The following is a 55,055-nucleotide window of genomic DNA, read 5'->3' as shown; positions in this document are numbered from 1 at the left end:
TGCCGTAGCCGTCTTCGACGGCAAGGAAGGCGTGGAGCCGCAGTCCGAGCAGGTCTGGCGGCAGGCCGACAAGTACGACGTGCCGCGCATCTGCTTCGTCAACAAGATGGACAAGCTGGGCGCCGACTTCTACTTCTCGGTGCGCACGATGGAGGAGCGCCTCGGCGCCAACGTCATCCCGATCCAGCTGCCCATCGGCTCGGAGGGTGACTTCTCCGGCGTCGTCGACCTGGTCGAGATGAAGGCCAAGGTGTGGAGCGCCGAGGCCAAGCTCGGCGAGAAGTACGACGTCGTCGACATCCCGGCCGATCTGCAGGAGAAGGCCGACGAGTACCGCACCAAGCTGCTCGAGGCGGTCGCCGAGACCGACGAGGCCCTGCTGGAGAAGTACTTCGGCGGCGAAGAGCTCACGATCGAGGAGATCAAGGGCGCGCTGCGCAAGCTGACGATCAGCTCGCAGGCCTACCTCGTGCTGTGCGGCTCGGCGTTCAAGAACAAGGGCGTGCAGCCCATGCTCGACGCGGTGATCGACTACCTGCCGTCGCCGCTGGACGTGCCGCCCGCCGAGGGTCACGCTCCCAACAAGGAAGACGAGCTGATCACCCGCAAGCCGTCGACCGACGAGCCGTTCTCGGCGCTGGCGTTCAAGGTCGCCACGCACCCGTTCTTCGGCAAGCTGACCTACGTGCGCGTGTACTCCGGCACCGTCGAGTCGGGCAGCCAGGTCATCAACGCGACCAAGGGCAAGAAGGAGCGGCTGGGCAAGCTGTTCCAGATGCACTCCAACAAGGAGAACCCTGTCGAGCGTGCGTCGGCCGGCCACATCTACGCCGTGATCGGTCTGAAGGACACCACGACCGGTGACACGCTGAGCGACCCGAACCAGCAGATCGTGCTGGAGTCGATGACGTTCCCGGATCCGGTCATCGAGGTGGCCATCGAGCCGAAGACCAAGAGCGACCAGGAGAAGCTGGGCACCGCGATCCAGAAGCTCGCCGAAGAGGACCCGACCTTCAAGGTGCACCTGGACCAGGAGACCGGCCAGACCGTCATCGGCGGCATGGGCGAGCTGCACCTGGACATCCTGGTAGACCGGATGCGTCGCGAGTTCAAGGTCGAGGCCAACGTCGGCAAGCCGCAGGTGGCCTACCGCGAGACGATCAAGCGCAAGGTCGAGAAGGTCGAGTTCACCCACAAGAAGCAGACGGGTGGCTCCGGTCAGTTCGCCAAGGTGCTCATCGACCTCGAGCCGTTCAGCGGCGAGGACGGGGCGACCTACGAGTTCGAGAACAAGGTCACCGGTGGCCGCATCCCGCGCGAGTACATCCCGTCGGTGGACGCCGGTGCGCAGGACGCCATGCAGTACGGCGTGCTGGCCGGCTACCCGCTGGTGAACCTGAAGGTCACCCTGCTCGACGGCGCGTTCCACGAGGTCGACTCGTCGGAAATGGCGTTCAAGGTGGCCGGCTCGCAGGTGCTGAAGAAGGCCGCGCAGGCCGCGCAGCCCGTCATCCTGGAGCCCATCATGGCCGTCGAGGTCACCACCCCCGAGGACTACATGGGTGACGTGATCGGCGACCTGAACTCCCGCCGTGGTCAGATCCAGGCCATGGAAGAGCGCAGCGGTGCGCGCGTCGTCAAGGCGCAGGTGCCGCTGTCGGAGATGTTCGGCTATGTCGGCGACCTCCGGTCGAAGACCCAGGGCCGGGCGAACTACTCCATGGTGTTCGACTCGTACGCCGAGGTTCCGGCGAACGTGTCGAAGGAGATCATCGCGAAGGCGACGGGTCAGTAACCTGACCTGCCGCCAACGCGGAGAACCACAACTGCAAAGATCAAAATCCTGCTTCAGACCTAGAACGAGGAAGCACCAACACAGTCCAGGAGGACAACACAGTGGCGAAGGCGAAGTTCGAGCGGACGAAGCCGCACGTCAACATCGGGACCATCGGTCACGTTGACCACGGCAAGACCACGCTGACTGCAGCAATCACCAAGGTTCTGCACGACAAGTACCCCGATTTGAATGAGTCGCGCGCATTCGACCAGATCGACAATGCGCCCGAGGAGCGTCAGCGCGGTATCACGATCAACATCTCCCACGTGGAGTACCAGACCGAGAAGCGTCACTACGCACACGTCGACGCCCCCGGCCACGCTGACTACATCAAGAACATGATCACCGGTGCCGCCCAGATGGACGGCGCGATCCTGGTGGTCGCCGCCACCGACGGCCCGATGCCGCAGACCCGCGAGCATGTGCTGCTCGCCCGCCAGGTCGGCGTGCCCTACATCCTGGTCGCCCTGAACAAGTCCGACATGGTCGACGACGAGGAACTCCTCGAGCTCGTCGAGATGGAGGTCCGCGAACTGCTGGCCGCGCAGGACTTCGACGAGGAGGCCCCGGTCGTCCGCGTCTCGGCGCTCAAGGCCCTCGAGGGCGACGCCCAGTGGGTCAAGTCCGTCGAGGACCTGATGGAGGCCGTCGACGAGTCCATCCCGGACCCGGTCCGTGAGACGGACAAGCCGTTCCTGATGCCCGTCGAGGACGTCTTCACCATCACCGGCCGCGGTACCGTGGTCACCGGTCGTGTGGAGCGCGGCGTGATCAACGTGAACGAGGAAGTCGAGATCGTCGGCATCCGCCCGGGCGTCACCAAGACCACCGTCACCGGTGTCGAGATGTTCCGCAAGCTGCTCGATCAGGGCCAGGCCGGTGACAACGTCGGTCTGCTGGTGCGTGGTATCAAGCGCGAGGACGTCGAGCGCGGCCAGGTCATCGTCAAGCCGGGCACGACCACCCCGCACACCGAGTTCGAGGGCAGCGTCTACATCCTGTCCAAGGACGAGGGTGGCCGCCACACGCCGTTCTTCAACAACTACCGTCCGCAGTTCTACTTCCGGACCACGGACGTGACCGGCGTGGTGACCCTGCCCGAGGGCACCGAGATGGTGATGCCCGGTGACAACACCGACATCTCCGTCAAGCTGATCCAGCCCGTCGCCATGGACGAGGGCCTGCGCTTCGCGATCCGCGAGGGCGGCCGTACCGTCGGCGCCGGCCGCGTGTCGAAGATCATCAAGTGATCTAGGTTCACGCCAACGAAAGTGGCGCTCACTCCTTGGGGTGGGCGCCACTTTTGCGTCCGGAGCAGCTGTAACACCAGCGACGCGGCCGACGATGTACTGTACGGCGGCGGTCGAGGGGTCCGCCGCCTTCACTTTGTCGTGGTGTGGGCCAGAGGATCATTCGTTGAGTACACGTATTTCGACTTTCGCAGTCGCCGCCCTCGTGGGCGGCGCCGCCATGTTCGGCCTGTCGGCCGGCACCGCCTCCGCACAGCCGGCCTGCCCGGACGTGCACTGGATGGGAGCCGCCGGTTCGGGTGAGCGCACCCCCGCCGACATCGTCGCCGATGACGGCATGGGCCGGGTGGTCAACAAGTCCTACCGGGACTTCGCCGGGCTGGTGCAGAGCAGTGGCCGCACGATCACCGCCGAGGCCGTCGAGTATCCCGCCGTCCCGGTCCCCGCCGACGGCGGCGCGATGGGCTGGCTCGGCTTCATGGGCAGCGTCGACACCGGGGCCGCAGCGCTGGCCTCGCAGTACGCGGCGTTTGTCGCGCAGTGCCCGACGACCCAGGTGGTGCTGGCCGGCTACTCGCAGGGCGCGATGGTGGTGCACCGCAACCTGGCGGCGCTCGAGACCAGCCCGAACCTGGCCGCGGCGCTGCTGGTCGCCGACGGTGACCGCCAGCCCGCGGATCCGACCCTGAACCTCGGCTCCGTCACCGCGGTGCCCGGCCGGGGCAAGGGTGTCGCCCAGGACTGGCCGATCCTCGCCCATGCGCCTGCCCCGCTGACCCCGACGATGGGCGCCCGCACGATCAGCGTCTGCGATCTCGGGGACGCCGTCTGCGACTACGACCCCGACGCCGAGGACGACATGAACCCGGCCGCGGTCGCGGTGCACACCAGCTACGCGCGCAACGCGTCGGCCATGGACGCCTGGACGGCACCGCTGTTCCGTCTGGTGCAGAGTCGGCCGGTCGCGGTTCCGGACGCCAATCCGATGCAGGTGGCCGCCGGATCCTGACCGGGGACGGCCGGCTGGGGTCATAATCTGACCCGTGTCGACTTTCTGGCGGTATGTCCGGGTTCAGCTGTTCGTCCTGCTGTGCGGCATCGTCGGGCCGATCTTCCTGGTCATCTACTTCGCGACGGGCGCCGATCCGCTCCTGAAGTGGATGTTCTGGACGGGTCTGCTCATCACGGCCGTCGACGTCCTGATCGCGCTGGGCATCACCAGCGCCGGGACGCGGAAGGCTGCCAAAACCCAGGCGCTCGAGGCCACCGGCGTGCTCGCACTGGCTCAGGTGGTCGGCATCCAGGAGACCAACACGCGCATCAACGAGCAACCCCTGGTCAAGATCAACCTGCAGGTCTCGGGGCCGGGCATCACCCCGTTCTCGACGCAGGACACGGTGATCGCGTCGGTGAGCCGGCTGCCGATGATCACCAGCCGCAAGTTGGTCGCCCTCGTCGACCCCGCCACCAACGACTACCAGATCGACTGGGAGCGCAGCGCTCTGGTGAGCGGCATGATGCCCGCGACGTTCACCGTGGCCGAGGACAACCGCACCTACGACCTGACCGGCCAGACCGAGCCGTTGATGGAGATCCTGCAGGTGCTCAAGGCCAACGGCATCGGTATGGACAGCATGATCGACCTGCGGGCCAACCCGGCGGCCCGCGCACAGGTGCAGGCCATCGTCCGGCGCGCCGGCGCGCAGCACGCCCCGCCGCCCCCAGTGCCGGCCGGGGCGCCGCCGATGCCCTCGCCCGAACCGACGACGGCGCAGCGCCTCCAGGAACTGGAGACGCTGCGGGCCACCGGGTCGATCACCGACGCCGAGTACGCCGCCAAACGGCAGCAGATCATCGCCGACCTGTAGACATCTAGAACGCGTTCTAGTTCTGCTGTTAGCCTGACCCGGTGACCTCTGATGCACCCCTGGAAGGCCGCGTCGCGCTGGTGACCGGAGCGGCGCGCGGGCAGGGCCGCGCGCACGCCGTCCGGTTGGCCGGCGACGGCGCCGACATCGTCGCGATCGACATCTGCAAGCCGGTGTCGGACACCGTCACCTACCCGATGCCGACGGCCGACGATCTGGCCGAGACCGCGCGCCTGGTCGAGGAGGCGGGCCGCAAGGTGATCGCCCGGGAGATCGACATCCGCGATCTGGGCGCGCAACAGCAGCTGGTGGCCGACGCCATGGAACAGTTCGGCCGGCTCGACATCGTGGTGGCCAACGCCGGCATCCTCAGCTGGGGCCGGATCTGGGAGATGTCCGAGGAGCAGTGGGACACCGTCATCGACGTGAACCTCAACGGCACCTGGCGCACGATCAAGGCGGCGGTGCCCGCGATGATCGAGGCCGGCAACGGCGGGTCGATCATCATCGTCAGCTCGTCGGCAGGCACCAAGGCCACCCCGGGCAACGCGCACTACTCGGCGTCCAAGCACGGCCTGGTGGCGCTGACCAACGCACTGGCGATCGAGGCGGGGGAGTTCGGGATCCGGGTCAACTCCATCCACCCCTACTCGATCGACACGCCGATGGTGCAGCCCGAGGCGATGATGGAGATCTTCGGCAAGTATCCCGCGTTCCTGCACAGCTTTTCGCCGATGCCGTACCACCCGGTGAACCATCAGGGCAAGAAGGGACTCAAGGAGTTCATGACGCCCGAGGAGGTGTCCGACGTGGTCGCGTGGCTGGCGGGGGACGGGTCGGCGACGATCTCCGGCTCGCAGATCGCCGTCGACCGCGGCACCGCCAAGTACTAGCGGGCCAGCACCTCGGCCAGTTGGTCCACAGCCCAGTCGATTTCGTCGGCGGTGATGACGAGTGGCGGGGCGAAGCGCAGCGTGGAACCGTGGGTGTCCTTGACCAGCACCCCGCGTTCGGCCAGGCGTAGGCTGATCTGCTTGCCGGTGCCGTGCACGGGGTCGATGTCCACCCCGGCCCACATGCCCTTGCCGCGCACCTCGAGCACGCCGCGTCCGATCAACTCGTTCAGGCGGGCGTGCAGGTGCACGCCGAGTTCGGCTGCGTGCCGCTGGAATTCGCCGCCGGCCAGGATGTCGACCACGGTGGTGCCGACGGCCGCCGCCAACGGGTTACCCCCGAATGTCGAGCCGTGCTCGCCCGGATGCAGGACGCCGAGCACGTCCCGGTCGGCGACCACCGCCGAGAGGGGGACCACTCCGCCGCCGAGCGCCTTGCCCAGCAGGTAGATGTCCGGCACCACGTTCCAGTGGTCGCACGCGAACGTCCGGCCCGTGCGAGCCAGACCGGACTGGATCTCGTCGGCGATCATCAGCACATTGCGCTCGGTGCACAGCGCGCGCACCCGCGGCAGGTAGTCCTCGGGCGGCACGATGATGCCGGCCTCGCCCTGGATCGGTTCGAGCAACACGGCGACGGTGTTCTCGTCGATCGCCCGGGCCAGCGCGTCGGCGTCCCCGAACGGTACCGACCGGAAACCCGGTGTGTACGGACCGAATCCGCGCCGGGCGGTCTCGTCGTCGGAGAAGCTGATGATCGTCGTGGTGCGGCCGTGGAAGTTGTTCTGCGCCACCACGATGTTCGAGGTCCCCGCGGGCACCCCCTTGACGTCGACACCCCACTTGCGCGCCACCTTGATGCCGCTCTCGACGGCCTCGGCGCCGCTGTTCATCGGCAGCACCATGTCCTTGCCGCACAGCTCGGCCAGCGCGGCGCAGAACGGTGCCAGCCGGTCGGAGTGGAACGCGCGGCTGACCAGCGTCACCAGATCCAGCTGGGCGTGTGCGGTCGCGATGATCGCGGGGTGCCGGTGGCCGAAGTTGACCGCCGAATACGCGGCCAGGCAGTCGAGATACCGCTTGCCCTCGACGTCGGTGATCCAGGCGCCGTCCGCGCTGGCGGCGACGACGGGCAGCGGCGAGTAGTTGTGCGCGACGCAGCGGTTGTCGAGGGCGATCGCGTCGGCGGTGTGTGTGGCGGCGTGCATCGCGGTCATGAATGTACCTCCAGGGTGCAGCATTTCACCGAGCCGCCGCCTTTTAGCAGCTCGGACAGGTCGACGCCGATCGGCCGGAAGCCGTTGTCGCGCAACTGATCGGCGAAGCCGGTGGCGGCGGCGGGCAGGACGACGTTGAGGCCGTCGGAGACGGCGTTGAGCCCGAGCACGTAGGCGTCGGCGGTGGCCACCTCGATGGCGTCGGGGAACAGTTCGCGCAGCGTGGTCCGGGAGTGCTCGTCGAACGCCGGCGGGTAGTAGGCGACGGTGGTGTCGTCCAGGACGGCGAGCGCGGTGTCGAGGTGGTAGAACCGCGGATCGACCAGTTCGAGGCCGACCAGCGGCATGCCGAGGTGCTCGGCGATCTCGTGGTGCGCCCGCCGGTCCGTGCGGAAGCCGTGGCCGGCCAGGATCATCGATCCGGCGAGCAGCAGATCACCCTGGCCTTCGTTGACGTGCCGGGTCTCGGTGGCGGCGAAGCCGTGGTCCGCCATCCATGCGGCGTAGGCGACGGCCTCGGCGGCCCGCTCCTGATAGGCGAAGCGCGCGACGACGGCCTTGCCGTTGACCACCATTCCGCCGTTGGCGGCGTAGACCATGTCGGGAAGGCCGGCGACGGGTGCGACGAGATCGACGGTGTGGCCGAGATCGAGATAGGTCTGGCGCAGCGCTTCCCATTGCGCGACGGCGCGGCCCGTGTCGACCGGGGTCGAGGTGTCCATCCACGGGTTGATGACGTACTCGACGGAGAAATACTCCGGGCACGTCATCACATACCGTCGGGGCCGGGCGGTGCGGGCGGGTGTGGTGTCCTGGGCCGGGGAGGTGGCGGTGGCGAGGTCCATCGTCATGGATCAACGATATTTCGGGCCGCTCGCGCAATCAATCAACACCTATTGCGTGTCTACCTGCTGTTTGTTGTGTCAGAATCGATCTTGCATTGTTTTGTTGCGTACAAGGAGTGATATGGATCGGCTGGACGCGACCGACGAGTTGATCCTCGCCGAACTCGCCGAGAACGCGCGCGCGACGTTCGCCGAGATCGGGCAGCGGGTGAACCTGTCGGCGCCCGCGGTGAAGCGTCGTGTCGACCGGATGCTCGACTCCGGCGTGATCCGCAACTTCACCACGGTGATCGACCGCAACGCGCTCGGGTGGACCACCGAGGCCTATGTCCAGGTGTTCTGCCACGGCACCATCGCTCCCGACCAGTTGCGCGCGGCGTGGCAGGACATCCCGGAGGTGGTCGGCGCGGCGACGGTGACCGGAACGGCCGATGCGATGCTGCATGTGCTGGCCCGGGACATGCGCCACCTCGAGGAGGCCCTGGAACGGATCCGCTCGAGCGCCGACATCGAACGCAGCGAGAGCATCGTGGTGCTGTCCAACATCATCGAGCGGGCGCGGGGCTGAGCGCCCACGCGTGGGGTGGCGCACAACGGATTCGCCCGATCGTGTAAAAAGCCCAGATGAGCACTTCAGGGGTCGTGATCGTCGGCGGCGGGCTGGCCGCCGCCCGCACCGCCGAGCAGCTGCGTCGTGCGGAGTTCTCCGGGCCGATCACCATCGTCAGCGACGAGGACCATCTGCCCTACGACCGGCCGCCGCTGTCGAAGGAGGTGCTGCGCGCCGAGACCGACGACGTCAGCCTGAAGCCGGCGGAGTTCTACGCCGAGAAGGACATCACGCTGCTGCTCGGAAACGGCGCCCGGTCGGTCGACACAGACGCCAAGACAGTGACGCTGGCCGACGGCAGCACGCTCGGATACGACGAGCTGGTGATCGCGACGGGCCTGGTACCCAAGCGGATTCGGTCGTTCCCCGACCTGCCGGGGATTCACGTGCTGCGCAACGTCGGCCAGAGCCTGGCGCTGCGCCGGGAGGCGGCCGACGCCCGCCGCGCCGTCGTGGTCGGCGCCGGCTTCATCGGCTGCGAGGTGGCGGCGAGCCTGCGCAGGCTCGGCGTGGACGTGGTGCTCGTCGAACCGCAGCCCGCACCGCTCGCGTCGGTGCTGGGGGAGAAGATCGGGGAGTTGGTGACCCGACTGCACCGGGCCGAGGGTGTCGACGTCCGGTGTGGCGTCGGCGTGTCCGAGGTGAGTGGCGACGACCGCGTGCGCTCGGTGACGCTGTCGGACGGCGAGCAGATCGACGCCGACATCGTCGTGGTGGGCATCGGCTCGCATCCGGCCACCGACTGGCTCGAGGGCAGCGGGATCGCCGTGGACAACGGTGTGGTGTGCGACGACGCCGGCCGCACCAGCGCACCGCACGTGTGGGCCATCGGCGACTGCGCGTCCTGGCGGGACGAGGTGAAAGGCCAAGTCCGCGTCGAGCATTGGAGCAACGTGGCGGATCAGGCCCGCGTGCTGGTGCCCGCGATGCTGGGCCAGGACGCACCCGCGGCCGTCTCGGTACCGTACTTCTGGAGCGACCAGTACGACGTCAAGATCCAGGCCCTCGGGGAACCGGAGGCCACCGACACCGTGCACATCGTCGAGGACGACGGGCGCAAGTTCCTGGCCTACTACGAGCGCGACGGTGTCGTGGTCGGCGTGGTCGGCGGCGGGTTCCCCGGCAAGGTGATGAAGGTGCGGGCCAAGATCGCCGCCGGCGCGCCGATCACCGACCTGCTGGGGTAGGTCTCACCCTTCTCGCGCGAGCGTGCGTGTCTGCGGCCGACACGCCTCCCTCGGCGGAGATTCCACGCACGCTCGGTGAGGCCGAAACTGTTGTGGCCCTGCGGTTATCCCCAATCCCGGATTCATCCACAGGCGGCCGAACTCGTGCGGCGGATTGTCGGCCCGCGCGGGCAGAATCGCACGTATGTTCGATCAGCTGTTCGTCGATGTCGCCGATGAGGCGCTGCTGGATGCGATCGAGCAGGCCGCGATCGAGGAAGCCCGAGCCTCCGCGCGGCGACTCGCCGCGATCGCCGAGCTGACCCACCGCACCGTCGATGACGACGATGAACGCTCCCGCTGGAGCTTCGATCTGTGGGCCGCCACCTCCGTCGACATCGGCGCCGCGCTGAGCATCGGACAGCGCCGCGCCTCGGGGCAGATGCGCATCGCGATGACCCTTCGCGACCGACTGCCCCGCGTCGCGGCGCTGTTCTGTGCCGGCCGCATCGATTTCCGGGTCATCTCGGAGCTGAGCTGGCGCACCCATCTGGTCGATGACCACCAGGTGCTGGCCATCATCGACGCCGAACTCGCCGAGCACGCTACGTCGTGGGGAGCGCTGTCCAAAGACAAGCTCATCGGCGCGGTCAACGCCGTCATCGAACGCTACGACCCCGACGCGGTCCGGCTGACCGCCATCGCGCTGCGCGAGCGCGACTTCCACATCGGCGCCCACGAGGACGGGGCGGAGACCACCTCGGTGTGGGGCCGGTTGATCGCCGCCGACGGCATCGCCGCCGAGCGGCGCATCCTGGCCATGATCGACGGCGTCTGCGCCAATGACCCGCGCAGCATCGGGCAACGCCGTTCCGAGGCCGCGGGCGCGTTGCTCAACGGCCGCACCCACCTGCCCTGCCGCTGCGGTTCCCCCGACTGCCCCCAAGCCGACACGCCGGCCCCGCAGTCGAACATCGTCATCCACGTCATCGCCGACCAGACCGCCCTCGACGCCGCCACAGCCCACGCCGCCGCAGACGCCAAAGGAGCAGGCGCCAAGGATTCCGCCGCTGTGACCAATGCTGCAGCCGGCACCGCCGAGGCCGCCGCCGAACCCGCCGCTAAGAGCGATGCCGTCGACGAGCCCGCCGCTGTGACCAATGCTGCAGCTGGCACTGCCGAGCCCGCCGCCGCCGAGCCCGCCGCCGAGACTGACGTCGAGACCGACTGCGCGCCGGCGCCATTGAAAGACACCGGGCTGGCGCTGCTGCCCGGGCTCACGGTCATGCCGACTGCGGCGTTGGCCGACGCGATCCGCGCCGGGGCGAAGGTCACCCCGCTGTGGCTGCCCGGGTCCGACCCCGAACCGCACTACCGCCCGTCGGCGCGGCTGGCCCAGTTCGTGCGGCTGCGCGATATGTTCTGCCGCTTCCCGGGCTGTGACGTCCCCGCCGAGCGCTGCGACATCGACCACAGCGAGCCCTGGCCCTACGGACCGACCCACCCGTCGAACATGAACTGCAAATGCCGCACCCACCATCTCGGCAAGACCTTCGCCGAGGGCTGGCGGGAAGTGCAATCACCCGACGGCACGATCACCTTCACAGCAGCCGACGGCCGCACCTACACCACCCGGCCCGGCTGCGCGCTGTTCTTTCCGACCTTCCCCGCCACCACCGCCGCTCTGCCACCCCCGCCACCGATACCCCCACCCGACCCGCAACGTATCGCCAAGATGCCTATCCGCCGACGCCTACGCAGCGCGGACGATGCCGCACGCATCAAAGCCGAACGCGCACACAACAAACAAGTCCGCGGGGCAGCCGGCGACGCCCACCGGGCAGCTCGGGATTCCGGGCCACCGGATCACACTCCCGGCCGTGACGAACCACCGTTCTGACCGTGTCAGAGCTCGCCGAGATAGAACCGGGTGCCCTGATCGTCAGTGCACTGAGCGGACTTTCCGTACGCCTGCTGCGTGGGCTCGTCGATCACCGCACCACCCGCCTCCCGGACCCGCACGACGGCAGCGTCGATGTCGGTGACGGTCCACATCGGCACGGTCACCGCGGCATCGCAGCCGCCGGCCGCACCCGACATCGGGTGGCAGTCCCGGACAGCCCAGCCGTCGGAGATCCGGCCCGGTTCGAAGGTCCAGGACAGCACGCGGCCGTAGAACGACCGGAAGCCGGCGGACTCCGTCGCCTCGTAGGTGATGTAGGACAGATCGCCTGGCCCCGATCCGTTGAGCGCGGGACGGGCCTCTCCCGGCTGGGGAACGAACACACCGAACCGGCGTCCCTGCGGATCCACGGCCGTGAGCACTGCGCCGACATCGAACTGCTCGACGCCGCCGACCGTGCCGCCACCCTCGGTGATGGCCGCCCGCGCCGCGGCCAGATCGTCCACCGCATAGCAGCAGAACAGCGTGTGCTCGTCCGGGACCGAGGAGAAGCCGATGCGCAGCCCGGGCTTCCGAACCGTCCCTGTGGCCGGGTCGTACTGCCAACCCAGCACGTATCCGTAGAACGCGCCCGCCCGCTGCGCATCCGGCGTCCACACCGCCACGTACCCGGCATCGCCGTGCCGGATTGGCACCGCCGCCCCGGCCACCGGTCCGGTCAGCATCCACCGGTGCCCGAACGGGTCGACGATCGTGGCGTTGCGCCCACCATGGGCGTCGTAGGGCTCACGCTGCACCTGGGCGCCGAGGTCGCGGGCGCGTCGTAATGCGGCATCCACATCGGGCACCGCGAGCATCAGGCTCACCGAGACCTCCTGCACCGCAGGCGCTTTCAAGCCCAGCTCCGGATACTCGTCGGCGAGGTAGAACACCCCGCCGGCGATCCCGAGCTCCGCGTGACCGATCCGGCCGTCCGGCATCACGATCGGTTCCCCCTGGGCGGCGGCGCCGAACGCGTCCGCGTACCAGGCGAGGGCACGGCGAGCGTCGGCGACCGCGAGATACGGGATCGCCGCGGCCCGGGGCGTCGACGGGGCAGCCAGTTCTGCCAGGACGGTGTCGGTTCCGCTCATGCTCACTCCTCGGGTTCGCTCCGGTTGACGATCGAACAGGTTCGCGGCCGCCTCCAGTCGCGACCTCAGGCGTGCGGCGAAGGCCGGATCGGGGGCGACGGGAAGGTCGCCGCCGCGCAGCACCTGCAACGGATCGGGGGATTCGCTCACGGCGTTCCTCCTTCCCGGTGGGGGTAGTTCTCCCGGAACGCCCGCCGGGCGCGCACCAGCAGCGCCTCGGTGGCGTGCACCGTGCGGCCCATCAACTCGGCGCACTCGCCGACCGAGCAGTCGTCCATGTAGCGCAGCGCCAACACGGTGCGGTGCTGCTCGTTGAGCCGTGCCAGCACCTGCTCGGCGACGATGCGGTCCAGTTCGGCGTCCCACTCGTCGGGTGGGTCGGCCGGTTCGGGCGCCTCGGCCACCGACACGGTGAACCGTCCGTGTCCCCGGCGGTAGTGGTCAGCCAACTTGTGCCGCGCGACCCCGATCAGCCACCGCACCGTCACCGGTGGCGGCGTCGACTTGCGGGCAGCGTCCATCGCGGCCAGGAAGGTCTCCGACGTCAGGTCTTCCGCCGTTCCGCGGTCACCGCAGCGCCGGACGAAGTACCCGTAAACGGCGGGTAAGGCCTCGTCGTACAGCGCGAGCAGCGCCCGTGGAGCGGGGTCGGCCTCGGGTTCGGCGCTCACACCTTCATCGTTGCCGGGGGCGTGCAGATTCCGACACCCGAGTTTCCAGCCCGGCCAGCCCGCCGGCCAGCAGATCGAATGCGTCACCCAGCGCCGCGGCCAGCGACACCGACTCGTCGGCCAGCCACTGCTCGTAGGCGGCCAGCGCCACCGCGAGCATCGTCCAGGCCGCGGTCTGCGGAATCAGATCCGCGGGGGAGATGCGCAGCCGCGCCGCCACGAACGACGCCACCACCGCCCGCCATCCCGCATACATCGTCATCGAATATGCCTGCAGTGCTTCGGTTTCCAGGATGAGCCGCATGCGCTGCCGGTGCCGGTCGGCGTCGTCGAAGTCGTTGAAGGCCAGCAGCGCGGCGCGCAGCGCCTCGTGCACCGGCGCCTCCGCATCGGTCGCGGCCAGCAGTCCCTTCATCAGGCCGAGATGGGCGTCGAAGTCGCCCCACGGCAGGGCGTTCTTCGAGGGGTAGTACCGGAACAGCGTCCGGCGGGCGATGCCCGCCGCCGCCGCGACGTCGTCGACGCTGACGTCGTCGAAGCCGCGCTCGGAGAACAGGTCGATCGCGACCGCACTGATGTGCTCCCAGCTCGTGGACCGGCGGCGGCCCACCCGTGCCCTGGCGGGTTGCATCGGCATCCCCCTTCCATTTAGGCACCCGGTGCCTTATTGTTGCGATCTGCGTCACAAATGTCGAGCCCATCCAACAGAAAGGCGAGTGCCATGGAGCCGAGTCAGCACACCGAGAACGACGAGCTCGTGACCGAGAGCCTGGTCGAAGAGGTCTCCATCGACGGGATGTGCGGGGTCTACTGATCATGACCGCGCCGACCTTCGATCCGGACCAGCGCTGGCGGCTGCATCCGCAGGTGGCCGTCCGGCCCGAGCCGTTCGGCGCGCTGCTCTACCACTTCGGGACCCGCAAGCTGTCGTTCCTGAAGAACCGGACGATCGTCGAGGTGATCAACTCGCTGGGTGATCACCCCGACGTTCGATCCGCTTGTCGCGCAGCAGGAGTCGAGGATTCCCAGCTGTCGCCCTACCTGCACGCGATGAGCGTGCTGGTCGCCTCGAACATGTTGATCGCAGGAGAGGACCGATGACCGTCACCGCCCCCGTGCCCCGCCTGGTCGACCAGTTCGAACGCGGCCTGGACGCACCGATCTGCCTGACGTGGGAGCTGACCTACGCCTGCAACCTGTCCTGCGTGCACTGCCTGTCCTCGTCGGGCAAGCGCGACCCGCGCGAGCTGACCACCCGCCAGTGCATGGACATCATCGACGAGCTCGAACGCATGCAGGTGTTCTACGTGAACATCGGCGGCGGCGAGCCGACTGTGCGCTCGGACTTCTGGGAGCTCGTCGACTATGCGACGGCCCACCACGTCGGGGTCAAGTTCTCCACCAACGGCGTGCGCATCACCGAAGAGGTCGCAGCCAAGCTGGCGGCCAGCGATTACGTCGACGTGCAGATCTCGCTGGACGGCGCCACCGCGGAGGTCAACGACGCGGTGCGCGGACCGGGGTCGTTCGCGATGGCGACGCGCGCGCTGGAGAACCTGCGCGCGGCGGGTTTCACGGACGCCAAGATCTCGGTGGTGGTGACGCGCCACAACGTGGACCAGCTCAACGACTTCAAGGCGTTGGCCGACGCCTACGGGGCGACGCTGCGCATCACCCGGCTGCGCCCCTCGGGCCGCGGTGCCGACGTCTGGGACGAACTGCACCCCACGCCGGCCCAGCAGGTGCAGCTCTACGACTGGCTGGTCGCCCACGGCGAACGGGTGCTGACCGGCGACTCGTTCTTCCACCTGTCCGGTCTCGGTGAACCCGGCGCGCTGGCCGGGCTCAACCTGTGCGGCGCCGGCCGGGTGGTCTGCCTGATCGATCCCGTCGGCGACGTCTATGCCTGCCCGTTCGCCATCCACGACACGTTCCTCGCCGGAAACATCCTCACCGACAACGGTTTCCAGAGCGTCTGGCAGAACTCCGAGCTGTTCCGGGAGCTGCGTGAGCCGCAGTCGGCCGGGGCGTGCGGCAGCTGCGGGCACTACGACGCCTGCCGCGGCGGTTGCATGGCGGCGAAGTTCTTCACCGGTCTGCCGCTGGACGGTCCGGATCCCGAGTGCGTGCAAGGGTACGGCGAACCCGCGCTGGCCCTGGACCGGGACAAGCCCAAGCCCAGCGTCGACCACTCCCGTAGCGGCGGCCGCACCCCCAAGGGCCCCATCCCGCTCACCCTGCTGAGCGCCCCTCCGAAGAAATTCTGCAACGAAAGTCCTGTGTAGTCCCATGGCACGTGATACCTGGTTCGAAACCGTCGCCATCGCCCAGCAGCGGGCGAAGAAGCGGCTGCCCAAGTCGGCCTACTCCTCTCTGATCTCGGCCAGTGAGAAGGGCGTGACGGTCTCCGACAACGTCGAGTCGTTCGCCGAGCTCGGCTTCGCGCCGCACGTCATCGGGGCCACCGAAAAGCGTGACATGGCGACAACGGTGCTGGGGCAAGACATTTCACTGCCCGTCATCATCTCGCCCACCGGCGTGCAGGCCGTCGACCCCGACGGTGAGGTGGCCGTCGCGCGCGCCGCCGCGGCCCGCGGCACCGCGATGGGGCTGTCCTCCTTCGCGAGCAAGCCCATCGAAGAGGTCACCGCGGTCAACGACAAGATCTTCTTCCAGATCTACTGGCTCGGCAGCCGCGACGACATCCTGGCGCGGATGGAGCGGGCCCGGGCGGCCGGCGCCAAGGGCCTGATCCTGACCACCGACTGGAGCTTCTCGCACGGTCGCGACTGGGGCAGCCCGAAGATCCCCGAGCAGATGGACCTCAAGACCATGATCCGGATGTCTCCGGAGGTCATCACCAAGCCGCGGTGGTTCTTCAGTTTCGCCAAGCAGCTGCGCCCGCCCGACCTGCGGGTTCCCAACCAGGGACGGCGCGGAGAGACCGGCCCGACGTTCTTCGAGGCCTACGGCCAGTGGATGGGCACCCCGCCGCCGACCTGGGAAGACGTCGCGTGGCTGCGCGAACAGTGGGGCGGCCCGTTCCTCCTCAAGGGCATGGTGCGTGTCGACGACGCGAAACGCGCTGTCGATGCGGGTGTTTCGGCGATCACGGTGTCCAACCACGGCGGCAACAACCTGGACGGCACGCCGGCGGCGATCCGGTGCCTGCCGGCCATCGCCGATGCGGTGGGCGACCAGGTGGAGGTTTTGCTGGACGGCGGCATCCGGCGGGGCAGCGACGTCGTCAAGGCGGTTGCTCTGGGCGCCCGTGCGGTGATGATCGGCCGGGCCTACCTGTGGGGTCTGGCCGCCAACGGACAGGCCGGTGTGGAGAACGTCCTGGACATCATACGCGGTGGCGTCGACTCGGCGCTGATGGCGCTGGGTAAGTCCTCGATCCACGATCTGACCCGCGAGGACATCCTGATTCCCGACGGTTTCACCCGCACCCTGGGGGCGTGAGCGCCGCTTCCTCGGTCCTGGTACGTGCGGGGCGGAGGGGGCTGACGTGAAACCGCCGTCCGCCGGTGTGACGAACTGCGGAAAATCAACGGCCACGCATGCGCCAACAACTGGCGCACACCAGGTGAATTCGGCCTACCATGCTCGCGTGGCTTTTCCCCGCGAGCTCGGGAACTCAACGTCGAGGCAGCTGCAGAATTCGTCGCCCGCGCTGGTCGTCCCGGTTGGTTCCACCGAGCAGCACGGACCTCATCTGCCGCTGGACACCGACACTCGCATCGCGACCGCTGTGGCCGATGCGCTCGTGGCGCTGCTGCATGAGCGGACGTCCGATCCGTGGATGGTTGCTCCGGCAATCGGTTACGGCGCCAGCGGTGAGCACGAGGGATTCGCCGGAACCGTCTCGATCGGCACACCGGCACTGGCGGAACTGCTCGTCGAGTTCGCGCGATCGGCGTGCCGGTGGGCGTCGCGGCTGGTGTTCGTCAACGGCCACGGCGGCAACGTGGAGGCGCTGCGCCGGGCCGTGACGCTGCTGCGGTACGAGGGGCGCGACGCGGGCTGGTGCTCCTGCGTCGCTGCGCAGGCCGACGCGCACGCCGGCCACACCGAAACTTCTGTATTGCTACATATTTCGCCGCACGTCGTGCGCGATGACCTCCTGGTGGCCGGTAACCTTTTGCCGCTGACGGAGTTGATGCCACAATTGCGCCGCGGGGGAGTCGCCGCCGTCAGTTCGCTGGGAATCCTGGGGGACCCCACGACGGCGACGGCGGAAGAAGGGGGCAGGATCTTTGCTGAGATGCTCGACGCGTGTCTGGGCCGCGTCACTCGGTGGGCACCTGACCGCGAGGGGATGTTGAGGTGAACGGGCCGCGCCTGCCCGACGGCTTCGCCGTCCAGGTGGATCGACGCGTGCGCGTCCTCGGGGAGGGGGCCGCGCTGCTCGGCGGCTCGCCGACGCGGCTGCTGCGGCTGGCGCCGGCCGCGCAGACGATGCTCACCGGCGGCAGGCTCGAGGTGCACGACGCGGTCAGCGCGCAGCTGGCCCGCACTCTGCTCGATGCCACCGTCGCCCACCCGCGGCCGCTGAGCGGACCGTCGCATCGTGACGTCACGGTGGTGATCCCGGTGCGGGACAACCCAACTGGGCTCACCCGGCTGCTCACCGCGCTGCGCGGGCTGCGGGTGGTGATCGTCGACGACGGCTCCGAGACGCCGGTCAGCGCCGTCGATTTCGACGACGTGCACTGTGACCTCACGATCTTGCGGCTGGAGCGCAGCAAGGGCCCGGCCGCCGCACGCAATGCCGGACTGGCGGCCTGCGACACCGACTTCGTGGCGTTCCTCGACTCCGACGTCGTGCCGCGCCGGGGCTGGCTCGAGGCGTTGCTGGGCCACTTCTGTGATCCGGCCGTCGCGCTCGCCGCGCCGCGGATCGTCGCGCTGCATCCCTCCGACAGTGTGGTGGCCCGCTACGAGGCCGTCCGCTCGTCGCTGGACCTCGGGCTCCGGGAGGCGCCGGTGGTGCCCTTCGGCACCGTGTCCTACGTGCCCAGCGCCGCCATCATCTGCCGGCGCAGTGCGCTGATCGAGGTCGGCGGCTTCGACGAGACCCTGACCTCCGGTGAGGACGTCGACCTGTGCTGGCGGCTCAACGAGGCCGGTGCCCGGCTGCGCTACGAGCCGATCGCGCTGGTCGCCCACGACCATCGCACCGAACTCCGAAAATGGTTCGCGCGCAAGTCTTTCTACGGAGGTTCGGCAGCCCCGCTGTCCATCCGCCATCCCGGCAAGACCGCCCCGCTGGTGATCTCGGGGTGGACGCTGGTGGTCTGGATGCTGGTCGCGCTGGGCTCGTGCTTCGGCTACCTGGCATCGGCGGCGGTCGCTGCGATCACCGGCCGGCGGATCGCCAAGTCGCTGTCCAGCGTGCAGACCGAACCCCTGGAGGTCGCTGTCGTCGCCGCGCAGGGGCTGTGGTCGGCGGCGCTGCAGCTGGCGTCGGCGATCTGTCGGCACTACTGGCCGGTGGCGCTGATCGCGGCGGTGCTCTCGCGACGGTGCCGCCAGGTGGTGCTGGTGGCCGCGGTCCTCGACGGGGTGTTCGACTGGGCCACCCGCAGCCACGGCAGCGCCGACGACGACACCAAGCGGGTCGGGGTGCTCACCTACCTGCTGCTCAAGCGTCTCGACGACATCGCCTACGGCCTGGGACTGTGGACCGGGGTGGTGCGGGAGCGGCACGCCGGGGCGCTCAAGCCGCAGATCCGAACCTGAGGCCCGTTGGCTGACGTCCTGATCATCGGCGCCGGCAGCGCCGGATCCGTCCTGGCGGAGCGGCTCTCCGCCGACGAGCGCTGCCAGGTCATCGTCGTCGAATCGGGACCCGCGCCCACCGATCCGCGCGTCCGCGACCAGATCACCGACGGACTGCGGCTGCCGCTGGGGGAGGCGAGCGCGGTCGCGCGGCGCTACACCGCCGTCCTCACCGACGATCCCCGCCGCTCGGTGCAGATCATGCGCGGCGCGGTCGTCGGCGGATCCGGGGCGATCAACGGCGGATACTTCTGCCGGGCGCTGCCCACCGACATCGACGGGTGGGCCCTGCCGGGCTGGGCCTGGGCCGACGTGCTGCCGCACTTCAAGGCCATCGAGCGCGACCTCGACTTCGGGGGTGAGCCGCACGGTACGGCGGGACCCATCACGGTGCGCCGGGTTGCCGAATTCGACGGCTGCACAGCGGCGTTCGTGCGCTCGGCGCGGGAAGCGGGCTTCGCGTGGGTCGAGGACCTGAACGGCTCGACCTCGCAGCGGACGGTGCCGCCGGGGGTCGGGGCGGTGCCGCTGAACATCGACCGCGGCACGCGGGTCGGACCCGGCGGGGCGTTCCTCGAACCGGCCATGCGCCGGCCCAACCTCACGGTGCTCACCGACACCCGCGTCGGCCGGATCCGGTTCGACGGCCGCCGGGCGGTCGGGGCGGACGTCGTGGGACCGGATGGGCCCGCCACGTTGCGTGCCGACCGGGTGGTGCTGTGCGCCGGAGCGATCGGTTCGGCGCATCTGTTGATGCTGTCGGGCATCGGTCCCGCCGCCGTGCTGCGCGCCGCCGGGGTGCCGGTCGCGGTCGATTTGCCGGTGGGGGTCGACACGGTCGACCACCCGGAGTGGGTGCTTCCGGTCAGCTGGCCGGCCACCCACGGGGTCCCGCCGCTGGAGGCCGTGCTCACCACCGCCGACGGGGTGGAGATCCGGCCGTACACGGCGGGCTTCGGCGCGATGACCACCGGCCGTCGCGACGACCCGACCGATCAGCCCCACCTCGGGGTGACGTTGATGCGGCCGGCTTCGCGGGGGCGGATCACGCTCGCGTCGGATGATCCGGACCGCGACCCGGTGATCGAGCAGCGCTACGACAGCGCGCCCGCCGATGTCCGCCTGCTGCGCGACGGCACCGCCATCGCCCACCAAATCGCCGGTGACACAGTGCAATCGGAGCCTTCCTGGGCGACATCGCAGCACCTGTGTGGCAGCGCGCGGATGGGTCTGGACACCGACGCGACCGCCGTCGTGGACACCCGGTGCCGGGTGCGCGGCGTGGAGGGGCTGTGGGTGGTCGACGGGTCGGTGCTGCCGGCGATCCCCAGCCGCGGTCCGCACGCCACCATCGTGATGGCCGCGCACCGGGCCGCGGAGTTCATCGCCTGAACAGCTGCCTGCCGTCGCGGCCCGGCGCCCAGGCGGCGACGAACACGGCGCCGACGACCAGCAGGATCGACAGCACCAGCAGCGCCTGATCGGTGGCGTGCAGGAAGGCCGCCCGCGCGACCTCGGCCAGCGGTCCGCCCTGCGGGCCAAGGTGCTCGGCCAGTGCGAGCGCCGAGGCCAGCGAATCGGTGGCGGTGTGGCGGATCTGCTCGCCGAAGCCGGCGATCTGCGGCGTCAGCGAATTGCGGTAGGACGCGGCGAGGATCGAGCCCGCCACGGCGATCCCGACCGCGGCGCCGACCTCCCGCGTCGCGTCGTTGACCGCCGACGCGACGCCCTGCTTCTCGTCGGGCACCGCATTCATGATCGCCGATGTCGTTGGGGCCGTGCACAATCCGATGCCGGCGGCGATGATCAGCATCGGCCACATCAGATCGAGGAACGTGGCGTCCACCTCGAGGAAACGCATGCAGAACAGTCCGACGGCCATCAGCAGCAGGCCGACGGTGACGCTCAGCCGCAGGCCCACCTTCGGGAGGTAGAGGTGCATGGTGGCGCCGAGGATCAGTACCGGGACCGCCAGCGGGGACAGCGCGAACGCGGTCTGCAGCGCGGTGTAGCCCATCACCAGCTGCATGAACTGCATCTCGATGAAGAAGAAGCCGAAGTTGGCGATGAACAGGAACGTGATCCCGACGGCGCCGGTGGCGAAATCGGGCCGACGGAACAGCCGCACGTCGAGCAACGGGTGGCGGCGCCGCAGCTGCACGATGGTGAACAGGACGGCCAGCACCACGCCGCCGGCCAGGGTGCCCAGCACCAGGGGATCGGTCCAGCCGCGGGCCGGCGCCTCGACGACGCCGAGCACGAACACCGCGATGCCGGTGCCGATCAGCGTGGCGCCCAACCAGTCGATGGGGGTGCGCGTCTGGTCGCGCGAACTGCCGATGGTGCAGGTGAGTGCGAACATCACCAGCGCCGCGGCGGCGAACGCGACGAAGATCGATTGCCACGAAAAGTGCTGCAGCAGAACGCCGGTACCGAGGAAGCCGAAGATCGCGCCCGATCCGGCGACCCCGGCCCAGATGCCGACGGCCTTGTTGCGCTCGGCCTTGCCGAACGCGGCCGTGAGCAACGACAGGGTCGCCGGCATGATGAACGCCGCGCCGACGCCCGCCACGGCGCGGGCGGCGATCAGCTGGGTCGGACTGTTCAGCAGGATCGGAGCCGCCGAAGCCAGCGCGAAGATCGCGAGCCCCACCAGCAGCGCCCCGCGGCGGCCGTAGCGGTCCCCGAGCGCGCCGGCGGGCAGCAGCAGGCAGGCCAGCGCCAGGGTGTAGCCGTCCACGATCCAGGTGAGTTGGCTCTGCGTCGCCGACGTCTGGACCGCGATGTCGGGCAGTGCCGCGTTGAGCGCGACCATCGACGAGATGACCATCAGCACGTCGACGCTCGCGACCGCGAGCAGCCAGCGCCGTGCGCGTGGTGACAGGCGGGCGATCTCGGCGTCGATATCCTGATCTGATTGCGTGAGGGCGTCGGCCATGGGCTCTCTCTCGCCGGGAGACTTTCGAGACTAACAGTCTCGTTGGGAGACCGATAGTCTTGTTCTTCCCGCTGTGGAGGTGGAGGAAACCATGACGGCCGCCAGTGGCGACCCGAGGCCGGCCCGGTCCCGCGCCCGTCTGCTCGACGCGGCGACGACGCTGCTGCGGGCCGGCGGCCCCGGCGCGGTGACCATCGACGCGGTCACCCGGCAGGCCAACGTCGCGCGCGCCACTCTCTACCGCCACTTCCCGAGCGCGAATGATCTTGTGGCAGCGGCGTTCATGAGCCTGATCCCACCGCCGCCCATGCCGCCGGAGTCGGGCACCCTGCGCGAGCGGCTCATCGCGATCGTCGGTGAGTGGGCCACGTCGATCGCCGAGGTGCCGACGACGCTGACCGCGATGGCGTGGCTGTCGCTCGGCCCGGACATCGCGGCGGTGCCGTCCGCGGGTCAGGGCGGCGCGCAGGTCCGGTCGTTGCGGGAGCGGATCGCCGAACAGTACTCGGCGCCCTTCGACGCGATCTTCGACAGCCCCGAGGCCGTCGCGGAACTCGGCGCGGTGGACCGGGCCACCGCGTTCGCTCTGCTGATCGGACCGCTGGCGTTCGGCAGGCTCAGCACGCTGATCGACTTCGACTACCGCGCCGTGGCGGTCGCGGCGGTCGACGGCTTCCTGGCGGTCAGCGCAGCGAGTAGCGGATCGGCAGGTGCTTGAGTCCGCCGACGAACGTGGTGGCGGCCAGCTCGGGTTCGCCGGTCAGCTCGATCGACTCGAGCCGCGGCACCAATTCGGTGAAGAGGCTGTTCATCTCCATCCGGGCCAGCGCCGCGCCGAGGCAGAAGTGCACGCCGTAGCCGAACGACACGTGCCGGTTGGGGTCGCGGGCGATGTCGAAGCGGAACGGTTCGTCGAAGATCTCCTCGTCGCGGTTGCCTGACACGTACGCCAGGTAGACGTTCTCGCCTTTGGCGATGGGAACCCCGCGCACCGTGGTGTCCTCGGCCGCGGTGCGCATGAACTCCTTGACCGGGGTGGTCCAGCGGATCATCTCCTCGACCGCGGTCGGCATCAGGTCGAGGTTGTCGCGCAGCCGGGCCAGCTCGTCCTGGTTCTCGATCAGCGCGAGCAGGCCGCCGGAGATCGCGTCCTTGGTGGTGTCATGGCCGGCGCTGGCGACGATCACGTAGTAGGAGGCGGTGTCGATGTCCGACATCGGCTCACCGTCGATCTTGCCGTTGGCGATCGCCGACGCCAGGTCGTCGGTCGGGTTCTCCCGGCGCGACGCGGTCAGCTTGGCGAAATACGTGAAGAAGTCCAGCAGCACCGCCATCTGATCTTCCGGGCTGACCCCGCGCTTGTACTCGTCGTCGTCGCCGCCGAACATCTCCTGGGTCAGCGAGTGCATGCGCCCGTAGTCCTCCTCGGGCAGGCCCAGCAGCGACATGATCACGTAGAGGGGGAACTGCACCGCGATGTCGGTGACGAAGTCGCATTCAGGGCCGATGTCCCGCATCCGGTCGACGTAGCGCCTGGCCAGTTCGTCGACGCGAATCTTCAAGTCCCGCATCGCTTTCGGGCGGAACCAATCGGCGCCGATCGCGCGCACCTTGCGGTGGTGCGGATCGTCCATGTGGATCAGCGTGCGGATACCCATGCCGGCCTCCATCTGGGCGGCCATGTAGTCGTCGGCGGCCGCGGTCGCCAGCAGCGGGCGCGGCTCGGACAGGAACAGGTCGTTGGCCCGTTCGATGGCCATGATGTCGGCGTGCTTGGTGATCGCCCAGAACGGACGGTAGGGCGGGTTGTCCACCCACGCGACGGGCTCGTTGGCCCGCAGATGGGCGAGTGCCGCGTGCAGTCGGGCGTCGTCGGCATACGCCGTGGGGTCGGCCAGGACTTTGGCGGCGTCGTCCATCGTGCGTGGGGTCATGAAGCTCTCCTCAGGGGTACTTGACGCGTGTCAACTGCTGGCATCTTATGTGACGGGCGCCACGTAGCGGAAGCACTTCGGCGACACGGCTAAGCTCGGATCTCGTGACGCCCGCAACGGTTCTTCGCCGGGTGCTGTGCGTCTTGTTCGCCGTCGTACTGGTCGCCGGATGCGCCGGTGGGCGTGGTGAGGCGCCCCCGCCGGCACCGGCCGACCCGGCGCTGGCGCAGATCACGACGGGGACGCTGCGCGGCGTGGTCGCCCAGGATCATCGGCTGTTCGCCGGAATCCCTTATGCCGCACCCCCTGTCGGCCCGCTCCGGTTCGCCGATCCGCAGCCGGCCGCGCCGTGGCCGGGGGTGCGCGACGCGACGACGTTCGGGCCGCGATGCATGCAGAGCCTCGGCGGGGACATCGAACTCGGCCGCCAGACCGATGAGGACTGCCTGAGTCTGAACGTGTGGACCCCGGCGGCCGCGTCGGCGAAGCCACGCCCGGTGATGGTGTGGATCCACGGCGGAGCCTTCGTCAACGGCAGCGGCAAGATCTACGACGCTCGGCGGCTGGCCGCGCGCGGCGACATCGTCGTCGTCACCATCAACTACCGCCTCGGCGCGCTGGGCTTCCTGGCCCACCCGGCCCTCGGGGCACCCGGTCACGTCGGCAACTACGGCCTGGCCGACCAGCAGGCGGCGCTGCGCTGGGTCCGCGACAACATCTCCGCGTTCGGCGGCGACCCCGACCGCGTCACGGTCGCGGGGGAGTCCGCGGGCGGCATGTCGGTGTGCGACCACCTCGTCGCACCCGGCTCCCGGGGCCTGTTCGCCGCCGCGATCATCCAGAGCGGGCCGTGCCAGGCCCAGGCCGCCCTGCCGGTCGCCCAGGACCGCTCCTTGCAGTACGCCGCCGGCCGCGGATGCGCCGACCCGGCCCAGGCCGCCCGCTGTCTGCGCGCGCTGCCCGCCGACAAGCTGCGCGAGCCGGCGTGGTTCTACAACATCGGCGACGACGAGCTCACCGGACCGGTGACCGGTACGGCCGCGCTGCCCCGCGACCCCATGAGCACGATCGGCAGCGCCGGCGCCCAGCAGGTGCCGGTGCTGATGGGCACCACACGCGACGAGTTCACGCTGTTCGTCGGCATGCAGTACGTCCGCGAGGGAGTCCGCTACACCCCGCAGGACTATCCGCGGCTGCTGGCCGACGCCTTCGGCCACAACGCACCGGCGGTGGCGCAGCGCTATCCGCTGGCCGCCTACCCGAGCGTCCCGCTGGCCTACTCCGCGGCCGTCACCGACGGGGTGTTCTCCTGCATCGGCGACCGGCTGGCGCGGGCGCTCACCGGCGGTCCCGTCTACTTCTACGAGTTCAACGACCGCGCCGCGCCGGCGCCCGAGCCGCTGCGCACCCTGCCCTTCCCGGTCGGCGCCAGCCACTCGCTGGAGTTGCGGTACCTGTTCGACGTCGGGGGAGCGCTGCCCCTGGACCCGGCCCAGCAGAAACTCTCCGACGAGATGATCGACTACTGGTCGTCGTTCGTGAAGTCGGCGTCGCCCGACACCGACGGACGGCCGCAGTGGGACGCATTCGGCGACGGCAACCAGGTCATGTCCCTGCAACCCGACGGCAGCCGGATGATCGACTCCTTCGCCGACGAGCATCAGTGCGCGTTCTGGGCCGGCTTACGCTAGTCGCAGGCCCCACCTCTTCACGTTCTGCACACGGAGTGCGAGTGAACCCCACCGAAAGGTGACTCTGTGGGACGCATGATGCTCGACGGCGCGGGCGAGCGGAGGGCCTGCGCCAGGCCGAACGTCACATCGACGGCACTCGTCAGAGCCCTCCACCAGGGATTTGGAGCACGCCGGGATCTGAGGCATACTGTTCGGGTTGCCTTGAGCCGGGTTCGCCTGGCCGGGCATGCGACTGGCGCCCCTCGCGGGGCGCATCCGGTCCCCACCACGATTTCGGGCGACACACCCGACCGCGGGGGCCGGTGAACCACAGACAGGTAAACAGCGGCGGCACAGCCAGGCCCTTCGAGGGCCCGTTAGTAGTGAGGTAGGAGAAGCGTGGCGGGACAAAAGATCCGCATCAGGCTCAAGGCCTACGACCATGAGGCGATCGATGCCTCTGCGCGCAAGATCGTCGAGACGGTCACCCGGACGGGCGCGAGTGTGGTCGGCCCGGTGCCGCTGCCGACCGAGAAGAACGTGTACTGCGTCATCCGCTCCCCGCACAAGTACAAGGACTCGCGGGAGCACTTCGAGATGCGTACCCACAAGCGGCTGATCGACATTCTCGACCCGACGCCGAAGACCGTTGACGCCCTGATGCGCATCGATCTGCCGGCCAGCGTCGACGTCAACATCCAGTAGGAGATTCCAGAAACCATGGCTAGAAAAGGCATTCTGGGCACCAAGCTGGGCATGACGCAGGTGTTCGACGAGAACAACAAGGTCGTGCCGGTGACGGTCGTCAAGGCCGGGCCCAACGTCGTGACGCGCATCCGCACCCCTGAGCGTGACGGCTACAGCGCCGTGCAGCTCGCCTACGGCGAGATCAGCCCCCGCAAGGTCACCAAGCCGGTGACGGGGCAGTTCGCCGCCGCCGGTGTCAACCCGCGCCGCCACCTCGCCGAGCTCCGGCTCGAGGACGAGGCCGCCGCCGCGGAGTACGAGGTCGGTCAGGAACTGACCGCCGAGATCTTCGCCGACGGCGCGTTCGTCGACGTGACCGGCACCAGCAAGGGCAAGGGCTTCGCGGGCACCATGAAGCGCCACGGCTTCCGCGGTCAGGGCGCCAGCCACGGCGCGCAGGCCGTGCACCGTCGGCCGGGCTCGATCGGTGGCTGCGCCACCCCGGGCCGCGTGTTCAAGGGCACGCGCATGTCGGGCCGGATGGGTAGCGACCGCGTCACCACGCAGAACCTGAAGGTGCACAAGGTCGACGCCGAGAACGGCGTGCTGTTGATCAAGGGCGCCGTCCCCGGGCGCAACGGTGGACTCGTGGTTGTCCGCAGCGCAATCAAGCGAGGCGAGAAAGCATGACTGTGAAAATTGATGTGCTGACACCGGCAGGCAAGAAGGACGGCTCGGTCGAGCTGCCCGCCGAGCTGTTCGATGTCGAGCCCAACATCGCGCTGATGCACCAGGTGGTGACCGCGCAGCTCGCGGCCAAGCGCCAGGGCACGCACGCGACCAAGACGCGCGGCGAGGTCTCCGGCGGTGGCAAGAAGCCGTACCGCCAGAAGGGCACCGGCCGCGCCCGTCAGGGTTCGACGCGTGCGCCGCAGTTCACCGGCGGTGGCGTCGTGCACGGCCCGCAGCCGCGCGACTACAGCCAGCGCACCCCGAAGAAGATGATCGCCGCCGCGCTGCGCAGTGCGCTGTCGGACCGGGCGCGCAACGAGCGCATCCACGCGATCACCGAGTTGGTCGAGGGCCAGAAGCCGTCGACCAAGAGCGCCAAGTCGTTCCTGGCGACGCTGACCGATCGCAAGCAGGTGTTGGTGGTCATCGGCCGCGCCGACGAGACCAGCGCGCTGAGCGTGCGCAATCTGCCTGGCGTGCATGTGATCTCGCCGGACCAGTTGAACACCTACGACGTGCTCAAGGCCGACGACGTGGTGTTCAGCGTCGAGGCGCTCAACGCGTACATCGCGAGCGCGACCAAGAAAGACGAGGTGTCGGCCTGATGGCTACCGTGACCGATCCCCGCGACATCATCCTGGCCCCGGTGATCTCTGAGAAGTCCTACGGGCTCATCGAGGACAACGTGTACACGTTCGTCGTCCACCCGGACTCGAACAAGACGCAGATCAAGATCGCCGTCGAGAAGATCTTCAAGGTCAAGGTCGCGTCCGTGAACACCGCCAACCGGCAGGGCAAGCGCAAGCGCACCCGCACCGGCTTCGGCAAGCGCAAGGACACCAAGCGCGCCATCGTGACGCTGGCTGCGGGAAGCAAGCCCATCGACCTGTTCGGAGCGCCGGCGTAGCCGGCAGGGAGAACTAGACAATCATGGCAATTCGCAAGTACAAGCCGACGACCCCCGGTCGCCGCGGTGCCAGCGTCTCCGACTTCGCCGAGATCACTCGCGACCACCCGGAGAAGTCACTGGTCCGTCCGCTGCACGGCAAGGGTGGCCGTAACGCCCACGGCCGCATCACCACTCGGCACAAGGGTGGCGGCCACAAGCGCGCCTACCGCGTGATCGACTTCCGTCGCCACGACAAGGACGGCGTCGACGCCAAGGTCGCGCACATCGAGTACGACCCGAACCGCACCGCGAACATCGCGCTGCTGCACTACCTGGACGGCGAGAAGCGCTACATCATCGCGCCGCAGGGTCTCAAGCAGGGCACGGTCGTCGAGTCGGGCGCCAACGCCGACATCAAGCCGGGCAACAACCTGCCGCTGCGCAACATCCCCGCCGGCACCGTGATCCACGCTGTGGAGCTGCGGCCCGGCGGCGGTGCGAAGCTGGCCCGCTCGGCCGGTGTCAGCATCCAGCTGCTCGGCAAGGAGGGCACCTACGCCTCGCTGCGTATGCCCAGCGGTGAGATCCGCCGCGTCGACGTGCGCTGCCGCGCCACCGTCGGCGAGGTCGGCAACGCCGAACAGGCCAACATCAACTGGGGCAAGGCCGGCCGTATGCGCTGGAAGGGCAAGCGTCCCACCGTCCGTGGTGTCGTGATGAACCCGGTCGACCACCCGCACGGCGGTGGCGAGGGCAAGACCTCCGGTGGCCGTCACCCGGTCAGCCCGTGGGGTAAGCCCGAGGGCCGCACCCGCAAGCCGAACAAGGCGAGCGACAAGCTCATCGTCCGTCGCCGGCGCACCGGCAAGAAGCGCTAGGGAGTAAAGCGATGCCACGCAGCCTCAAGAAGGGCCCGTTCGTCGACGACCATCTGCTCAAGAAGGTGGACGTGCAGAACGAGAAGAACACCAAGCAGGTCATCAAGACCTGGTCGCGCCGGTCCACCATCATCCCGGACTTCATCGGCCACACCTTCGCCGTCCACGACGGTCGCAAGCACGTGCCGGTGTTCGTCACCGAGTCGATGGTCGGGCACAAGCTGGGCGAGTTCGCCCCCACCCGCACGTTCAAGGGTCACATCAAGGATGACCGGAAGGCGAAGCGCCGGTAATGACTACAGCGATTGAATATCCGTCTGCGACGGCGAAGGCGCGCTTCGTGCGCGTCTCGGCCACCAAGGCCCGCCGCGTCATCGACCTGGTCCGCGGCAAGAGCGTCGAGGAAGCCCTCGACATCCTGCGCTGGGCGCCGCAGGCCGCCAGCGAGCCGGTCGCCAAGGTGATCGCCAGCGCTGCCGCGAACGCGCAGAACAACGAGGGGCTGGATCCGTCCACGCTCGTGGTCGCCACGATCCACGCCGACGAGGGCCCGACCGCCAAGCGGATCCGCCCCCGTGCGCAGGGTCGCGCGTACCGGATCCGTAAGCGCACCAGCCACATCACGGTGATAGTGGAGAGCCGGCCGCCCAGGAACACGGGCAAGCAGGGTGCCTCGGCGTCTGCAGCACGCGCGCGTCGCGCCCAGGCCAGCAAGGCCGCCAGCAACAAGGGAGGCTCGGAGTAGTGGGTCAGAAGATCAATCCGCACGGTTTCCGGCTCGGTATCACCACCGAGTGGAAGTCGCGGTGGTTCGCCGACAAGCAGTACGCCGACTACATCAAGGAAGATGTGGCGATCCGCAAGCTGCTGGCCACGGGCCTCGAGCGCGCCGGCATCGCCGACGTCGAGATCGAGCGCACCCGCGACCGCGTCCGGGTGGACATCCACACCGCGCGTCCGGGCATCGTGATCGGCCGTCGCGGCACCGAGGCCGACCGCATCCGCGCCGACCTGGAGAAGCTCACCAAGAAGCAGGTGCAGCTCAACATCCTCGAGGTCAAGAACCCCGAGTCGGTGGCCCAGCTGGTCGCCCAGGGTGTTGCCGAGCAGCTGAGCAACCGCGTGGCGTTCCGCCGTGCGATGCGCAAGGCGATCCAGTCGGCGATGCGCCAGCCCAACGTCAAGGGCATCCGGGTGCAGTGCTCGGGCCGCCTCGGCGGTGCCGAGATGAGCCGCTCGGAGTTCTACCGCGAGGGTCGGGTGCCGCTGCACACGCTGCGCGCCGACATCGACTACGGCCTGTACGAGGCCAAGACCACCTTCGGCCGGATCGGCGTGAAGGTGTGGATCTACAAGGGCGACATCGTGGGCGGCAAGCGCGAGCTGACCGCCGCGGCTCCGGCCGGTGCCGATCGGCCCCGCCGCGAGCGTCCGTCGGGCACCCGCCCGCGCCGTAGCGGCGCGTCGGGCACCACGGCGACGAGCACCGACGCTGGTCGAGCTGCCACGGAGAGCCCAGCAGAAGCACCCGCCGCCGAGGCTGCAACCCCGGTTGCCGACACCTCGGTCGCCGCGGGCGCATCCGCCCCGGAGAACACGGAGAGCTAGTCATGTTGATTCCCCGCAAGGTCAAGCACCGTAAGCAGCACCACCCCCGGCAGCGCGGCATCGCCAGCGGCGGCACCTCGGTGAGCTTCGGTGACTACGGCATCCAGGCTCTGGAGCACGCCTACATCACCAACCGGCAGATCGAGTCCGCTCGTATCGCCATCAACCGGCACATCAAGCGTGGCGGCAAGGTGTGGATCAACATCTTCCCGGACCGTCCGCTGACCAAGAAGCCCGCCGAGACCCGGATGGGTTCGGGCAAGGGCTCGCCGGAGTGGTGGGTGGCCAACGTCAAGCCCGGCCGCGTGCTGTTCGAGCTGAGCTACCCCGACGAGGCGACCGCACGGGCCGCACTGACCCGTGCCATCCACAAGCTGCCGATCAAGGCTCGCATCGTCACCAGAGAGGAGACCTTCTGATGGCAGTAGGAGTTTCGACGGGAGAGCTCCGTGAGCTCACCGACGAGGAACTGACCGACAAGCTCCGCGAGTCCAAGGAAGAGCTGTTCAACCTGCGCTTCCAGATGGCGACGGGCCAGCTTGCCAACAACCGCCGGCTGCGGGTCGTCCGGCAGGAGATCGCACGGGTGTACACCGTGCTGCGCGAACGTGAGTTGGGTCTGGCCGCCGGACCCGGAGGTGAGGATTCCTAATGGCAGAAACGCAGGCAGACGGCAAGCACACGCCGCGCACCGAGCAGCCGCGCGGTCGTCGTAAGACGGCCATCGGTTACGTCGTGTCGGACAAGATGCAGAAGACGATCGTTGTCGAGCTCGAGTCCCGCAAGTCGCATCCGTTGTACGGCAAGATCATCCGGACCACGACCAAGGTCAAGGCCCACGACGAGAACGAGGCCGCCGGTGTCGGCGACCGCGTTTCGCTGATGGAGACCCGACCGCTGTCGGCCACCAAGCGCTGGCGCCTGGTCGAGGTGCTCGAGAAGGCCAAGTAGCACCGCCGATCGGACGACGATCGCGACAGCCCCCGCACGCCACCCGGCGGCGGGGGTTTTTGCATGTCCGGAGGGTTCGCGGGGTGTACTGTCCGGCGCTATGACCACGGAGTTCAACGGCAAGATCGAGCTCGACATCCGGGATTCCGAACCGGACTGGGGGCCCTATGCGGCGCCGGTGGCCCAGCCCGACGCGCCCAATGTGCTCTATCTGGTGTGGGACGACATCGGGATCGCGACCTGGGACTGCTTCGGCGGGCTGGTGAACATGCCGGCGATGAGCCGCATCGCCGAGCGCGGCGTACGCCTCACCCAGTTCCACACCACCGCGCTGTGTTCACCGACCCGCGCGTCGCTGTTGACCGGGCGCAACGCCACGACGGTGGGCATGGCGACCATCGAGGAGTTCACCGACGGTTTCCCCAACTCCAACGGCCGGATTCCGTTCGACACGGCGCTGCTGTCAGAAGTGCTCACCGAGAACGGATACAACACCTACTGCGTCGGCAAGTGGCATCTGACCCCGCTGGAGGAGTCGAATCTCGCGGCCACCAAACGGCACTGGCCGCTGGGCCGAGGCTTCGAGCGGTTCTACGGGTTCATGGGCGGCGAAACCGATCAGTGGTATCCCGAACTCGTCTACGACAACCACCCCGTGCCGCCGCCGGCGACACCCGAGCAGGGCTATCACCTGTCCAAGGACCTGGCCGACAAGACCATCGAATTCATCAGGGACACCAAGGTCATCGCCCCGGACAAGCCGTGGTTCACCTACCTGTGCCCGGGTGCCGGGCATGCGCCGCACCACGTGTTCGCCGAGTGGGCAGACCGTTACGCCGGCGTCTTCGACATGGGCTACGAGCGTTACCGCGAGATCGTGCTGGAGAACCAGAAGCGGCTCGGCATCGTGCCGCCCGACACTGAACTCTCGCCGGTGAACCCGTATTCCGACGTGTCCGGGCCCAACGGGGAGCCGTGGCCGCCGCAGGACACCGTGCGCCCCTGGGACTCGCTCGGCGACGACGAGAAGCGGTTGTTCAGCCGGATGGCCGAGGTGTTCGCCGGGTTCCTGTCCTACACCGACGACCAGATCGGCCGTGTGCTGGACTATCTCGAGGAGTCCGGCCAGCTCGACAACACGATCATCGTGGTGATCTCCGACAACGGGGCCAGCGGCGAGGGCGGACCGAACGGATCGGTCAACGAGGTCAAGTTCTTCAACGGCTACATCGATTCCGTCGAGGAGAGCCTGAAGCACTTCGACGATCTCGGCGGCCCGCAGACCTACAACCATTACCCGATCGGCTGGGCGATGGCGTTCAACACCCCCTACAAACTGTTCAAGCGCTACGCCTCGCACGAGGGTGGTATCGCCGACACCGCAATCATCTCCTGGCCCAACGGAATCAGCGCGCACGGCGAGGTGCGGGACAACTACGTCAACGTCGCCGACATCACGCCGACGGTGTACGACCTGCTGGACATCACCCCGCCCGCGACCGTGCGCGGGGTGGCGCAGAAGCCGTTGGACGGCGTGAGTTTCAAGGTGGCGCTGGAGAATCCGCATGCGCCCACCGGCAAGGAGACGCAGTTCTACACGATGCTGGGCACCCGCGGCATCTGGCACAAGGGCTGGTTCGCCAGTGCGGTGCACGCCGCGTCACCGGCGGGCTGGTCGCATTTCGACGACGACCGCTGGGAACTGTTCCACATCGAAACCGACCGCAGCCAGTGTCACGACCTGGCCGGCGAACACCCCGAGAAGCTCGCCGAACTGATCGATCTGTGGTTCGCCGAAGCAGGCAAGTACAACGGACTCCCGCTGGGTGATCTGAACATCATCGAGACGATGTCGCGGTGGCGGCCCTACCTCGCCGGGGAGCGCTCGTCCTACGTCTACTATCCCGGCACCGCCGACGTGGGCATCGGCGCCGTGGTGGAACTGCGCGGCCGGTCCTTCGCCGTGCTCGCCGAGGTCGCCGTCGACGCCGACGGTGCCGAGGGTGTGATCGTCAAACACGGTGGTGCGCACGGTGGTTACGTGATGTACGTGCAGGGCAACCGGCTGCATTTCTGTTACAACTTCCTCGGCGAACAGGAGCAGACGCTGTCGGCGTCGGAGCCCCTCACCGCCGGGTTGCACACGCTGGGCTTCGCGTTCACGCTCACGGGGACCGCGGAGGGCAGTCACACCCCGATCGGCGACGCCGCGCTCTACGTCGACGACACCCAGGTGGCCGACTACGGCGGGATGCGCGTGCACCCGGGCACTTTCGGCCTGGCCAGTGCGAGCCTGAGCGTCGGGGTCAACAACGGCTCGCCGGTGTCGCGGGCGTTCGTGGCGCCGTTCCCGTTCACCGGCGGCAGCATCGCCCAGGTGAAGGTCGACGTCTCCGGCACGCCGTATGCCGACCTCGAACGCGACTTCGCCCGCGCCTTCGCCAGGGACTGACGTGATTCGCGGCATCCTGCCCGCTCTGCTGGTGTGCACGGTGATGCTCGCACCGGCCTGCACCCGCAGCAGCGACGGTGCGGCCACCGCGCAGAGTGGTCAATCCAGCACGCCCGCACCATCTTCGACCACCACGGCGTCGGCCGCACCGCCCGTCGCCCCGACTGATGACGTGCCCGGCGTGGTCCCCACGCCGGCCACGTCGGCCGCCGACGAGGACTGCGCACCGGCGGCTCCGCCGGCCGTCCCGGTGGACGTGCGCATCGACGACCCGGCGGCGCCCACCGTGGTGGTCGGAGCGCCCCAGGAGTGGACCACCACACCGTCTCCGGACGGGACGACGCTGACCGGACCCGAGAACATGTCGGCCACGGTCACGATCACCGCGACACCGCTCGATGCCGCCGCCGCGTTCCGCGGCTACGCCGATGACCTGACCGCGAAGACCACGATGAGCACGCTGAGCCTGCTGCCGGCAGAAACCTGCGGGTTCAGCGGACAGAAGCTGATGGGCATGCTCGGTGGCGTCACCCCGGGCAGCGTGCTGTACCAGGCCCGCATCGTGCACGTGCCGGGCTACCTGATCGCGGTGTACGTCGAGGCGCCCACCGACACCCCCGACTTCGACGCCGTGGCACCGGTGCTGACCGAGGGACTGCGGATCGGCCTACCCTGAGCAGCATGCTGACCGACCTCGTCGACCTCGACGGCGGGCGGTACCGGATGGGATCGACGCAGTTCTATCCCGAGGAGGCGCCGGTGCACACGGTCGCCGTCGCGCCCTTCGCGATCGAACGGCACCCCGTCACCAACTCCCAGTTCGCCGCGTTCGTCGCCGATACCGGGTACCGCACGGTCGCCGAGATCCCGCCCGACCCGGCGCAGTTTCCCGGGGCTGCACCGGCCGACCTGGTGGCCGGCGGACTGGTGTTCCGGCCCACCCGCGGACCGGTCGATCTGCGGGACTGGCGGCAGTGGTGGGAATGGGTGCCCGGCGCGGACTGGCGGCACCCCTACGGGCCGGACAGCTCGGTCGAGGACAAGGCCGACCACCCGGTGGTGCAGGTCTGTTACACCGACGCACTGGCCTACGCCCGGTGGGCGGGCCGGCGGCTGCCCACCGAGGCGGAGTGGGAGTTCGCCGCGCGCGGAGGTGCGACGACGACGTATCCGTGGGGTGACGACGCGGCCCCGGGCGGGCAGGTAATGGCCAACACCTGGCAGGGCGCCTTCCCGTACCGCAACACCGGCTGGGCCGGCACCTCGCCGGTCGGGACGTTCCCGGCCAACGGCTACGGCCTGGTCGACATGATCGGCAACGTGTGGGAGTGGACGACGACCCGCTTCGCCGGCCATCACGCGCTAGCCGGCGACACCGAGTCGTGCTGCGGACCGTCCGGACCCGACCCCGCGGTAAGTCAGGCGCTCAAAGGCGGGTCGCACCTGTGCGCGCCGGAGTACTGCCACCGCTACCGGCCGGCCGCCCGGTCGCCCCAGTCACAGGACAGCGCGACGACGCACATCGGCTTCCGGTGCGCGCTCTGAGCCCGCCCTGACCAGCGATTTGGTGCATACGCCGAGCTCACCTAGTATGTAGGGGTTGCCTAGGGCAGACCTCGGTTATCTCTGGTTCTCGCATGCCGGAGAAAACCCTGCGTGCTCTTAGGTGACAAAGACCGCGCACGTCAGGGTCGGTAATCCTGCGTGCATACGAAAACCCAGGTCGAGGAGATCGAGTGATTCAGCAGGAATCGCGGCTGAAGGTCGCCGACAACACGGGCGCCAAGGAGATCTTGTGCATCCGCGTTCTCGGTGGCTCGTCGCGGCGCTACGCGGGCATCGGTGATGTCATCGTGGCCACCGTCAAGGACGCCATCCCCGGCGGCAACGTCAAGCGCGGCGACGTCGTCAAGGCCGTCGTCGTGCGCACCGTCAAGGAGCGCCGTCGCGCCGACGGCAGCTACATCAAGTTCGACGAGAACGCCGCCGTCATCATCAAGGCCGACAACGACCCGCGCGGCACGCGCATCTTCGGGCCGGTCGGTCGCGAACTGCGCGAGAAGCGCTTCATGAAGATCGTCTCGCTCGCCCCGGAGGTGTTGTAGATGAAGGTCCGCAAGGGCGACACGGTGCTCGTCATCTCCGGCAAGGACAAGGGTGCCAAGGGCAAGGTCCTGGTGGCCTACCCTGAGCGCAACAAGGTCCTCGTCGAGGGCGTGAACCGGATCAAGAAGCACACCCCCGAGTCCCGCACCGAGCGCGGCGCTTCGTCGGGCGGCATCGTCACGCAGGAGGCGCCGATCTCGGTGTCCAACGTGATGCTGCTCGATTCCGACGGCAAGCCGACGCGCGTCACGTACCGCATCGATGACGAGACCGGCAAGAAGGTCCGTATCGCCAAGACCAACGGCAAGGACGTCTAGGACGATGACTACCACCGAAAGCAGTGTGAAGACCCTGCCCCGCCTGAAGCAGCGCTACCGCGAAGAGATCCGCGACGCCCTGCAGAAGGAGTTCGGCTACGCCAACGTGATGCAGATCCCAGGTGTGGTCAAGGTCGTCGTCAACATGGGTGTCGGCGACGCCGCCCGCGACGCGAAGCTGATCAACGGGGCGGTCAACGACCTCGCCCTGATCACCGGCCAGAAGCCCGAGATCCGCCGGGCCCGTAAGTCGATCGCGCAGTTCAAGCTTCGCGAGGGCATGCCGATCGGCGCCCGCGTGACGCTGCGCGGCGACCGGATGTGGGAGTTCCTGGATCGCCTGATCTCGATCTCGCTGCCCCGTATCCGCGACTTCCGCGGTCTGAACGGCAAGCAGTTCGACGGCACCGGCAACTACACCTTCGGGCTGACGGAGCAGTCGGTGTTCCACGAGATCGACGTGGACAGCATCGACCGTCCGCGCGGCATGGACATCACCGTCGTCACCACGGCGACCAACGACGACGAAGGACGAGCGCTGTTGCGGGCGCTGGGCTTTCCGTTCAAGGAGAACTGAGCAATGGCAAAGAAGGCTCTGGTCAACAAGGCCAACAAGAAGCCGAAGTTCAAGGTGCGGGGCTACACGCGCTGCAACCGCTGCGGCCGTCCGCACGCGGTGTTCCGCAAGTTCGGCCTGTGCCGCATCTGCCTTCGCGAAATGGCGCACGCCGGCGAGCTGCCCGGTGTGCAGAAGTCCAGCTGGTAAGCCAGCCAACCACTACTAAAACAGTTGCGGCAGGCCCCGTTCGGGGAACCGCCGCGAGAAAGGTGAACCGGCTGTCATGACCATGACGGATCCGATCGCAGACTTCTTGACACGTCTGCGCAACGCCAACTCGGCGTACCACGACGAAGTGACCCTGCCCCACAGCAAGATCAAGGCCAACATCGCCGAGATCCTGAAGTCGGAGGGCTACATCACCGACTACCGCACCGAGGACGCCCGCGTCGGCAAGTCCCTCGTCGTGCAGCTCAAGTACGGCCCCAGCCGGGAGCGAAGCATCGCCGGCCTGCGCCGCGTGAGCAAGCCCGGTCTGCGGGTGTACGCGAAGTCCACCAACCTGCCCCGCGTTCTCGGCGGGCTGGGCGTGGCGATCATTTCTACGTCGTCCGGCTTGAGGACCGACCGCCAGGCTTCCCGCGAGGGTGTCGGCGGCGAAGTCCTCGCGTACGTGTGGTGAGGGGTAGATAAGACATGTCTCGCATTGGAAAGCAGCCGGTCCCGGTTCCTGCCGGGGTCGATGTCACGATCGACGGACGCAATGTGGCCGTCAAAGGCCCCAAGGGCACGCTGACCCTCGATGTCGCCGAGCCGATCGAGGTCTCGCGCGACGACGACGGCGCCATCGTGGTGACCCGCCCCAACGACGAGCGGCGTAACCGCTCGCTGCACGGGCTGTCCCGCACACTGATCGCCAACCTGGTCGACGGTGTGACCCAGGGCTACACCACCAAGATGGAGATCTTCGGCGTCGGCTACCGCGTGGTGGCCAAGGGCAACGACCTCGAGTTCGCGCTCGGCTACAGCCACCCGGTGCTGATCACCGCTCCGGAGGGTGTCACCTTCGCGGTCGAGACGCCCACCAAGTTCTCGATCTCCGGTATCGACAAGCAAAAGGTCGGCCAGATTGCGGCCAACATCCGCCGCCTGCGGAAGAGCGATCCCTACAAGGGCAAGGGAATCCGCTACGAAGGCGAGCAGATCCGTCGCAAGGTCGGAAAGACGGGTAAGTAGCAGATGGCCACGAACACCAAAGAGAACGCCGGGCACACCCCGGTCGGCAAGAACATCTCCGAGACGCGACGTACCTCGCGGCTGCGCCGGCATGCGCGCCTGCGCAAGAAGGTCTCCGGTACGGCCGAGCGTCCGCGCCTGGTGGTCAACCGCTCCGCGCGGCACATCCACGTGCAGCTGGTCGACGACCTCGAGGGCGCCACGCTGGCCGCGGCCTCCTCGATCGAGGCCGACGTGCGGGCCGTGGAGGGCGACAAGAAAGCCGCCAGCGCGCGGGTGGGTCAGCTGATCGCCGAGCGCGCCAAGGCCGCCGGCATCGACGAGGTCGTGTTCGACCGCGGTGGGTACACCTACGGCGGACGGATCGCGGCGCTGGCCGACGCGGCACGCGAGAGTGGGCTGAAGTTCTGATGACTGTCAACGAGAGGACTGCATGATGGCCGAGCAGGCTGGCGCCGGTTCGGCGCAGGACAATCGCGGTGGCCGCGACGATCGCGGTGGCCGTGGCCGCCGTGACGACCGCGGCGGCCGGGGCGGACGTGACGACCGCGAGAAGAGCAACTACCTGGAGCGCGTCGTCGCGATCAACCGCGTCTCCAAGGTGGTCAAGGGCGGTCGCCGGTTCAGCTTCACCGCGCTGGTGATCGTCGGCGACGGTAAGGGCATGGTCGGCGTCGGCTACGGCAAGGCCAAAGAGGTGCCCGCCGCGATCGCCAAGGGCGTCGAGGAAGCACGCAAGAACTTCTTCCGGGTTCCGCTGATCGGCGGCACCGTGACCCACCCGGTCCAGGGTGAGGCCGCGGCCGGTGTGGTCATGCTGCGCCCGGCCAGCCCCGGTACCGGTGTCATCGCCGGCGGCGCCTGCCGCGCGGTGCTGGAGTGCGCCGGCGTGCACGACGTGCTGGCCAAGTCGCTGGGCAGTGACAACGCGATCAACGTGGTGCACGCCACCGTCGCCGCGCTGAAGCTGTTGCAGCGCCCCGAAGAGGTCGCGGCCCGCCGCGGTCTGCCGATCGAAGATGTAGCGCCCGCCGGCATGCTCAAGGCCCGTCGTGAGGCTGAGGCCCTGGCCGCCGGCGCCGCGCGTGAGGGAACGGCGTAAAGAACATGGCAGAGCTCAAGATCACCCAGGTGCGCAGCACCATCGGTGCGCGCTGGAAGCAGCGCGAGACCCTGCGCACGCTCGGGTTGCGCAAGATCCGCCAGTCCGTGGTGCGCGAGGACAACTCGCAGACCCGCGGACTGATCAAGACCGTGCACCACCTCGTCACGGTCGAGGAGGTATAGCGACATGGCACCCATCAAGCTGCACGATCTCAAGCCGGCTCCCGGCGAGAAGACCCCCAAGACCCGCGTGGGTCGCGGTGAGGGCTCCAAGGGCAAGACCGCCGGTCGCGGCACCAAGGGCACCGGCGCCCGCAAGAACGTCCCGGTGGGCTTCGAGGGCGGCCAGATGCCGATCCACATGCGGCTGCCCAAGCTGAAGGGCTTCCGCAACCGGTTCCGCACCGAGTACGGCGTCGTCAACATCGGCGACCTCGGCAAGGCGTTCCCCGAGGGCGGCACCGTCGGCGTCGACGAGCTGGTGGCCAAGGGGCTGGTGCGCAAGAACGTTCTGGTGAAGGTCCTGGGCGACGGCAAGCTGTCGGCCAAGGTCGACGTCACCGCGCACAAGTTCAGCGGCAGCGCCCGCGAGGCGATCACCGCCGCGGGCGGCACCGCCACCGAACTGTAAGTCGTTCCACAGCTGAGAACCCCCGCTCCGGCGGGGGTTTTTGGTTGGTGGCCGGTAACGTCGGAGCCGTCCCGGGCGATGACCCACCGACGGGGGAGAACAAGGAGCAGTCTCGATGAATCACCGGCGCACCGTGGTCACGGCGATTGTCGCCACCGGGATCGCCCTCGGTATGGCAGCACCGGCGCAGGCGCAGACGGCCGATCAGTGGTTCACCGACACCGTCGGCAAGATGAACATCCCCTTCGCGCCGGACACCGATCTTCCGCAGGTCGGCAAGCAGGTGTGCGAGATGCTGACCACATCGCTGTCGAGCAACTCCGTCAACCCGGTGCCCGCCGTGCGCGGCGTGCTCACCACGTTGACGAGCCGGGGCCTCGATCGCGCCCAGGCCGGCGGACTGCTCAAGGCGTCGGTACAGGCCTACTGCCCGCAGCACGCGCGCTTCGTCGGGCGCTGACCCCCACCCGGGCGTCGGTACGCTCGGTGCCATGATCTCTGTGCTCTCCGGCGTGCCCGGATTCCTGCCCGGCCCGGATGACTTCCGCGAGCTGGCCCGCAAGGTCGACACCGCCCGTCACCAAGGGGTGCCCGCCGGCTGCATCCTGGAGATCGATCTGCAGCAGATGCCCCCGGAGACCGCCGGTTTCGACCCGGTCGCCGTGGTTTCCGGGATCCTCGGAGCCAGCCGCCCGCTGCTGCTGCGTGAGACCATCGCCGCCATCCACCGGGCCGCCGAGGATCCCCGGGTCGCCGGCTTGATCGCGCGGGTCCAGCTCGATGCCGCCCCGCCGGGACCGGTGCAGGAACTGCGCGCGGCGATCGCCGCGTTCACCGAACGCAAGCCGTCGCTGGCCTGGGCCGAGACCTACCCCGGCACGCTGTCGTACTACCTCGCCTCGGCGTTCGGCGAGGTGTGGATGCAGCCGTCGGGCACGGTCGGGCTGGTCGGCTTCGCCACGAGCGCGCTGTTCCTGCGCGACGCCCTCGACAAGCTCGGTGTCGAGGCGCAGTTCACCGCCCGAGGCGAATACAAGTCCGCGGCGAACCTGTTCACCCAGGACGGCTACACCGAGGCGCACCGCGAGGCCGACACGGCGCTGGTGAACAGCCTGCGCTCCCAGGTGTGGGAGGCGGTGGCGGCGGCACGGAAGATCGATCCCGCCGCGATCGACGGGCTCGCTGACCGTGCGCCCCTGCTGCGCGAGGACGCGGTGACCGCGGGACTGGTCGACCGGATCGGCTTCCGCGACGAGGCCTATGCGCGGATCGCGGACATGACCGGCGCCGCGGGGGACGGGGACGCCGACGGCGACGACGCACCGCCGCGGCTCTTCCTGTCCCGGTACGCGCGGACCAGCCGGCCCTCGATGCCGACCCCGACGCTGCCGGGCCGCAAGGGCAAGCAGACGATCGCCGTCGTCACGCTGGCGGGGCCCATCGTGAGCGGCCGGGGCCGGCCGGTGTCGCCGTTCGGCGGCGCCAGCGCCGGCGGTGACACGATCGCCGCGGCGCTGCGACAGGCCGGCGCCGACGACGATGTGGCCGCGGTGGTGCTGCGCGTCGACAGCCCCGGCGGCTCGGTCACCGGATCGGAGACGATCTGGCGGGAGGTGGTGCGGCTGCGCGAGCGTGGCACGCCGGTGGTGGCGTCGATGGGCGCCGTCGCGGCCTCCGGCGGTTACTACGTGTCGATGGCCGCCGACGCCATCGTGGCCAATCCGGCGACCATCACCGGGTCGATCGGTGTCGTGACGGGCAAGCTCGTCGCCCGTGACCTTAAGGACCGGCTCGGCGTCGGCTCCGGAACCGTGCGCACCAACGCCAACGCCGATGCGTGGTCGGTCAACGCGCCGTTCACCGAGGAGCAGCAGGCGCACGTGGAGGCCGAGGCCGACCTGTTCTACACCGACTTCGTCCACCGGGTCGCCGACGGTCGCCGGATGAGTGCCGAGGCGGTCGACCAGGTGGCCCGTGGCCGGGTGTGGACGGGCGCCGACGCGCTCGAGCGCGGCCTGGTCGACGAGCTCGGCGGGCTGCGCACCGCCATCGCCCGGGCCAAGGCGCTCGCGGGGATCGACGAGGACACCAAGGTGCACATCGCTCACCTGCCCGGGTCGTCGCTGCGGGACATGCTGCGGCCCAAGGCGTCTTCGCAGCCTGCCGCCGCGTCGGTCACGGAGATGGTGAGCGCGTTGGCCGTTCGCTCGCTGACCGAGGTGGTCGATCAGTCCCAGCGGTCGCTCACCGGCGTCAACGTGCTGTGGCTGGGGGCGTCCCGGTACTGAGTTCGGCGCTCACGTAGACGATCTCGCCGAGGGGACCGTCCGGTGCGGCATCGCCGGGCGTGGGCAGCGCGAAACGGGCGAGCAGTTCGTCGCGCGGCGTACCGCTGACCTGCCAGCCGATCGATCGCAGGTAGTCCATCACCGGCGTGCGCTGCCCGGCGTAGACCAGCGAGGGCATGTCGATGTCGAGGCCGTGGTCGCGCAGCGGCGCCGACATGGCCCGCGCCTTCTCGGCGTCGAGGTCGACGATGCCCGGCGCCCACTCGGTGGCGATCGTGGATCCGGGCGCCGACAGCGCGGTGATCCGGTCGAACAGCTGGTCCTGCGCCTCGGGCGGCAGGTAGATCAGCAGTCCCTCGGCCAGCCAGGCCGTGCGGGCTGACGGGTCGAATCCGTTGTCGCGCAACGCTGCCGGCCAGTCGTCACGCAGGTCGATCGGGATCGCTCGGCGCGTCGCGGTGGGCTGCGCGCCGAGCCCGGCGAGTGTCGAGGTCTTGAACGAGATCACCTCGGGCTGGTCGAGTTCGAACACGCGTGTGCCGTCCGGCCACGGCAGACGGTAGGCGCGGGAGTCCAGACCCGAGGCCAGGATCACCACCTGCCGGGCGCCCGCGGCCGTCGACGCCAGCGCGCAGTCGTCGAAGAACCTGGTGCGCACCGCCATTCCGTTGACCATCGCCTCGGCCCGCTCGGGGGAGGCGTCGCCGAACACCGACAGGTCGAGTTCGCCGTCGATCATCATGGTGAAGAACTCGACACCGACCGCCCGCACCAGCGGCGCGGCGAACGGATCGTCGATCAGGGCGCCGGACGCTGCGCTCGCCATCGCCCGGCCCGCGGCGACCATCGTCGCCGTCGTTCCGACGCTGGACGCCAGGTCCCACGAATCATTGCTGCTGCGTGCCATGTGCTACTCCCGGTGAGCTGACAGGTATCCCGAATCGCCGACCATCGCGATCAGCGAGTCGGTCGGCGGGTCGAAACCGTGGGCCGCGTAGGCCTGTGCGTTGGGCAGCACCTGCACCCGCCAGCCGAGCTCACTCAGATGGTCACCCGCCGCGGTGCGCGGGCCGGTGTAGAACAGCGCGGACAGGTCGATGTCGCTGCCGTGGCGGCGGCTCAGGGCGCTGAGCTGTTTCGCCCATTCGCCGGTGAGCGCCTTCGGGTCCATGTGCTCGGTGGCCAGCACGCTGCCCGGTGCGGACAGCGCGCTGATGTGGTCCAGCAGCCGGTCCTGGGCCTCGGGCGGCAGGTAGATCAGCAGTCCCTCCGCGATCCACGCGGTCGGTGCTTTGGCATCGAAACCGTTGTCCTGCAATGCTTTCGGCCAGTCATCGCGAAGGTCGACGCCGACGGCCACCCGGGTCGCCGAGGGCGTCACCCCGGCGTCGGCGAGCACCCGGGTCTTGAACTCGATGACGCTGGGCTGATCGAGTTCGAACACGCGTGTGCCGGCCGGCCAGGGCAGCCGGTAGGCCCGGGTGTCCAGGCCCGAGGCCAGGATCACGACCTGCCGCACGCCGGCGTCGGCCGCATCGGTCAGCACGTCGTCGAAGAACCGGGTGCGCACGGCGATGTGCTCGCGCATCTCCTCGGGGATGTCGGTCTCTCCGCGGGCCACCGCGACGAAGTGGGGGACGCCGACGGCCTCGACCAGCAGATCGGCGTAGGGGTCGTCGATCAGCGGGTCGGGACCGCGGCTCGCCAACGCCCGCGACGCCGCCACCGAGGTCGCGGTCGCCCCGACGCTGGAGGCGAGATCCCAGGTGTCGCCCTCGGTGCGGCTCACGACTTCACCGCCGTGAGTGCCAACGAGTCCCGCAGCGGCGCCAGCGCGTCGCCGGTTCCGAACGTGCGCCCGTACCCGGCGAAGACCTCGGGGCGGGTCCGCGTGCTGACCTGCCAGCCCTGCCCGGACAGGTAGTCGGCCGGGGGAGTGCGCTCACCGGGATAGAACAGATCGGCGACGTCGACGTCGAATCCGTGATCGGACCACTGTGCGCTCAGCGCGCGGGCCCGCTCGCCGATGGAGGCGCCGGCGTCGGGATGGTATTCGGTGGCCAGTCGGCTGCCGGGTGCCGAGAGCGCCGTGACGTGGTCGAAGAGGCGGTCCTGCGCGTCCGGCGGCAGGTACACCAGCAGACCCTCGGCGCTCCACGCGGTGGGGACGGTCTCGTCGAATCCGTGGGCGCGCAGGGCGGCCGGCCAGTCGTCGCGCAGGTCGACGGCCACGGCCCGGTGCTGCGCCGACGGCGTGGCGCCGATGTCGGCCAGTGCCGCGGCCTTGAACTCGAGGACCTGCGGCTGGTCGATCTCGAACACGCATGCGCCGTCCGGCCAGGGCAGGCGGTAGGCCCGCGAGTCCAGCCCCGAGGCCAGGATGACCGCCTGCCGGACCCCGGCCGCGGCGGCGTCGAGGAAGAAGTCGTCGAAGAACCGGGTCCGCACGGCCATCACGTCGGTCATCAGCCGCGCTGCCCCGGAGTCGTCGGAGTCGGCGAACGTGAGCGTCCCGTCGACCACCTTGGTGAAGAAGTCGATGCCGACCGCGCGCACCAGGGGAGCGGCGTACGGGTCGTCGATCAGCGGGTCGGGTTCCCGGCTGGCGACGGCCCGCGCCGCGGCGACCATCGTCGCCGTCGACCCGACACTGGACGCCAGATCCCACCGGTCCCCTTCGGCGCGCGCCACGGCGGGGGCTACTTCGCCGCGCTGACGTAGACGACGTCGGCGAAGCCCTCGTCCGGGTTCATCGGCGGGAGGCCGTAGCGGACCAGCAGGTCGTTGGTGGGCGCGCCGTCGGCGGCCCAGCCGTGGCCGCGCAGGTACTCGGCGACCTCCGCACGCTCGCCGAGGAACACCAGTTCGGAGAAGTCGAGGTCGAAGCCGTGGCTGCGCCACAGATCGGTGGACTCCTTCATCTTCTCCCGCAGTTCCTCGGAGTCCCCTTCGTGGTGGGACGGCACGCCCTCGGCGGCCAGCCGGCTGCCCGGGGCGCTGAGCTCGTCGATCTGGTCCAGCAGCCGGTCCTGCGCATCGGGCGGCAGGTAGCCGAACAGCCCCTCGGCGATCCACGCGCTCGGGCGGCTCGAGTCGAAGCCCGCCTCGGCCAGGGCGGCCGGCCAGTCCTGGCGGAGGTCGATCGCGACGGTGCGGAGCTCGGTGGTCGGCCGGGCGCCGAGCCCGGCCAGGGTCTGCTTCTTGAAGGCGATGACCTCGGGCTGGTCGATCTCGTAGAGCACCATGTCGGCCGGCCAGTCCAGCCGGTAGGCGCGGGCGTCGAGGCCGGAGGCCAGGATGACGGCCTGGCGGACGCCGGCGGCCACCGCGTCGGCGAAGAAGTCGTCGAAGAAGCGGGTACGGGCGGCCATCCCGTCGGCGAAGCGGGTGATGCCGACGGGGGACTGGCCGCCATCGCCGGCGTCGAGGTCGGCCGGGGTGAGTTCGCCGGCGGCCAGCTTGGTGAAGAAGTCGACGCCCACCGCGCGGACCAGGGGTTCGGCGAAGGGGTCGTTGATCACCGGCTCGTCGGCCCGCGACGCCACGGCGCGCGCCGCGGCGACCATCGTGGCCGTCGCGCCGACGCTGGACGCGAGGTCCCAGGTGTCGTTGTCACTGCGTGCCATCGTCTGCTCCTCTCGGGGACATCAAATTACTTAGCTGGGTTAACCAAGCTTCGGTGGCGACTGTACTCCTCGAACCTGACCGCAGGCTTTCGCATTCCTGCGCTCACGGGATTCGGGCCAACCAAGATGCAACTGTTAGTCTCGTAGACTGTTCCAATCGCGTGACCTGCGCAGGCCCGTTGCCTGCCGGGGCCGTCGCGCACAAGACTTAACCGACGCTGGTCACGCCAGCCAAAGAGCACGCCGCGATCGACCCGGCCGTGCAGGAGGAAAGAGTGCTCTCGGCTTTCATCTCATCCCTGCGGACAGTCGACCTGAGGCGAAAGATCCTGTTCACGCTGGGCATCGTGATCCTCTACCGGGTCGGTGCCACGGTCCCGTCGCCCGGGGTCAACTACCCCAACGTGCAGCAGTGCATCGCCCAGGTCAGCGGTGGAGACTCCGCGCAGATCTACTCGCTGATCAACCTGTTCTCCGGCGGCGCGCTGTTGCAGCTGTCCGTCTTCGCCGTCGGCGTGATGCCCTACATCACGGCGAGCATCATCGTGCAGCTGCTCGGTGTGGTGATCCCACGGTTCGAGCAACTGCGTAAAGAAGGCCAGGCGGGTCAGGCGAAACTCACGCAGTACACCCGCTACCTGGCGGTCGCGCTGGCGATCCTGCAGTCCACCTCGATCGTGGCGCTGGCCGCCAACGGCGGGCTGCTGCAGGGCTGCACGCTCGACATCATCCAGGGCCAGAGCGAGGGCATGAACCTCTTCCGCCTGATCATCATCGTGCTGGTGATGACCGCGGGCTCGGCGCTGGTGATGTGGATGGGCGAGCTGGTCACCGAGCGCGGCGTCGGCAACGGCATGTCGCTGCTGATCTTCGCCGGCATCGCCGCCCGCATCCCGAGTGAGGGCAAGACGATCCTCGACGGCCGCGGCGGCATGGTGTTCACGCTGGTCTGCATCGCGGCGCTGATCATCATCGTCGGCGTCGTGTTCGTCGAGCAGGGGCAGCGCCGCATCCCGGTGCAGTACGCCAAGCGCATGGTCGGCCGGCGCATGTACGGCGGCACGTCGACCTACCTGCCGCTTAAGGTCAACCAGGCCGGCGTCATCCCGGTGATCTTCGCGTCGTCGCTGATCTACATCCCGCACCTGATCACCCAGCTGATCCAGAGCGCCAGCGACAACCCCGGCACCGGATGGTGGCAGACGTTCGTCGCCGACTACCTGACCAATCCGGCCGACCCGGTCTACATCGCGCTGTACTTCGGGCTGATCGTGTTCTTCACGTACTTCTACGTCTCGGTCACGTTCAACCCCGACGAACGCGCCGACGAGATGAAGAAGTACGGCGGGTTCATCCCGGGCATCCGGCCGGGCAAGCCCACCGCGGACTATCTGCGCTTCGTGCTGTCCCGCATCACGCTGCCGGGCTCGATCTACCTGGGCATCATCGCGGTCCTGCCGAACCTGTTCCTGGAGATCGGCAACACCGGTTCGGTGCAGAACCTGCCGTTCGGCGGTACCGCGGTGCTGATCGCGATCGGCGTCGCGCTGGACACCATCAAGCAGATCGAAAGCCAGCTCATGCAGCGCAACTACGAAGGGTTCCTCAAATGAGAATCGTGTTGTTGGGACCGCCCGGCGCGGGCAAGGGGACGCAGGCGCAGAAGCTGGCCGACAAGCTCGGGGTGCCGCACGTATCGACCGGTGACCTCTTCCGCTACAACATCAGCAACAACACCGAGCTCGGGGTGGAAGCCAAGAAGTACCTCGACGCCGGAGATCTGGTCCCCGCGTCGCTGACCAACGCCCTGGTGGACGACCGCCTCGACGACGAGGACGCCAAGGCCGGGTTCATCCTCGACGGGTTCCCGCGCTCGGTCGAGCAGGCCGAGGCGCTGGACCAGATGCTGGCCAAGCGCAATCTGTCGCTCGACGCCGTGCTCGAGTTCCGGGTTCCCGAGGAGGAGCTGGTGTCCCGGCTCCAGGGCCGCGGCCGCGCCGACGACACCGAGGACGTCATCCGCAACCGGTTCAAGGTCTACCGCGACGAGACCGCACCGCTGCTGGACTACTACAGCGAGACCCTGACGACCGTCGACGCCGTCGGCGAGCTCGACGAGGTCTTCACCCGGGCGCTCAAGGCGCTCGGCCGCTAGATGGTCTCTCTACCCGGCCTGCGGGGCCGCAAGGTCGTTCCCCAGCGCACCGCCGGGGAGCTCGACGCGATGGCCGCCGCGGGCGCGCTGGTCGCCGCGGCGCTGCGGGCGGTGCGCGAAGCCGCCGCGCCGGGGGTGTCGACGCTCGAGCTCGACGCCGTCGCCGAGGCGGTGATCCGCGACGGTGGCGGCATCCCGTCGTTCCTGGGGTATCACGGCTTCCCGGCCACCATCTGCTCGTCGGTCAACGAGCGCGTCGTGCACGGCATCCCGTCGGCTGACGAACTCCTGGCCTCCGGTGACCTGGTGTCGATCGACTGCGGCGCCATCCTGGACGGCTGGCACGGCGACTCCGCGGTCACGTTCGGTGTCGGCCCGCTGATCCCCGCCGACGAGGCGCTCTCCGAGGCCACCCGGGAATCGATGGAGGCCGGCATCGCCGCGATGGTGCCCGGCAACCGGCTCACCGACGTCTCCCACGCCATCGAGAACGGCACCCGCGCCGCCGAGAAGCGCCACGACCGCGCGTTCGGCATCGTCGCCGGCTATGGCGGGCACGGCATCGGCCGGCAGATGCACATGGACCCGTTCCTGCCCAACGAGGGCGCCCCGGGGCGTGGGCCGCACCTGGCGCCCGGCTCGGTGCTCGCGATCGAACCGATGCTGACCCTGGGCACCACCGAGACGCGCACACTCGGCGACGATTGGACCGTTGTCACCACGGACGGCTCCCGGGCCGCACACTGGGAACACACTGTCGCGGTCACCGATGACGGACCGAGAATTCTGACCCTCTGAGTGAACCGGACCGCCGCCGACGCCGTGTAGTAGACGGAGGTTGGGGAATGGACGATCCGGAGGCCGCCATGATGCGCGTGCTCTACGACGAACACGCCGCGGCGCTGTGGCGCTACGCGCTGCGGCTGACCGGTGACCGCGCCAGGGCTGAAGACGTCGTGCAGGAGACCCTGCTGCGGGCGTGGCGCCACCCCGAGGTCACCGCCGACGCGGACCGCTCGGCGCGGGCCTGGCTGTTCACCGTGGCGCGCAACATGATCATCGACGAACGCCGCAGCGCCCGCTTCCGCAACGAGGCGTCGGACCCGGTGCCCGACGACGTCGCCGACCGCGCCTCTTCGGACGAGGTGGACGCCGCACTGAACCGCATCCTGGTGGGCACCGCGCTCGCGCAGCTGTCCGACGAACACCGCGCCGTCGTCAAGCGGGCCTACTACCAGGGGTGGAGCACGGCACAGATCTCCGCGGACCTCGGCATCCCGGAGGGCACCGTGAAATCGCGACTGCACTACGCCATGCGTGCCCTGAGACTGGGCCTTCAGGAGATGGGAGTGACCCGATGACCGTCGACGACCGCTACCTGACCTGGGACGGCGCGTACGTGCTGGGGGCGTTGAGCAGCGACGAACGGCTCGAGTACGAGCGCCACCTCGAGGACTGCACCCGGTGCCGCACCGCCGTCGCCGAACTCGGCGGCATGCCGGGCCTGCTGGGGCTGCTCGACCTCGACGACGTGACCGCGCTCGACGACGAGCAACCGGACCCGCCGCTGCGGCCCGAGGTACGCGACGCCGTGCTGGCCAAGGTGCGCTGGCGACGACGCCGCAACCGGTGGGTGAACTCGGCGGTGATCGGGCTGGCCGCCGCGGTGCTGGCCGTGGGCGTCCTCCTGGTGGCCCGGCCGCAGATCATCGGGCTGCAGAACCGGCCCGACACCCAGAACACCGCCCAGATGATCGAGATGACGAAGGTGGCCCCCACCCCGATCAATGCCAGCATCGCGCTGACCGACTTCGGCTGGGGAACCCGCGTCGACATGGTGTGCACCTACGGCCAGTGGGGAAACAACGACGCCGCGCCGAAGGATCTGGGCATGGTGGTGCTCACCCGCGACGGAAACCGGTCGCAGATCGCGACGTGGCTCGGCGTGCCGGGCGCGACCGCACTGCCCAGCGGCACCACCCCGATCCAGCGCGACGACATCACCGCGGTGCAGATGGTGTCCGTCTCCGACGGAAAGGTGCTGCTGGAAAAGCAGCTCTGAACCAAACCGCCTCTGCCGTCGTGTCACCGGTGAAGGAAGGTGGTGCGGCATGGCCCAGGGGTATCGCGTCGTCGACGACATCGTCGACCGGTTGGCCGCCTGCGGCGTCCGGCACCTCTTCGGCGTCGACGGCGCGAACATCGAAGACCTCTTCGACGCCGCGGCCGGCCGCGAGGACATCGACATCATCCTGGCCAAGCACGAATTCGGCGCGGCCGCAATGGCGGACGGCTACAGCCGCAGCGGGGCCGGGCTCGGCGTGGTCGCCGCCACGTCGGGCGGCGGCTGCCTGAACCTCGTCCCGGGGCTCGGCGAATCACTGGCCCGGCGGGTGCCCGTGTTGGCGCTCGTCGGACAGGCCCCGACCCGGCTGGACGGCCGCGGCGCCTTCCAGGACACCAGCGGCGCCGACGGCGCGCTCGACGCCGAGGCGCTGTTCTCCGCGGTGTCGCTGTACTGCCGCCGCGTGACCCGGCCCGCCGACATCGTCTGCACACTGGCCGAGGCATTGTCCGCGGCCGCCACCGGTGGGCCCGCAGTGCTGTTGCTGCCCAAAGACATTCAGCAGTCCGTCCTGCCGCCGCTCGTCGGATTACCGACACCCCGGCATCTGCGCGCACCGCTTCCCGATCTGGCCGGCATCATCTGCGCTCTGCGCACGGCCGACGGGCCGGTGACCGTGATCGCCGGTGAGCAGGTCGCCCGCGACGACGCCCGCGCGGAACTGCGGCTACTCTGCGGCGCACTCGGTGCGCACCCTGCGACCGTGCCCGACGCGAAGGACGTCGCCCCCGGCGCGCCGGTCACCGGCGTGATGGGGCACCCCGGCGTCGCCGCCGAACTCGGGCGCAGCGCAGCCTGCCTGCTCGTCGGCACCCGCCTGGACGTCACGGCTCGCGCCGGCCTCGACGACGCCCTGGCCGCGGTCCCCACCCTGTCGATCGGATCGGCCGCGCCGTATGTGGCGACCACCCACTGCCGGGCCGACGACCTGCGCGCGGCCCTCCCCGCACTCGCCGCCGCCGTCCGCCGGGGATCCGGCTCTCCACGAAAACCGTTGCCGTTCAACGAACTGACACCCCCGCCGACCGATGGTCCCGGAGTGCGGTACCGCACCGCGCTGCACGCGATCGATGCCGCCCTGCCCGCAGGCACCGACATCGTCGTCGACGCCGGCAACATCGGCGCGGCGGCCATCCACCACCTGCCCGCGCGCGCCGACGGCAGATTCCTCGTCGCCCTCGGCATGGGCGGCATGGGCTACAGCTTCGGCGCGGCCGTCGGCAGCGCGGCGCACCGCGGCCGTCGCACCGTGGTGATCGCCGGCGACGGTTCCTTCTACATGCACGGCATGGAGATCCACACCGCGCTGCGCCATCGGCTGCCGATCACGTTCCTGCTCTTCGACAATCACGCGCACGCGATGTGCGTGACCCGCGAGCACCTGTTCTACGGGGGCGGCGACGGCCGGAACCGCTTCGGCGCGAGCCGGTTGGGCGCCGGGCTGGCCGCGATGTTCCCCGGGCTGCCCAGCGTCGACGTCGATACGGCGCACGATCTGCCCGCCGCCCTGCGCACCGCCCTGGCCTCCGACGGCCCGTCGGTGGTCGCCGTCGAATGCTCACCCGACGAAATCCCGCCGTTCGCGGCGTTTCTCACCCAGAAGGAGTCCCCGCATGTCGCTGCGCACGCTTGACGAGATCGACGGTCTGATCCGCATCGAGACGTCCCCCAAGGAACAGGCTACGCCGATCATCATGGAGCGGATGCGGTCGGTGTACCCGCACGACCAGGTGTTCGGCACCTACTGCACCGTCAACGACTACATCGACTGCCCACCCGACGAACTGTTCGACTACCTCACCGACACCCGCTGTCTGGAGGAGTGGACGTCCAGCCTGCGCGGCTTCACCCCGACCGACGAGCCCGGACTGTGGCTCGCCCACGACCGGCTGGGTGCGGGTGCGGGCGGTCCCGGCAGCGCGATCTACACCCGCACCGTCGCGCACCCCGAGGCGATGACCGTCGACTACCACTGCGCCTGGGACCAGGGCAAGCACCTGTGGATGATCTACCTGATGCGGGTCGTCGACGCGCAGGTCGTCTTCGACAAGCCCGGGTCGGTGGTGCTGTGGACGAACTGTCACCACCCGTTCTACGACCACAACCCCTATCCGGAGACCGCGCCCGCAGGCAGGCCGGTGTGGGTGGGTGACTTCTGGGACATGTTCGGGCCCGGCCACCAGCTCGAGCTGACGAACCTCAAGGTGATCGCCGAACACCGGCACCGCAACGGCCTGCCGGTCACGCCGGCTTGGATGAGATGAGAACGCCGTGACCACAACCGAACCCGTGAGCCTGCTCGACGTGTCCGTGCATCTGCCCGGCGAACCGATCGACGCCGAGTACTACGCGCAGTTCGCGGAGACCGACGAACTGCGGGAGAACCGGATGTTCCGTGCGCCGCGGCACCGCCACCACGTTGCGCCCGGCACCACCGCGGCCGACATGGTCGAACGCGCCGCCGCCGGCCTGCTCGAGCGCCACGGTGAGGACATGGTCCGCGGTGCCGATGTGCTGATCACCCACACGCAGCTGCCGGACATGCCGTTCTACGGTGCAGGCGGGGCGATCGCCCACCGGCTCGGGATGAAGCCGCGGCACGTGATCGACCTGCACAACGGCGGGTGCGCCGCGTTCGTGCTGGGATTGGGTCTGGCCCGCACGCTGCTCGCCGCCGGCGAGGGCCGCACCGCCCTGATCGCGGTCGTGCAGAACGCGGCGGGGCAGATCTTCGACCAGCCCACCATCCGGACCAAGGCACAGGCCGCGGTGCCCGGCGACGGCGCGGCCGTCGGTCTGGTCACCCGGTCGGACGCCTCGCCGATCCTCGCCGTCGAATGCCGCACCTACGGCGAATACGCGGGCGACATGACCATCGCGGTCGATCCGCCACGGCTGTGGTGGCAGGCCGGCCCCGGTGAGGGATGCATCGGCTTCACCGAGGCCAAGATCACCAAGGTGCTGGCCCGCGGCAACCGCCAGGTACCCGAGGTGAGCTACGCCGTCTGCGACCGGCTCGGCCTGGCGCCCGACGACATCGACCTGTTCGTCAGCAACCAGCCCAACAGGGTGTTCCTCCGCAACTGGCGGGAGGCGCTCGAGGTGCCCGAGTCGAGACACGTCGACACGTTCGACGAGTGCGGCAACCTGTTCGCCGCGGGCATCCCGGTGAACCTCGACCGGGCCGTCACCGACGGCCGCGTGCGGGCCGGGGACACCGTGCTGATGGCGGCCTTCGCGCACGCCGGCGACTTCGCCGGTGCGGCCGCCGTGCAGTGGGGCGGACGCCCCTGATGGCCGCGCGCGACACCGCGGCGGTGGCCGTGCTTCCCGACGCGGTGAACCCGTGTGCGTTGTCGCTCAACGAGAGTCCGTTCCCACCGCTGCCCGCGGTACGCGCCGCCGTGCGGGCGTCGCTGGACTCGCTGAACCGCTATCCGGAGTTCCTGCCGCACCGGCTTCGGTCGGTCATCGCGGGCCGCCTCGGGGTGGCTGCCGATCAGGTGGTGATCGGGGAGGGGGCGACGGGCGTGCTGATGCAGGTGCTGCACGCGCTGACCAGTCCCGGCGACACCCTGGTGATGTCGACGCCGACGTTCGACGGCTACCCGATCCTGGCGCGGATGGCGCGGCTGCGGCCGGTGACGGTTCCGCTCGACCGGCACGGCCACCACGACCTCGACGCGATGGCCGACGCCGCGGTCGGCGCACGGGTGGTGGTGGTGTGCCGCCCGCACAATCCGACGGGCACGGTGGAGCAGGTGAGCGCTCTCGAACGGTTCCTGAGCCGGGTGCCCGCCGACACCGTGGTGTTGCTCGACGAGGCGTACGTGGAGTTCCTGGCCCCCGAACACCGCGTCGACGCCGTCGACCTGGTGCACCGGTTCGGCAACGTCGTGGTGGTGCGCACGTTCTCGAAAGCCTATGGGCTGGCGGGGCTGCGGGTCGGCTACGGCTTCTGCGCGCCGGCGCTGGGGCGGGCACTGTGGGCGATGCAGCTGCCGTTCGGGGTGTCGCTGCCCGCGCTGGTCGCCGTCGTCGCCTCCTATGAGGCGGAAAACCAACTGCGTCAACGGATCCGGACCATCACGGCGGAACGCCGGCGGCTGCAGATGAGGCTGCGCGCGATGGGCGTCTACACCACCGACGCGCAGGCGAACTTCGTGTACCTGCCCGGCGCCGCGGTGCGCTGGAGCGACGCGTTCGACGGCTCCGGGCTGCTGGTCCGACGGTACGACGACGGCGGCGTGCGCATCACCGTCGGCTCCCGGGCGTCCACGCGGGCGGTGATCCGCACCGTCGCAGCAGCGATGCGGTAAGAAGAGGCGTGGCCAGCGAGTCGGACAGGCGTTCGGAGCGACGGGATCCGATCGCGGCGGCGCGCGCCAACTGGGAGCGTTCCGGGTGGGGCGACGTGGCCGACGGCATGGTCGCGGTGACGTCGGTGATGCGCGCGCATCAGATCCTGCTGGCCCGCGTCGAGAACGCGTTGCGGCCCTACGACCTCAGCTTCTCGCGGTTCGAGCTGCTGCGGCTGCTGGCGTTCAGCCGCGCCGGCGCGCTGCCGATCACCAAGGCCTCCGACCGGCTGCAGGTGCACGTCACCAGCGTCACCCACGCGATCCGGCGACTGGAGGCCGACGGGCTGGTCGAGCGGATCCCACATCCGACCGACGGGCGGACCACGCTGGTGCGGCTGACCGAGCTGGGCCGCTCCACTGTCGAGGACGCCACCGTCACGCTCAACAACGACGTCTTCGCCGACATCGGCATCACCGACGCGCAGTCGCGCGCGCTGGCCGAGTCGATCCGCGCGCTGCGTCACTGCGCCGGCGACTTTTAACGGGCCGGGGTGCCCCGCGGAATAGCATTCCCGGCTGTAAAAAGCCGGGCGGATTCATACGGTCACTGCAACATCCGGTGGTGTGAGGGGTTGCTGAGTGACCAGTGGGCGGCGGTTCGGGTCTGAGGTTCGGCGCGAGTTCTATG

64 protein-coding genes (1 of these 64 running past the window's edge) are annotated in these 55,055 nt (G+C 69.2%); 53 read left to right on the top strand and 11 right to left on the bottom strand.

The genetic code is table 11. The features are described 5' to 3' along the window. The 5 genes from fusA to MCHLDSM_RS19915 form a co-directional block, all read left to right on the top strand. On the top strand, nt 1-1,795 hold the 3' portion of the coding sequence (gene fusA, locus MCHLDSM_RS19935; protein ID WP_048416413.1) for an elongation factor G. Its footprint begins 308 nt before the window's first position; the window shows 1,795 of its 2,103 coding nt (coding positions 309-2,103); the start codon falls outside the window, past its left edge; its stop codon occupies nt 1,793-1,795. A 101-nt stretch (nt 1,796-1,896) separates the two neighbouring features. Further along, the gene (gene tuf, locus MCHLDSM_RS19930) at nt 1,897-3,087 is read left to right on the top strand and encodes an elongation factor Tu (protein ID WP_048471662.1); all 1,191 of its coding nucleotides are present in this window, start codon (nt 1,897-1,899) and stop codon (nt 3,085-3,087) included. Between the two features lie 220 nt (nt 3,088-3,307). Next, the gene (locus tag MCHLDSM_RS19925) at nt 3,308-4,096 is read left to right on the top strand and encodes a cutinase family protein (protein ID WP_048471739.1); all 789 of its coding nucleotides are present in this window, start codon (nt 3,308-3,310) and stop codon (nt 4,094-4,096) included. Nucleotides 4,097-4,130: 34 nt separating this feature from the next. Continuing rightward, nucleotides 4,131-4,955: an SHOCT domain-containing protein gene (locus tag MCHLDSM_RS19920; protein ID WP_048471661.1), complete on the top strand. Its 825-nt coding sequence runs from the start codon at nt 4,131-4,133 to the stop codon at nt 4,953-4,955. Nucleotides 4,956-5,014: 59 nt separating this feature from the next. Beyond that, entirely contained in the window at nt 5,015-5,848 is an 834-nt protein-coding gene (locus tag MCHLDSM_RS19915) for a mycofactocin-coupled SDR family oxidoreductase (protein WP_048471738.1), read from the top strand. Here the strand turns inward: MCHLDSM_RS19915 and rocD are convergent. Together rocD and ddaH are read right to left on the bottom strand one after the other, a co-directional pair. Next, a complete protein-coding gene (gene rocD / locus MCHLDSM_RS19910) occupies nt 5,845-7,065 on the bottom strand; it encodes an ornithine--oxo-acid transaminase (RefSeq protein ID WP_048471660.1) in 1,221 nt (406 codons plus the stop codon). The two genes, MCHLDSM_RS19915 and rocD, sit on opposite strands and share 4 nt — an antisense overlap. Beyond that, complete coding sequence (ddaH, locus tag MCHLDSM_RS19905) at nt 7,062-7,910, bottom strand: dimethylargininase (RefSeq protein WP_082168991.1); 849 nt, start codon at nt 7,908-7,910, stop codon at nt 7,062-7,064. Before ddaH ends, rocD begins: the two co-directional genes overlap by 4 nt. Nucleotides 7,911-8,031: 121 nt before the next feature. On the opposite strand from ddaH, the gene MCHLDSM_RS19900 reads away from it, so the two are divergent. From MCHLDSM_RS19900 to MCHLDSM_RS19890, 3 genes are all read left to right on the top strand, one after another. After that, on the top strand, nt 8,032-8,478 hold the full coding sequence (locus tag MCHLDSM_RS19900) for an Rv2324 family transcriptional regulator (RefSeq protein WP_048471658.1): 447 nt from the start codon (nt 8,032-8,034) through the stop codon (nt 8,476-8,478). A gap of 56 nt (nt 8,479-8,534) precedes the next feature. Continuing rightward, complete coding sequence (locus MCHLDSM_RS19895; protein ID WP_048471657.1) at nt 8,535-9,707, top strand: NAD(P)/FAD-dependent oxidoreductase; 1,173 nt, start codon at nt 8,535-8,537, stop codon at nt 9,705-9,707. 184 nt (nt 9,708-9,891) lie between these two features. Next, complete coding sequence (locus MCHLDSM_RS19890; RefSeq protein ID WP_048471656.1) at nt 9,892-11,586, top strand: HNH endonuclease signature motif containing protein; 1,695 nt, start codon at nt 9,892-9,894, stop codon at nt 11,584-11,586. 5 nt (nt 11,587-11,591) lie between these two features. Here the strand turns inward: MCHLDSM_RS19890 and MCHLDSM_RS19885 are convergent, their stop codons facing one another. Genes MCHLDSM_RS19885 through mftR form a run of 3 tightly spaced genes read right to left on the bottom strand, consistent with a single transcriptional unit; the run spans nt 11,592 to nt 14,024 of the window. After that, complete coding sequence (locus tag MCHLDSM_RS19885; RefSeq protein ID WP_048471655.1) at nt 11,592-12,872, bottom strand: VOC family protein; 1,281 nt, start codon at nt 12,870-12,872, stop codon at nt 11,592-11,594. Continuing rightward, nucleotides 12,869-13,393, bottom strand: coding sequence for an RNA polymerase sigma factor (locus MCHLDSM_RS19880; protein ID WP_048471654.1), 525 nt, complete (start codon nt 13,391-13,393; stop codon nt 12,869-12,871). Before MCHLDSM_RS19880 ends, MCHLDSM_RS19885 begins: the two co-directional genes overlap by 4 nt. Before the next feature lie 4 nt (nt 13,394-13,397). Further along, the gene (gene mftR, locus MCHLDSM_RS19875; protein ID WP_048471737.1) at nt 13,398-14,024 is read right to left on the bottom strand and encodes a mycofactocin system transcriptional regulator MftR; all 627 of its coding nucleotides are present in this window, start codon (nt 14,022-14,024) and stop codon (nt 13,398-13,400) included. A gap of 90 nt (nt 14,025-14,114) precedes the next feature. On the opposite strand from mftR, the gene mftA reads away from it, so the two are divergent. From mftA to mftG, 7 genes are all read left to right on the top strand, one after another. Next, nucleotides 14,115-14,207, top strand: a complete 93-nt coding sequence (gene mftA, locus MCHLDSM_RS36425; RefSeq protein ID WP_073682527.1) for a mycofactocin precursor MftA — start codon at nt 14,115-14,117, stop codon at nt 14,205-14,207. Between the two features lie 2 nt (nt 14,208-14,209). Next, nucleotides 14,210-14,494, top strand: coding sequence for a mycofactocin biosynthesis chaperone MftB (gene mftB / locus MCHLDSM_RS19865; protein ID WP_048419644.1), 285 nt, complete (start codon nt 14,210-14,212; stop codon nt 14,492-14,494). Next, nucleotides 14,491-15,678 (top strand): mycofactocin radical SAM maturase, encoded by a 1,188-nt coding sequence (gene mftC, locus MCHLDSM_RS19860; protein WP_048471653.1) that lies wholly within the window; start codon nt 14,491-14,493, stop codon nt 15,676-15,678. The genes mftB and mftC overlap by 4 nt, the downstream gene beginning before the upstream one ends. 4 nt (nt 15,679-15,682) lie before the next feature. Further along, entirely contained in the window at nt 15,683-16,858 is a 1,176-nt protein-coding gene (gene mftD, locus MCHLDSM_RS19855; RefSeq protein ID WP_048471652.1) for a pre-mycofactocin synthase MftD, read from the top strand. A gap of 124 nt (nt 16,859-16,982) precedes the next feature. Continuing rightward, nucleotides 16,983-17,726: a mycofactocin biosynthesis peptidyl-dipeptidase MftE gene (gene mftE, locus MCHLDSM_RS19850; RefSeq protein ID WP_048471651.1), complete on the top strand. Its 744-nt coding sequence runs from the start codon at nt 16,983-16,985 to the stop codon at nt 17,724-17,726. Beyond that, complete coding sequence (gene mftF, locus MCHLDSM_RS19845; protein ID WP_048471650.1) at nt 17,723-19,138, top strand: mycofactocin biosynthesis glycosyltransferase MftF; 1,416 nt, start codon at nt 17,723-17,725, stop codon at nt 19,136-19,138. The genes mftE and mftF overlap by 4 nt, the downstream gene beginning before the upstream one ends. Before the next feature lie 6 nt (nt 19,139-19,144). Further along, the gene (gene mftG / locus MCHLDSM_RS19840; RefSeq protein WP_048471649.1) at nt 19,145-20,569 is read left to right on the top strand and encodes a mycofactocin dehydrogenase MftG; all 1,425 of its coding nucleotides are present in this window, start codon (nt 19,145-19,147) and stop codon (nt 20,567-20,569) included. On the opposite strand, the gene MCHLDSM_RS19835 is transcribed toward mftG, so the two are convergent. Next, complete coding sequence (locus MCHLDSM_RS19835; RefSeq protein ID WP_048471648.1) at nt 20,559-22,115, bottom strand: MFS transporter; 1,557 nt, start codon at nt 22,113-22,115, stop codon at nt 20,559-20,561. The two genes, mftG and MCHLDSM_RS19835, sit on opposite strands and share 11 nt — an antisense overlap. Before the next feature lie 91 nt (nt 22,116-22,206). Between MCHLDSM_RS19835 and MCHLDSM_RS19830 the strand changes: the two genes are divergently transcribed. Beyond that, nucleotides 22,207-22,833 (top strand): TetR/AcrR family transcriptional regulator, encoded by a 627-nt coding sequence (locus MCHLDSM_RS19830; protein WP_048471736.1) that lies wholly within the window; start codon nt 22,207-22,209, stop codon nt 22,831-22,833. Here the strand turns inward: MCHLDSM_RS19830 and MCHLDSM_RS19825 are convergent. Beyond that, the gene (locus MCHLDSM_RS19825; protein ID WP_048471647.1) at nt 22,799-24,049 is read right to left on the bottom strand and encodes a cytochrome P450; all 1,251 of its coding nucleotides are present in this window, start codon (nt 24,047-24,049) and stop codon (nt 22,799-22,801) included. The two genes, MCHLDSM_RS19830 and MCHLDSM_RS19825, sit on opposite strands and share 35 nt — an antisense overlap. Before the next feature lie 104 nt (nt 24,050-24,153). Here MCHLDSM_RS19825 and MCHLDSM_RS19820 point away from each other — a divergent pair, with 104 nt between their 5' ends. The 27 genes from MCHLDSM_RS19820 (at nt 24,154) to sppA (ending at nt 42,160) form a co-directional block, all read left to right on the top strand. After that, nucleotides 24,154-25,740: a carboxylesterase/lipase family protein gene (locus MCHLDSM_RS19820; protein WP_048471646.1), complete on the top strand. Its 1,587-nt coding sequence runs from the start codon at nt 24,154-24,156 to the stop codon at nt 25,738-25,740. 381 nt (nt 25,741-26,121) lie between these two features. Continuing rightward, complete coding sequence (rpsJ, locus tag MCHLDSM_RS19815) at nt 26,122-26,427, top strand: 30S ribosomal protein S10 (protein ID WP_003883485.1); 306 nt, start codon at nt 26,122-26,124, stop codon at nt 26,425-26,427. A gap of 15 nt (nt 26,428-26,442) precedes the next feature. Then, the gene (rplC, locus tag MCHLDSM_RS19810; protein ID WP_048471645.1) at nt 26,443-27,099 is read left to right on the top strand and encodes a 50S ribosomal protein L3; all 657 of its coding nucleotides are present in this window, start codon (nt 26,443-26,445) and stop codon (nt 27,097-27,099) included. Beyond that, nucleotides 27,096-27,746 (top strand): 50S ribosomal protein L4, encoded by a 651-nt coding sequence (rplD, locus tag MCHLDSM_RS19805; protein WP_048471644.1) that lies wholly within the window; start codon nt 27,096-27,098, stop codon nt 27,744-27,746. The genes rplC and rplD overlap by 4 nt, the downstream gene beginning before the upstream one ends. Then, entirely contained in the window at nt 27,746-28,048 is a 303-nt protein-coding gene (rplW, locus tag MCHLDSM_RS19800; protein ID WP_048419633.1) for a 50S ribosomal protein L23, read from the top strand. Before rplD ends, rplW begins: the two co-directional genes overlap by 1 nt. A 23-nt stretch (nt 28,049-28,071) precedes the next feature. Then, complete coding sequence (rplB, locus tag MCHLDSM_RS19795) at nt 28,072-28,908, top strand: 50S ribosomal protein L2 (RefSeq protein WP_048471643.1); 837 nt, start codon at nt 28,072-28,074, stop codon at nt 28,906-28,908. 11 nt (nt 28,909-28,919) lie between these two features. After that, nucleotides 28,920-29,201 carry a 30S ribosomal protein S19 gene (gene rpsS, locus MCHLDSM_RS19790; protein ID WP_006245110.1) on the top strand — a complete coding sequence of 94 codons (282 nt, stop codon included), beginning with the start codon at nt 28,920-28,922 and terminating at the stop codon, nt 29,199-29,201. Beyond that, complete coding sequence (rplV, locus tag MCHLDSM_RS19785) at nt 29,201-29,653, top strand: 50S ribosomal protein L22 (RefSeq protein WP_048471642.1); 453 nt, start codon at nt 29,201-29,203, stop codon at nt 29,651-29,653. The genes rpsS and rplV overlap by 1 nt, the downstream gene beginning before the upstream one ends. Continuing rightward, on the top strand, nt 29,653-30,516 hold the full coding sequence (gene rpsC / locus MCHLDSM_RS19780; RefSeq protein WP_048471641.1) for a 30S ribosomal protein S3: 864 nt from the start codon (nt 29,653-29,655) through the stop codon (nt 30,514-30,516). Before rplV ends, rpsC begins: the two co-directional genes overlap by 1 nt. A 2-nt stretch (nt 30,517-30,518) precedes the next feature. Continuing rightward, nucleotides 30,519-30,935: a 50S ribosomal protein L16 gene (gene rplP, locus MCHLDSM_RS19775; protein ID WP_043405777.1), complete on the top strand. Its 417-nt coding sequence runs from the start codon at nt 30,519-30,521 to the stop codon at nt 30,933-30,935. Next, nucleotides 30,935-31,168 carry a 50S ribosomal protein L29 gene (gene rpmC, locus MCHLDSM_RS19770; RefSeq protein ID WP_048419629.1) on the top strand — a complete coding sequence of 78 codons (234 nt, stop codon included), beginning with the start codon at nt 30,935-30,937 and terminating at the stop codon, nt 31,166-31,168. The genes rplP and rpmC overlap by 1 nt, the downstream gene beginning before the upstream one ends. Then, entirely contained in the window at nt 31,168-31,467 is a 300-nt protein-coding gene (gene rpsQ / locus MCHLDSM_RS19765; protein ID WP_048471640.1) for a 30S ribosomal protein S17, read from the top strand. Before rpmC ends, rpsQ begins: the two co-directional genes overlap by 1 nt. A 100-nt stretch (nt 31,468-31,567) precedes the next feature. Next, entirely contained in the window at nt 31,568-33,919 is a 2,352-nt protein-coding gene (locus MCHLDSM_RS19760) for an arylsulfatase (protein WP_048471639.1), read from the top strand. Between the two features lies 1 nt (nt 33,920). Beyond that, complete coding sequence (locus tag MCHLDSM_RS19755) at nt 33,921-34,595, top strand: hypothetical protein (protein WP_053083035.1); 675 nt, start codon at nt 33,921-33,923, stop codon at nt 34,593-34,595. 5 nt (nt 34,596-34,600) lie between these two features. After that, the gene (locus MCHLDSM_RS19750; RefSeq protein WP_048471638.1) at nt 34,601-35,464 is read left to right on the top strand and encodes a formylglycine-generating enzyme family protein; all 864 of its coding nucleotides are present in this window, start codon (nt 34,601-34,603) and stop codon (nt 35,462-35,464) included. A 191-nt stretch (nt 35,465-35,655) separates the two neighbouring features. Further along, entirely contained in the window at nt 35,656-36,024 is a 369-nt protein-coding gene (gene rplN, locus MCHLDSM_RS19745; RefSeq protein WP_003883432.1) for a 50S ribosomal protein L14, read from the top strand. After that, nucleotides 36,025-36,342, top strand: a complete 318-nt coding sequence (rplX, locus tag MCHLDSM_RS19740) for a 50S ribosomal protein L24 (RefSeq protein ID WP_048471637.1) — start codon at nt 36,025-36,027, stop codon at nt 36,340-36,342. A 4-nt stretch (nt 36,343-36,346) separates the two neighbouring features. Further along, a complete protein-coding gene (gene rplE, locus MCHLDSM_RS19735; protein ID WP_048471636.1) occupies nt 36,347-36,919 on the top strand; it encodes a 50S ribosomal protein L5 in 573 nt (190 codons plus the stop codon). A gap of 3 nt (nt 36,920-36,922) precedes the next feature. After that, entirely contained in the window at nt 36,923-37,108 is a 186-nt protein-coding gene (locus MCHLDSM_RS19730) for a type Z 30S ribosomal protein S14 (protein ID WP_011778599.1), read from the top strand. Nucleotides 37,109-37,184: 76 nt separating this feature from the next. Then, nucleotides 37,185-37,583, top strand: a complete 399-nt coding sequence (gene rpsH, locus MCHLDSM_RS19725) for a 30S ribosomal protein S8 (RefSeq protein ID WP_048419623.1) — start codon at nt 37,185-37,187, stop codon at nt 37,581-37,583. 14 nt (nt 37,584-37,597) lie between these two features. Continuing rightward, a complete protein-coding gene (rplF, locus tag MCHLDSM_RS19720; RefSeq protein ID WP_043405801.1) occupies nt 37,598-38,137 on the top strand; it encodes a 50S ribosomal protein L6 in 540 nt (179 codons plus the stop codon). A gap of 3 nt (nt 38,138-38,140) precedes the next feature. Then, nucleotides 38,141-38,548, top strand: a complete 408-nt coding sequence (rplR, locus tag MCHLDSM_RS19715; protein ID WP_048471635.1) for a 50S ribosomal protein L18 — start codon at nt 38,141-38,143, stop codon at nt 38,546-38,548. A gap of 25 nt (nt 38,549-38,573) precedes the next feature. Then, nucleotides 38,574-39,239, top strand: a complete 666-nt coding sequence (gene rpsE / locus MCHLDSM_RS19710; RefSeq protein ID WP_082168989.1) for a 30S ribosomal protein S5 — start codon at nt 38,574-38,576, stop codon at nt 39,237-39,239. Nucleotides 39,240-39,244: 5 nt separating this feature from the next. After that, on the top strand, nt 39,245-39,424 hold the full coding sequence (gene rpmD, locus MCHLDSM_RS19705) for a 50S ribosomal protein L30 (RefSeq protein WP_048419621.1): 180 nt from the start codon (nt 39,245-39,247) through the stop codon (nt 39,422-39,424). Between the two features lie 4 nt (nt 39,425-39,428). Further along, nucleotides 39,429-39,872 (top strand): 50S ribosomal protein L15, encoded by a 444-nt coding sequence (gene rplO, locus MCHLDSM_RS19700; protein WP_048471633.1) that lies wholly within the window; start codon nt 39,429-39,431, stop codon nt 39,870-39,872. A gap of 115 nt (nt 39,873-39,987) precedes the next feature. After that, nucleotides 39,988-40,332, top strand: coding sequence for a DUF732 domain-containing protein (locus tag MCHLDSM_RS19695; RefSeq protein WP_048419619.1), 345 nt, complete (start codon nt 39,988-39,990; stop codon nt 40,330-40,332). A gap of 31 nt (nt 40,333-40,363) precedes the next feature. Continuing rightward, nucleotides 40,364-42,160, top strand: a complete 1,797-nt coding sequence (gene sppA, locus MCHLDSM_RS19690) for a signal peptide peptidase SppA (protein WP_048471632.1) — start codon at nt 40,364-40,366, stop codon at nt 42,158-42,160. On the opposite strand, the gene MCHLDSM_RS19685 is transcribed toward sppA, so the two are convergent. Genes MCHLDSM_RS19685 through MCHLDSM_RS19670 form a run of 4 tightly spaced genes read right to left on the bottom strand, consistent with a single transcriptional unit; the run spans nt 42,126 to nt 45,786 of the window. Then, nucleotides 42,126-43,067 carry a class I SAM-dependent methyltransferase gene (locus tag MCHLDSM_RS19685; protein WP_048471631.1) on the bottom strand — a complete coding sequence of 314 codons (942 nt, stop codon included), beginning with the start codon at nt 43,065-43,067 and terminating at the stop codon, nt 42,126-42,128. The genes sppA and MCHLDSM_RS19685 overlap by 35 nt on opposite strands. Before the next feature lie 3 nt (nt 43,068-43,070). Continuing rightward, on the bottom strand, nt 43,071-43,949 hold the full coding sequence (locus tag MCHLDSM_RS19680) for a class I SAM-dependent methyltransferase (protein ID WP_048471630.1): 879 nt from the start codon (nt 43,947-43,949) through the stop codon (nt 43,071-43,073). After that, nucleotides 43,946-44,851, bottom strand: coding sequence for a class I SAM-dependent methyltransferase (locus tag MCHLDSM_RS19675; protein WP_048471629.1), 906 nt, complete (start codon nt 44,849-44,851; stop codon nt 43,946-43,948). Before MCHLDSM_RS19675 ends, MCHLDSM_RS19680 begins: the two co-directional genes overlap by 4 nt. Nucleotides 44,852-44,859: 8 nt before the next feature. Further along, nucleotides 44,860-45,786 (bottom strand): class I SAM-dependent methyltransferase, encoded by a 927-nt coding sequence (locus tag MCHLDSM_RS19670; RefSeq protein ID WP_048471628.1) that lies wholly within the window; start codon nt 45,784-45,786, stop codon nt 44,860-44,862. A 275-nt stretch (nt 45,787-46,061) separates the two neighbouring features. On the opposite strand from MCHLDSM_RS19670, the gene secY reads away from it, so the two are divergent. The 10 genes from secY to MCHLDSM_RS19620 are packed head-to-tail and all read left to right on the top strand — an operon-like array spanning nt 46,062 to nt 54,909. Then, the gene (gene secY / locus MCHLDSM_RS19665) at nt 46,062-47,399 is read left to right on the top strand and encodes a preprotein translocase subunit SecY (RefSeq protein WP_048471627.1); all 1,338 of its coding nucleotides are present in this window, start codon (nt 46,062-46,064) and stop codon (nt 47,397-47,399) included. Further along, entirely contained in the window at nt 47,396-47,941 is a 546-nt protein-coding gene (locus tag MCHLDSM_RS19660; protein WP_048419612.1) for an adenylate kinase, read from the top strand. The genes secY and MCHLDSM_RS19660 overlap by 4 nt, the downstream gene beginning before the upstream one ends. Then, nucleotides 47,942-48,739: a type I methionyl aminopeptidase gene (map, locus tag MCHLDSM_RS19655; RefSeq protein ID WP_048471626.1), complete on the top strand. Its 798-nt coding sequence runs from the start codon at nt 47,942-47,944 to the stop codon at nt 48,737-48,739. A gap of 47 nt (nt 48,740-48,786) precedes the next feature. After that, on the top strand, nt 48,787-49,302 hold the full coding sequence (locus MCHLDSM_RS19650; RefSeq protein WP_048471625.1) for a sigma-70 family RNA polymerase sigma factor: 516 nt from the start codon (nt 48,787-48,789) through the stop codon (nt 49,300-49,302). Then, on the top strand, nt 49,299-50,003 hold the full coding sequence (locus MCHLDSM_RS19645; RefSeq protein ID WP_048471624.1) for a zf-HC2 domain-containing protein: 705 nt from the start codon (nt 49,299-49,301) through the stop codon (nt 50,001-50,003). Before MCHLDSM_RS19650 ends, MCHLDSM_RS19645 begins: the two co-directional genes overlap by 4 nt. Before the next feature lie 49 nt (nt 50,004-50,052). Beyond that, a complete protein-coding gene (locus MCHLDSM_RS19640; RefSeq protein ID WP_048471623.1) occupies nt 50,053-51,699 on the top strand; it encodes a thiamine pyrophosphate-binding protein in 1,647 nt (548 codons plus the stop codon). Then, nucleotides 51,680-52,330 carry a hypothetical protein gene (locus tag MCHLDSM_RS19635; protein ID WP_048471622.1) on the top strand — a complete coding sequence of 217 codons (651 nt, stop codon included), beginning with the start codon at nt 51,680-51,682 and terminating at the stop codon, nt 52,328-52,330. The genes MCHLDSM_RS19640 and MCHLDSM_RS19635 overlap by 20 nt, the downstream gene beginning before the upstream one ends. 7 nt (nt 52,331-52,337) lie before the next feature. Continuing rightward, nucleotides 52,338-53,360, top strand: coding sequence for a 3-oxoacyl-ACP synthase III family protein (locus tag MCHLDSM_RS19630; protein WP_048471621.1), 1,023 nt, complete (start codon nt 52,338-52,340; stop codon nt 53,358-53,360). After that, on the top strand, nt 53,360-54,385 hold the full coding sequence (locus tag MCHLDSM_RS19625) for a pyridoxal phosphate-dependent aminotransferase (protein ID WP_048471734.1): 1,026 nt from the start codon (nt 53,360-53,362) through the stop codon (nt 54,383-54,385). Before MCHLDSM_RS19630 ends, MCHLDSM_RS19625 begins: the two co-directional genes overlap by 1 nt. An 8-nt stretch (nt 54,386-54,393) precedes the next feature. Beyond that, nucleotides 54,394-54,909, top strand: a complete 516-nt coding sequence (locus MCHLDSM_RS19620) for a MarR family transcriptional regulator (RefSeq protein ID WP_048471620.1) — start codon at nt 54,394-54,396, stop codon at nt 54,907-54,909. The last annotated feature ends 146 nt before the right edge of the window (nt 54,910-55,055 follow it).

The organism is Mycolicibacterium chlorophenolicum, assembly GCF_001044235.1.
Classification (GTDB): domain Bacteria; phylum Actinomycetota; class Actinomycetes; order Mycobacteriales; family Mycobacteriaceae; genus Mycobacterium; species Mycobacterium chlorophenolicum.
Note: the sequence above shows the minus strand (reverse complement) of the source record. Positions and strands in the feature narration are given on the sequence as shown.

Coding starts and splice junctions, on each gene's coding strand:
- rplW (WP_048419633.1), top strand. CDS start 27,746: ATGGCTACCGTGACCGATCCCCGCGACATCATCCTGGCCCCGGTGATC.
- rplC (WP_048471645.1), top strand. CDS start 26,443: ATGGCTAGAAAAGGCATTCTGGGCACCAAGCTGGGCATGACGCAGGTG.
- MCHLDSM_RS19900 (WP_048471658.1), top strand. CDS start 8,032: ATGGATCGGCTGGACGCGACCGACGAGTTGATCCTCGCCGAACTCGCC.
- MCHLDSM_RS19890 (WP_048471656.1), top strand. CDS start 9,892: ATGTTCGATCAGCTGTTCGTCGATGTCGCCGATGAGGCGCTGCTGGAT.
- rplB (WP_048471643.1), top strand. CDS start 28,072: ATGGCAATTCGCAAGTACAAGCCGACGACCCCCGGTCGCCGCGGTGCC.
- MCHLDSM_RS19650 (WP_048471625.1), top strand. CDS start 48,787: ATGGACGATCCGGAGGCCGCCATGATGCGCGTGCTCTACGACGAACAC.
- rpsE (WP_082168989.1), top strand. CDS start 38,574: ATGGCCGAGCAGGCTGGCGCCGGTTCGGCGCAGGACAATCGCGGTGGC.
- rplE (WP_048471636.1), top strand. CDS start 36,347: ATGACTACCACCGAAAGCAGTGTGAAGACCCTGCCCCGCCTGAAGCAG.
- rplD (WP_048471644.1), top strand. CDS start 27,096: ATGACTGTGAAAATTGATGTGCTGACACCGGCAGGCAAGAAGGACGGC.
- map (WP_048471626.1), top strand. CDS start 47,942: ATGGTCTCTCTACCCGGCCTGCGGGGCCGCAAGGTCGTTCCCCAGCGC.
- rpsS (WP_006245110.1), top strand. CDS start 28,920: ATGCCACGCAGCCTCAAGAAGGGCCCGTTCGTCGACGACCATCTGCTC.
- mftR (WP_048471737.1), bottom strand. CDS start 14,024: ATGCAACCCGCCAGGGCACGGGTGGGCCGCCGCCGGTCCACGAGCTGG.
- MCHLDSM_RS19645 (WP_048471624.1), top strand. CDS start 49,299: ATGACCGTCGACGACCGCTACCTGACCTGGGACGGCGCGTACGTGCTG.
- rplF (WP_043405801.1), top strand. CDS start 37,598: ATGTCTCGCATTGGAAAGCAGCCGGTCCCGGTTCCTGCCGGGGTCGAT.
- MCHLDSM_RS19660 (WP_048419612.1), top strand. CDS start 47,396: ATGAGAATCGTGTTGTTGGGACCGCCCGGCGCGGGCAAGGGGACGCAG.
- MCHLDSM_RS19825 (WP_048471647.1), bottom strand. CDS start 24,049: ATGACCCCACGCACGATGGACGACGCCGCCAAAGTCCTGGCCGACCCC.
- MCHLDSM_RS19895 (WP_048471657.1), top strand. CDS start 8,535: ATGAGCACTTCAGGGGTCGTGATCGTCGGCGGCGGGCTGGCCGCCGCC.
- MCHLDSM_RS19835 (WP_048471648.1), bottom strand. CDS start 22,115: ATGGCCGACGCCCTCACGCAATCAGATCAGGATATCGACGCCGAGATC.
- MCHLDSM_RS19925 (WP_048471739.1), top strand. CDS start 3,308: ATGTTCGGCCTGTCGGCCGGCACCGCCTCCGCACAGCCGGCCTGCCCG.
- MCHLDSM_RS19670 (WP_048471628.1), bottom strand. CDS start 45,786: ATGGCACGCAGTGACAACGACACCTGGGACCTCGCGTCCAGCGTCGGC.
- MCHLDSM_RS19750 (WP_048471638.1), top strand. CDS start 34,601: ATGCTGACCGACCTCGTCGACCTCGACGGCGGGCGGTACCGGATGGGA.
- sppA (WP_048471632.1), top strand. CDS start 40,364: ATGATCTCTGTGCTCTCCGGCGTGCCCGGATTCCTGCCCGGCCCGGAT.
- rplP (WP_043405777.1), top strand. CDS start 30,519: ATGTTGATTCCCCGCAAGGTCAAGCACCGTAAGCAGCACCACCCCCGG.
- ddaH (WP_082168991.1), bottom strand. CDS start 7,910: ATGGACCTCGCCACCGCCACCTCCCCGGCCCAGGACACCACACCCGCC.
- mftA (WP_073682527.1), top strand. CDS start 14,115: ATGGAGCCGAGTCAGCACACCGAGAACGACGAGCTCGTGACCGAGAGC.
- MCHLDSM_RS19635 (WP_048471622.1), top strand. CDS start 51,680: ATGTCGCTGCGCACGCTTGACGAGATCGACGGTCTGATCCGCATCGAG.
- rpsH (WP_048419623.1), top strand. CDS start 37,185: ATGACCATGACGGATCCGATCGCAGACTTCTTGACACGTCTGCGCAAC.
- rplX (WP_048471637.1), top strand. CDS start 36,025: ATGAAGGTCCGCAAGGGCGACACGGTGCTCGTCATCTCCGGCAAGGAC.
- MCHLDSM_RS19830 (WP_048471736.1), top strand. CDS start 22,207: ATGACGGCCGCCAGTGGCGACCCGAGGCCGGCCCGGTCCCGCGCCCGT.
- rpsQ (WP_048471640.1), top strand. CDS start 31,168: ATGGCAGAAACGCAGGCAGACGGCAAGCACACGCCGCGCACCGAGCAG.
- rplO (WP_048471633.1), top strand. CDS start 39,429: ATGGCACCCATCAAGCTGCACGATCTCAAGCCGGCTCCCGGCGAGAAG.
- MCHLDSM_RS19640 (WP_048471623.1), top strand. CDS start 50,053: ATGGCCCAGGGGTATCGCGTCGTCGACGACATCGTCGACCGGTTGGCC.
- MCHLDSM_RS19625 (WP_048471734.1), top strand. CDS start 53,360: ATGGCCGCGCGCGACACCGCGGCGGTGGCCGTGCTTCCCGACGCGGTG.
- MCHLDSM_RS19685 (WP_048471631.1), bottom strand. CDS start 43,067: ATGGCACGCAGCAGCAATGATTCGTGGGACCTGGCGTCCAGCGTCGGA.
- mftB (WP_048419644.1), top strand. CDS start 14,210: ATGACCGCGCCGACCTTCGATCCGGACCAGCGCTGGCGGCTGCATCCG.
- rplR (WP_048471635.1), top strand. CDS start 38,141: ATGGCCACGAACACCAAAGAGAACGCCGGGCACACCCCGGTCGGCAAG.
- rpmD (WP_048419621.1), top strand. CDS start 39,245: ATGGCAGAGCTCAAGATCACCCAGGTGCGCAGCACCATCGGTGCGCGC.
- rplV (WP_048471642.1), top strand. CDS start 29,201: ATGACTACAGCGATTGAATATCCGTCTGCGACGGCGAAGGCGCGCTTC.
- mftC (WP_048471653.1), top strand. CDS start 14,491: ATGACCGTCACCGCCCCCGTGCCCCGCCTGGTCGACCAGTTCGAACGC.
- MCHLDSM_RS19730 (WP_011778599.1), top strand. CDS start 36,923: ATGGCAAAGAAGGCTCTGGTCAACAAGGCCAACAAGAAGCCGAAGTTC.
- MCHLDSM_RS19760 (WP_048471639.1), top strand. CDS start 31,568: ATGACCACGGAGTTCAACGGCAAGATCGAGCTCGACATCCGGGATTCC.
- rocD (WP_048471660.1), bottom strand. CDS start 7,065: ATGACCGCGATGCACGCCGCCACACACACCGCCGACGCGATCGCCCTC.
- rpmC (WP_048419629.1), top strand. CDS start 30,935: ATGGCAGTAGGAGTTTCGACGGGAGAGCTCCGTGAGCTCACCGACGAG.
- mftD (WP_048471652.1), top strand. CDS start 15,683: ATGGCACGTGATACCTGGTTCGAAACCGTCGCCATCGCCCAGCAGCGG.
- MCHLDSM_RS19695 (WP_048419619.1), top strand. CDS start 39,988: ATGAATCACCGGCGCACCGTGGTCACGGCGATTGTCGCCACCGGGATC.